This is a genomic window from Rhizobium quercicola, from assembly GCF_021168455.1.
Taxonomy (GTDB): domain Bacteria; phylum Pseudomonadota; class Alphaproteobacteria; order Rhizobiales; family Rhizobiaceae; genus Ferranicluibacter; species Ferranicluibacter quercicola.
The window spans coordinates 111,471-166,524 of the sequence record NZ_JAJOZR010000010.1 but is presented as its reverse complement, the minus strand read 5'-3'; the positions used below and the strand labels follow the sequence as shown (position 1 = coordinate 166,524).

Annotated in this window: 57 protein-coding genes (2 of these 57 only partly in view); 29 read left to right on the top strand and 28 right to left on the bottom strand. The window is 65.9% G+C overall.

What is annotated here, in order from left to right; translation table 11 throughout:
• The 4 genes from argH to LRX75_RS16560 form a co-directional block, all read left to right on the top strand.
• Positions 1-353: the end of an argininosuccinate lyase gene (argH, locus tag LRX75_RS16575; RefSeq protein ID WP_231815803.1), read on the top strand. The gene continues 1,051 nt to the left of window position 1, outside the view; the window shows 353 of its 1,404 coding nt (coding positions 1,052-1,404); its start codon lies off the left edge, out of view; the stop codon is at positions 351-353.
• A 127-nt stretch (positions 354-480) separates the two neighbouring features.
• Positions 481-837, top strand: a complete 357-nt coding sequence (gene lptM, locus LRX75_RS16570) for an LPS translocon maturation chaperone LptM (protein WP_113150794.1) — start codon at positions 481-483, stop codon at positions 835-837.
• Between the two features lie 22 nt (positions 838-859).
• The gene (gene lysA, locus LRX75_RS16565; protein WP_231815802.1) at positions 860-2,134 is read left to right on the top strand and encodes a diaminopimelate decarboxylase; all 1,275 of its coding nucleotides are present in this window, start codon (positions 860-862) and stop codon (positions 2,132-2,134) included.
• A gap of 150 nt (positions 2,135-2,284) precedes the next feature.
• Entirely contained in the window at positions 2,285-4,972 is a 2,688-nt protein-coding gene (locus LRX75_RS16560) for a TIGR02302 family protein (protein ID WP_231815801.1), read from the top strand.
• Between the two features lie 205 nt (positions 4,973-5,177).
• On the opposite strand, the gene LRX75_RS16555 is transcribed toward LRX75_RS16560, so the two are convergent.
• From LRX75_RS16555 to LRX75_RS16545, 3 genes are all read right to left on the bottom strand, one after another.
• Positions 5,178-5,537, bottom strand: a complete 360-nt coding sequence (locus tag LRX75_RS16555) for a response regulator (RefSeq protein WP_113150792.1) — start codon at positions 5,535-5,537, stop codon at positions 5,178-5,180.
• A 77-nt stretch (positions 5,538-5,614) separates the two neighbouring features.
• Positions 5,615-6,166 (bottom strand): hypoxanthine phosphoribosyltransferase, encoded by a 552-nt coding sequence (gene hpt, locus LRX75_RS16550; protein WP_113150791.1) that lies wholly within the window; start codon positions 6,164-6,166, stop codon positions 5,615-5,617.
• 61 nt (positions 6,167-6,227) lie between these two features.
• Complete coding sequence (locus LRX75_RS16545) at positions 6,228-6,860, bottom strand: hypothetical protein (RefSeq protein WP_231815800.1); 633 nt, start codon at positions 6,858-6,860, stop codon at positions 6,228-6,230.
• Positions 6,861-7,103: 243 nt separating this feature from the next.
• Between LRX75_RS16545 and ftsE the strand changes: the two genes are divergently transcribed.
• The 4 genes from ftsE (at position 7,104) to LRX75_RS16525 (ending at position 10,578) form a co-directional block, all read left to right on the top strand.
• On the top strand, positions 7,104-7,763 hold the full coding sequence (ftsE, locus tag LRX75_RS16540) for a cell division ATP-binding protein FtsE (RefSeq protein WP_062595674.1): 660 nt from the start codon (positions 7,104-7,106) through the stop codon (positions 7,761-7,763).
• Positions 7,764-7,842: 79 nt separating this feature from the next.
• Positions 7,843-8,793 carry a cell division protein FtsX gene (locus tag LRX75_RS16535; protein ID WP_231815855.1) on the top strand — a complete coding sequence of 317 codons (951 nt, stop codon included), beginning with the start codon at positions 7,843-7,845 and terminating at the stop codon, positions 8,791-8,793.
• A gap of 153 nt (positions 8,794-8,946) precedes the next feature.
• Entirely contained in the window at positions 8,947-9,666 is a 720-nt protein-coding gene (locus LRX75_RS16530; RefSeq protein ID WP_231815799.1) for a YdcF family protein, read from the top strand.
• A 111-nt stretch (positions 9,667-9,777) separates the two neighbouring features.
• The gene (locus LRX75_RS16525; protein WP_231815798.1) at positions 9,778-10,578 is read left to right on the top strand and encodes a lysophospholipid acyltransferase family protein; all 801 of its coding nucleotides are present in this window, start codon (positions 9,778-9,780) and stop codon (positions 10,576-10,578) included.
• Here the strand turns inward: LRX75_RS16525 and LRX75_RS16520 are convergent.
• A complete protein-coding gene (locus LRX75_RS16520) occupies positions 10,575-11,120 on the bottom strand; it encodes a gamma-glutamylcyclotransferase (protein ID WP_231815854.1) in 546 nt (181 codons plus the stop codon). The two genes, LRX75_RS16525 and LRX75_RS16520, sit on opposite strands and share 4 nt — an antisense overlap.
• Positions 11,121-11,416: 296 nt before the next feature.
• Between LRX75_RS16520 and LRX75_RS16515 the strand changes: the two genes are divergently transcribed.
• Positions 11,417-12,418, top strand: a complete 1,002-nt coding sequence (locus tag LRX75_RS16515) for a DUF2125 domain-containing protein (RefSeq protein ID WP_113150787.1) — start codon at positions 11,417-11,419, stop codon at positions 12,416-12,418.
• A gap of 26 nt (positions 12,419-12,444) precedes the next feature.
• On the opposite strand, the gene LRX75_RS16510 is transcribed toward LRX75_RS16515, so the two are convergent.
• The 3 genes from LRX75_RS16510 to LRX75_RS16500 all read right to left on the bottom strand — a co-directional run bounded on the left by LRX75_RS16510 (position 12,445) and on the right by LRX75_RS16500 (position 15,324).
• A complete protein-coding gene (locus LRX75_RS16510; protein ID WP_231815797.1) occupies positions 12,445-13,371 on the bottom strand; it encodes a prephenate/arogenate dehydrogenase family protein in 927 nt (308 codons plus the stop codon).
• A gap of 8 nt (positions 13,372-13,379) precedes the next feature.
• Entirely contained in the window at positions 13,380-14,486 is a 1,107-nt protein-coding gene (gene hisC / locus LRX75_RS16505; protein WP_231815796.1) for a histidinol-phosphate transaminase, read from the bottom strand.
• 82 nt (positions 14,487-14,568) lie between these two features.
• Positions 14,569-15,324 carry a class I SAM-dependent methyltransferase gene (locus tag LRX75_RS16500; RefSeq protein ID WP_231815853.1) on the bottom strand — a complete coding sequence of 252 codons (756 nt, stop codon included), beginning with the start codon at positions 15,322-15,324 and terminating at the stop codon, positions 14,569-14,571.
• A gap of 158 nt (positions 15,325-15,482) precedes the next feature.
• Between LRX75_RS16500 and gloB the strand changes: the two genes are divergently transcribed.
• Both gloB and LRX75_RS16490 read left to right on the top strand, forming a co-directional pair.
• The gene (gloB, locus tag LRX75_RS16495; protein ID WP_231815795.1) at positions 15,483-16,253 is read left to right on the top strand and encodes a hydroxyacylglutathione hydrolase; all 771 of its coding nucleotides are present in this window, start codon (positions 15,483-15,485) and stop codon (positions 16,251-16,253) included.
• On the top strand, positions 16,253-16,705 hold the full coding sequence (locus LRX75_RS16490) for a cupin domain-containing protein (protein ID WP_231815794.1): 453 nt from the start codon (positions 16,253-16,255) through the stop codon (positions 16,703-16,705). Before gloB ends, LRX75_RS16490 begins: the two co-directional genes overlap by 1 nt.
• Here the strand turns inward: LRX75_RS16490 and yddG are convergent.
• Entirely contained in the window at positions 16,690-17,598 is a 909-nt protein-coding gene (gene yddG / locus LRX75_RS16485; RefSeq protein ID WP_231815793.1) for an aromatic amino acid exporter YddG, read from the bottom strand. The genes LRX75_RS16490 and yddG overlap by 16 nt on opposite strands.
• Positions 17,599-17,650: 52 nt before the next feature.
• Entirely contained in the window at positions 17,651-18,430 is a 780-nt protein-coding gene (locus LRX75_RS16480; protein WP_420851216.1) for a DUF3108 domain-containing protein, read from the bottom strand.
• A gap of 292 nt (positions 18,431-18,722) precedes the next feature.
• Between LRX75_RS16480 and rpmB the strand changes: the two genes are divergently transcribed.
• The gene (rpmB, locus tag LRX75_RS16475) at positions 18,723-19,019 is read left to right on the top strand and encodes a 50S ribosomal protein L28 (RefSeq protein WP_113150780.1); all 297 of its coding nucleotides are present in this window, start codon (positions 18,723-18,725) and stop codon (positions 19,017-19,019) included.
• Between the two features lie 149 nt (positions 19,020-19,168).
• Complete coding sequence (locus LRX75_RS16470) at positions 19,169-19,810, top strand: queuosine precursor transporter (RefSeq protein ID WP_231815792.1); 642 nt, start codon at positions 19,169-19,171, stop codon at positions 19,808-19,810.
• Between the two features lie 205 nt (positions 19,811-20,015).
• Here the strand turns inward: LRX75_RS16470 and LRX75_RS16465 are convergent, their stop codons facing one another.
• From LRX75_RS16465 to LRX75_RS16450, 4 genes are all read right to left on the bottom strand, one after another.
• Entirely contained in the window at positions 20,016-20,930 is a 915-nt protein-coding gene (locus LRX75_RS16465; protein ID WP_231815851.1) for an esterase-like activity of phytase family protein, read from the bottom strand.
• Between the two features lie 115 nt (positions 20,931-21,045).
• Complete coding sequence (cobT, locus tag LRX75_RS16460; protein WP_231815791.1) at positions 21,046-22,944, bottom strand: cobaltochelatase subunit CobT; 1,899 nt, start codon at positions 22,942-22,944, stop codon at positions 21,046-21,048.
• Positions 22,945-22,948: 4 nt separating this feature from the next.
• A complete protein-coding gene (cobS, locus tag LRX75_RS16455; protein ID WP_113150839.1) occupies positions 22,949-23,944 on the bottom strand; it encodes a cobaltochelatase subunit CobS in 996 nt (331 codons plus the stop codon).
• Positions 23,945-24,009: 65 nt separating this feature from the next.
• Entirely contained in the window at positions 24,010-24,648 is a 639-nt protein-coding gene (locus LRX75_RS16450; RefSeq protein WP_113150777.1) for a J domain-containing protein, read from the bottom strand.
• Positions 24,649-24,801: 153 nt separating this feature from the next.
• Between LRX75_RS16450 and LRX75_RS16445 the strand changes: the two genes are divergently transcribed.
• The gene (locus tag LRX75_RS16445; RefSeq protein ID WP_231815790.1) at positions 24,802-25,083 is read left to right on the top strand and encodes a BolA family protein; all 282 of its coding nucleotides are present in this window, start codon (positions 24,802-24,804) and stop codon (positions 25,081-25,083) included.
• 12 nt (positions 25,084-25,095) lie between these two features.
• Here the strand turns inward: LRX75_RS16445 and LRX75_RS16440 are convergent, their stop codons facing one another.
• The 3 genes from LRX75_RS16440 to LRX75_RS16430 all read right to left on the bottom strand — a co-directional run bounded on the left by LRX75_RS16440 (position 25,096) and on the right by LRX75_RS16430 (position 28,195).
• The gene (locus tag LRX75_RS16440) at positions 25,096-26,400 is read right to left on the bottom strand and encodes an HlyC/CorC family transporter (RefSeq protein ID WP_231815789.1); all 1,305 of its coding nucleotides are present in this window, start codon (positions 26,398-26,400) and stop codon (positions 25,096-25,098) included.
• On the bottom strand, positions 26,397-27,530 hold the full coding sequence (aroB, locus tag LRX75_RS16435; protein ID WP_231815788.1) for a 3-dehydroquinate synthase: 1,134 nt from the start codon (positions 27,528-27,530) through the stop codon (positions 26,397-26,399). The genes LRX75_RS16440 and aroB overlap by 4 nt, the downstream gene beginning before the upstream one ends.
• Before the next feature lie 83 nt (positions 27,531-27,613).
• Entirely contained in the window at positions 27,614-28,195 is a 582-nt protein-coding gene (locus LRX75_RS16430) for a shikimate kinase (RefSeq protein WP_231815787.1), read from the bottom strand.
• A 162-nt stretch (positions 28,196-28,357) separates the two neighbouring features.
• Here LRX75_RS16430 and LRX75_RS16425 point away from each other — a divergent pair, with 162 nt between their 5' ends.
• From LRX75_RS16425 to LRX75_RS16405, 5 genes are all read left to right on the top strand, one after another.
• Positions 28,358-28,519, top strand: coding sequence for a hypothetical protein (locus LRX75_RS16425; RefSeq protein WP_231815850.1), 162 nt, complete (start codon positions 28,358-28,360; stop codon positions 28,517-28,519).
• Positions 28,516-29,460 (top strand): site-specific tyrosine recombinase XerD, encoded by a 945-nt coding sequence (gene xerD, locus LRX75_RS16420; protein WP_231815849.1) that lies wholly within the window; start codon positions 28,516-28,518, stop codon positions 29,458-29,460. Before LRX75_RS16425 ends, xerD begins: the two co-directional genes overlap by 4 nt.
• A 65-nt stretch (positions 29,461-29,525) precedes the next feature.
• Positions 29,526-30,479 (top strand): acetyl-CoA carboxylase carboxyltransferase subunit alpha, encoded by a 954-nt coding sequence (locus LRX75_RS16415; RefSeq protein ID WP_113150773.1) that lies wholly within the window; start codon positions 29,526-29,528, stop codon positions 30,477-30,479.
• A 218-nt stretch (positions 30,480-30,697) separates the two neighbouring features.
• On the top strand, positions 30,698-32,266 hold the full coding sequence (locus LRX75_RS16410; protein ID WP_420851215.1) for a L,D-transpeptidase family protein: 1,569 nt from the start codon (positions 30,698-30,700) through the stop codon (positions 32,264-32,266).
• Positions 32,267-32,282: 16 nt separating this feature from the next.
• Positions 32,283-32,552, top strand: coding sequence for a sulfurtransferase TusA family protein (locus tag LRX75_RS16405; RefSeq protein ID WP_231815786.1), 270 nt, complete (start codon positions 32,283-32,285; stop codon positions 32,550-32,552).
• 277 nt (positions 32,553-32,829) lie between these two features.
• On the opposite strand, the gene LRX75_RS16400 is transcribed toward LRX75_RS16405, so the two are convergent.
• Entirely contained in the window at positions 32,830-34,002 is a 1,173-nt protein-coding gene (locus LRX75_RS16400) for a CobW family GTP-binding protein (protein WP_231815785.1), read from the bottom strand.
• 53 nt (positions 34,003-34,055) lie between these two features.
• Positions 34,056-35,138 carry a D-alanyl-D-alanine carboxypeptidase family protein gene (locus tag LRX75_RS16395; protein ID WP_113150836.1) on the bottom strand — a complete coding sequence of 361 codons (1,083 nt, stop codon included), beginning with the start codon at positions 35,136-35,138 and terminating at the stop codon, positions 34,056-34,058.
• Positions 35,139-35,299: 161 nt separating this feature from the next.
• Between LRX75_RS16395 and LRX75_RS16390 the strand changes: the two genes are divergently transcribed.
• From LRX75_RS16390 to LRX75_RS16380, 3 genes are all read left to right on the top strand, one after another.
• On the top strand, positions 35,300-36,463 hold the full coding sequence (locus LRX75_RS16390; RefSeq protein WP_231815784.1) for a M20 aminoacylase family protein: 1,164 nt from the start codon (positions 35,300-35,302) through the stop codon (positions 36,461-36,463).
• Complete coding sequence (locus LRX75_RS16385; RefSeq protein ID WP_092935505.1) at positions 36,463-36,927, top strand: Lrp/AsnC ligand binding domain-containing protein; 465 nt, start codon at positions 36,463-36,465, stop codon at positions 36,925-36,927. The genes LRX75_RS16390 and LRX75_RS16385 overlap by 1 nt, the downstream gene beginning before the upstream one ends.
• A 119-nt stretch (positions 36,928-37,046) precedes the next feature.
• Positions 37,047-38,147, top strand: a complete 1,101-nt coding sequence (locus LRX75_RS16380; protein WP_338110331.1) for a methyl-accepting chemotaxis protein — start codon at positions 37,047-37,049, stop codon at positions 38,145-38,147.
• Between the two features lie 80 nt (positions 38,148-38,227).
• On the opposite strand, the gene LRX75_RS16375 is transcribed toward LRX75_RS16380, so the two are convergent.
• Positions 38,228-39,268 carry an NAD(P)-dependent alcohol dehydrogenase gene (locus tag LRX75_RS16375; protein ID WP_113150766.1) on the bottom strand — a complete coding sequence of 347 codons (1,041 nt, stop codon included), beginning with the start codon at positions 39,266-39,268 and terminating at the stop codon, positions 38,228-38,230.
• A 324-nt stretch (positions 39,269-39,592) separates the two neighbouring features.
• Between LRX75_RS16375 and LRX75_RS16370 the strand changes: the two genes are divergently transcribed.
• Both LRX75_RS16370 and LRX75_RS16365 read left to right on the top strand, forming a co-directional pair.
• Positions 39,593-40,567: an AraC family transcriptional regulator gene (locus LRX75_RS16370; protein ID WP_231815783.1), complete on the top strand. Its 975-nt coding sequence runs from the start codon at positions 39,593-39,595 to the stop codon at positions 40,565-40,567.
• Positions 40,568-40,663: 96 nt separating this feature from the next.
• Entirely contained in the window at positions 40,664-41,680 is a 1,017-nt protein-coding gene (locus LRX75_RS16365) for an Ldh family oxidoreductase (RefSeq protein ID WP_231815782.1), read from the top strand.
• A 28-nt stretch (positions 41,681-41,708) separates the two neighbouring features.
• On the opposite strand, the gene LRX75_RS16360 is transcribed toward LRX75_RS16365, so the two are convergent.
• From LRX75_RS16360 to cyoA, 5 genes are all read right to left on the bottom strand, one after another.
• The gene (locus tag LRX75_RS16360) at positions 41,709-42,422 is read right to left on the bottom strand and encodes an SURF1 family protein (RefSeq protein WP_231815781.1); all 714 of its coding nucleotides are present in this window, start codon (positions 42,420-42,422) and stop codon (positions 41,709-41,711) included.
• A gap of 121 nt (positions 42,423-42,543) precedes the next feature.
• On the bottom strand, positions 42,544-42,957 hold the full coding sequence (gene cyoD, locus LRX75_RS16355) for a cytochrome o ubiquinol oxidase subunit IV (RefSeq protein ID WP_231815780.1): 414 nt from the start codon (positions 42,955-42,957) through the stop codon (positions 42,544-42,546).
• Positions 42,954-43,583, bottom strand: a complete 630-nt coding sequence (cyoC, locus tag LRX75_RS16350) for a cytochrome o ubiquinol oxidase subunit III (RefSeq protein WP_231815779.1) — start codon at positions 43,581-43,583, stop codon at positions 42,954-42,956. Before cyoC ends, cyoD begins: the two co-directional genes overlap by 4 nt.
• A 2-nt stretch (positions 43,584-43,585) precedes the next feature.
• A complete protein-coding gene (cyoB, locus tag LRX75_RS16345; RefSeq protein WP_231815778.1) occupies positions 43,586-45,586 on the bottom strand; it encodes a cytochrome o ubiquinol oxidase subunit I in 2,001 nt (666 codons plus the stop codon).
• Between the two features lie 48 nt (positions 45,587-45,634).
• Positions 45,635-46,912: a ubiquinol oxidase subunit II gene (gene cyoA / locus LRX75_RS16340; RefSeq protein ID WP_231815777.1), complete on the bottom strand. Its 1,278-nt coding sequence runs from the start codon at positions 46,910-46,912 to the stop codon at positions 45,635-45,637.
• 397 nt (positions 46,913-47,309) lie between these two features.
• On the opposite strand from cyoA, the gene LRX75_RS16335 reads away from it, so the two are divergent.
• Positions 47,310-48,638, top strand: coding sequence for an MFS transporter (locus LRX75_RS16335; RefSeq protein ID WP_113150835.1), 1,329 nt, complete (start codon positions 47,310-47,312; stop codon positions 48,636-48,638).
• Between the two features lie 24 nt (positions 48,639-48,662).
• On the opposite strand, the gene hutC is transcribed toward LRX75_RS16335, so the two are convergent.
• Positions 48,663-49,367 carry a histidine utilization repressor gene (gene hutC, locus LRX75_RS16330; protein ID WP_231815776.1) on the bottom strand — a complete coding sequence of 235 codons (705 nt, stop codon included), beginning with the start codon at positions 49,365-49,367 and terminating at the stop codon, positions 48,663-48,665.
• A gap of 242 nt (positions 49,368-49,609) precedes the next feature.
• Here hutC and LRX75_RS16325 point away from each other — a divergent pair, with 242 nt between their 5' ends.
• The 4 genes from LRX75_RS16325 (at position 49,610) to LRX75_RS16310 (ending at position 52,756) form a co-directional block, all read left to right on the top strand.
• Positions 49,610-50,437 carry a transporter substrate-binding domain-containing protein gene (locus LRX75_RS16325; RefSeq protein ID WP_231815775.1) on the top strand — a complete coding sequence of 276 codons (828 nt, stop codon included), beginning with the start codon at positions 49,610-49,612 and terminating at the stop codon, positions 50,435-50,437.
• Between the two features lie 224 nt (positions 50,438-50,661).
• Positions 50,662-51,303 (top strand): amino acid ABC transporter permease, encoded by a 642-nt coding sequence (locus tag LRX75_RS16320; protein WP_092935517.1) that lies wholly within the window; start codon positions 50,662-50,664, stop codon positions 51,301-51,303.
• Positions 51,300-51,968, top strand: coding sequence for an amino acid ABC transporter permease (locus LRX75_RS16315; RefSeq protein ID WP_231815774.1), 669 nt, complete (start codon positions 51,300-51,302; stop codon positions 51,966-51,968). Before LRX75_RS16320 ends, LRX75_RS16315 begins: the two co-directional genes overlap by 4 nt.
• A complete protein-coding gene (locus LRX75_RS16310; RefSeq protein WP_231815773.1) occupies positions 51,965-52,756 on the top strand; it encodes an amino acid ABC transporter ATP-binding protein in 792 nt (263 codons plus the stop codon). The genes LRX75_RS16315 and LRX75_RS16310 overlap by 4 nt, the downstream gene beginning before the upstream one ends.
• A 24-nt stretch (positions 52,757-52,780) precedes the next feature.
• On the opposite strand, the gene LRX75_RS16305 is transcribed toward LRX75_RS16310, so the two are convergent.
• The 3 genes from LRX75_RS16305 to LRX75_RS16295 all read right to left on the bottom strand — a co-directional run.
• Positions 52,781-54,166 carry an FAD-binding oxidoreductase gene (locus LRX75_RS16305; RefSeq protein WP_231815772.1) on the bottom strand — a complete coding sequence of 462 codons (1,386 nt, stop codon included), beginning with the start codon at positions 54,164-54,166 and terminating at the stop codon, positions 52,781-52,783.
• 10 nt (positions 54,167-54,176) lie between these two features.
• Positions 54,177-54,704 (bottom strand): flavin reductase family protein, encoded by a 528-nt coding sequence (locus tag LRX75_RS16300; protein ID WP_113150752.1) that lies wholly within the window; start codon positions 54,702-54,704, stop codon positions 54,177-54,179.
• A 149-nt stretch (positions 54,705-54,853) separates the two neighbouring features.
• Positions 54,854-55,054: the 3' portion of an LLM class flavin-dependent oxidoreductase gene (locus LRX75_RS16295; RefSeq protein WP_231815771.1), read on the bottom strand. The gene runs 1,167 nt beyond the window's last position; 201 of the gene's 1,368 nt are visible here — the last part of the coding sequence; the start codon falls outside the window, past its right edge; it ends in the stop codon at positions 54,854-54,856.

Genomic DNA, 55,054 nt, shown 5'->3' with positions numbered 1-55,054 from the left:
CTATGACCGGCATGGTCCGCGACATGACCATCAACACCGAGCGCATGAAAAAGGCGGCCGGCTCCGGCTTTTCCACCGCCACCGACCTTGCCGACTGGCTGGTCCGCGAAGCCGGCCTGCCCTTCCGCGATGCGCACCACGTGACGGGCCGGGCCGTGGCGCTGGCCGAGAGCAAGGCCTGCGACCTCGGCGAACTCAGCCTTTCCGACCTCCAGGCCATCCACGCGGCGATCACCGACAAGGTCTTCGATGTCCTCACCGTCGAGGCCTCCGTCGCCAGCCGCACCTCCTTCGGCGGCACAGCACCCGCCGAAGTCCGCCGCCAGATCGCCTGGTGGCGCGCGCGCAACTGAAACGACCCAGCCCAGGATCCCGGGAAACCCATTCGTTTTCCCGGGCGATCCATCAGAATTTCGAACGTGCGCGGCCCTTGAAAAACAGCTAAGAGGAACCGCCCGCCTTCGCAAAGGACCCGCGACGATGACATTCCGGACTGCCGCCCTGACGGCGCTGCTTCTGACGGCAACGGTGCTGACGGCCTCCGGCTGCGGCCGCAAGGGGGATCTCGAACGTCCGAGCGTCGCCCGCGCGCAGGCCGCGAAAGAGGCGGGAAACACGACCCGCGCACCGTCGTCCGCCCCGTCCGCGCTCGTGCGCCCGGCCGGCGGCGCCGCGCCGGCCAGCGCCGCCGTGACCGGCAACGCCTCCACCCAGACGACGGCCGTCACGCAGATGAACGTCGTTCCCGGGTCGGACAATGCGGCGGCCCGCAGCGGACGCACCGGCGACCAGACCGACGTCCCCGAGCGTCCCTTCCTCCTCGATCCGCTGCTCTGACAGCCATCTCAAGGCCCATCCCGTGAATCACTTCGAATATCGCGACGGCGTTCTGCACGCGGAAGACGTGCCGGTCACCGACATTGCCCGCGCCGTCGGCACACCTTTTTATTGCTACTCCACCGCAACGCTGGAGCGGCACTACGCCGTCTTCTCGAAGGCCTTCGCCGGCATCGACGCGCTCGTCTGCTATGCGATGAAGGCGAATTCCAACCAGGCCGTGCTGAAGACCCTCGGCCGTCTCGGCGCCGGCATCGACGTGGTCTCCGGCGGCGAACTGGCGCGCGCGCTCGCAGCCGGCATACCGGCCGAGCGCATCATGTTCTCCGGCGTCGGCAAGACGGCCGGCGAGATGGATCTGGCGCTGGAGGCCGGCATCTACTGCTTCAACGTCGAGTCCGAGCCCGAGCTCGAAGTGCTCAACGCCCGCGCCGTCCGGCTCAACCGTCAGGCACACGTCTCCTTCCGCATCAATCCGGATGTCGATGCCAAGACCCATGCCAAGATCTCGACCGGCAAGAAGGAAAACAAGTTCGGCATCGGCTTCGAGCGCGCCCGCGCCGTCTACGCCCATGCCGCGACCCTTCCCGGCATCAAGGTCACCGGCATCGACATGCATATCGGCAGCCAGATCACCGATCTGCAGCCGTTCGAGGATGCCTTCAAGGTGCTGCGCGATCTCGTGGAGACGCTGCGCGCCGATGGCCATGTCATCGACCATGTCGATGTCGGCGGCGGCCTCGGCGTGCCCTACAAGGAAGACAACAATCCCCCGCCTTTGCCGGATGCCTATGCGGCGATCGTCAAGAACCAACTCGCCGGCCTGAACTGCTGCATCGTCATGGAGCCCGGCCGCCTGATCGTCGGCAATGCCGGCATTCTGGTCACGGAAACGATCTATGTGAAGGATGGCGGGTCGAAGACCTTCGTCATCGTCGATGCCGCGATGAACGATCTCATCCGCCCGACCCTTTACGAGGCCTATCACGAGATCCGCCCGGTACGGATTTCCGCCGCCAACGCGCCGCGCATCACGGCCGATGTGGTCGGCCCGGTCTGCGAAACCGGCGACTATCTGGCGCTCGACCGCGAGATGGCCATGCCGCGCCCGGGCGATCTCTTCGCCGTCAGCACGGCCGGCGCCTATGGCGCCGTTCAGGCGGGCACCTACAATTCGCGGCTGCTGGTGCCGGAGGTCCTCGTCAACGGCAATCGCTTCCACGTGGTGCGGCCCCGCACCACCATCGAGGACCTCATCGGCCTCGACAGCCTGCCGGACTGGCTCTCCGACGACTGAGCCTTCCCGGCGCGCAGACGGGGACGTTCACGATTGCGTTCTCGCCCTCGTCTTCGCCACAAACAATGGTATCCTTGCCGGCAAACAGGCGTCGGACGCGCGCGGGAATCGCGTGACGACAGGCCCTGACCCATAAGCAGGACGGTACGCATGGCAGACTTCCGGCGGCAGACGAGTTCGGGCGGCAAAGACGGCGTTTCCGGCATGGCGCGCGCATTGGCGCGCAAACGCGGCTTCGCGCGGGCCGTCATCGTCGCCGAGCGTCTGGCGCCGCGCGCCCTTGCGCCCATCGCCGTTGCTTTCCTCTTTCTCTCGTCCGCCTGGTTCGGGCTCTTCCGCGCCGTGCCGCCGCTCGTCCATGCCGGGCTGCTCCTCGCCTTCGTCCTCGCCTTCATCGCGGCCCTCGTGCCGGTCTTCCGCGTCCGCCTGCCGGAGACGCAGGAGGCCGACCGTCTGCTCGAAGAGCGCAACGCTCTGCCGCATCAGGCCATCGGCGTACAGGACGACAGGCCGGCGACCGGCGGCGCCTTCGGGCAGGCCCTCTGGCTCGAACATCAGAGCCGCATGGCACGGATGATCGGCGCGCTCGAAACCGGCCTGCCACGGCCCGATATCGCCCGTCATGACGGCCTCGGCCTGCGGGCCCTGCCCGTGCTCCTTGTCGCCATCGCCTTCGCCTATTCCTATTCCAACCGCGCCGGGCTCGTGTCCGATGCCTTCCGCATTCCCGAAAACATCGTGGCGCCCCCAGATGTGCGCATCGATGCCTGGGTCACCCCGCCCGCCTATACCGGCCGCGCGCCCGTCTTTCTCACCGGCCGGCAGGACCAGCCGGCACCGGGCACGGAGGCCACCGAGGCGAGCCTGTTCCGCATCCCGCAATTCAGCGACGTCACCGTGCGCGTCACGAGCGCGGGTCCGGCCACCGACACCACGGTGACCTTCCTCGACAAGGGGTCGAGCGTGGCAACGCCGATCCCGCCGCAAAAGCCGGAGAAGACACCCGGGCAGGAGGCTGCGGCCGTCACGGCGGCGCCCGCTTCGCAAGGCCCGGCCAACGCGCCGATTGACAACAGCACCCATCTTTACAAGATCACCCGCGACGGCACGCTGACGGTCGGCCGGGAGACCTGGCAGTTCGCCGTCATTCCCGATGCCGTGCCGGACATCGCCTTCGACGGCACGCCCCGCGCCACGGTCAATGCCGCGCTGGAGATCCCCTTCCTCGCCAAGGACGATTACGGGCTGAGCGAGGCCTTCGCCGAGATCGTGCCGACCGAAGCAGCGCCGGCCGAAGCGACGCCGCTCTATCCCGCGCCCGAATATCGCCTGGACCTGCCCCGCCGCAACGCCAAGGATGCCAAGGCGACCGCCAGCCGCAACCTGTCGGAACATCCGCTGGCCGGCAAGCGCGTGCGCATCACGCTGGTCGCGCGCGACGCCGCCGGCCAGGAGGGCCGCAGCGCGCCGCAGGAGATGATCCTGCCCGCCCGCCGCTTCACCCAGCCGCTCGCCGGCGCGGTCGCCGAAGAGCGCCAGGTCATGGCGCTGAACAGCAAGGACCTGCCCCGCGCGATCGAGCTCAACGACGCGCTGAACATCCACCCGGAAGACAACATCCCCAACCTCACCCATTTCCTCCTGCTGCAATCCGCCAAGGGCCGGATGGAGCTTGCGCGCGACGACGAGATGATGCGTGGCACCGCCGATTATCTCTGGGAGGTCGCGCTCGGCATCGAGGACGGCAACCTGTCGCTGGCCGAGCGCAACCTGCGCGCGGCCCAGCAGAAGCTGTCGGACGCGCTGGAGCGCAATGCGTCGGACGAGGAGATTGCCAAGGCGATGCAGGAACTGCGCGAGGCGATGAAGGCGTTCATGCAGGCGCTCGCCGAACAGGCGATGAAGAACCCGCAAATGGCGGCCCGCCCCAACATGGAGAACATGCTGAGCAGCAAGGATCTGGACAAGATGATGGACCAGATCGAGAATCTCGCCAAGTCGGGCTCGAAGGATCAGGCGCGCCAGATGCTCTCGGAAATGCAGCGCATGATGAACAATCTGCAGGCCGGCCGCACGCCGCAGGACATGCAGCAGGGCCAGGACAATAGCGAGATGCGCCAGCAGATGGACAAGCTCGGTCAGCTGATGCAGGAGCAGCAGCGCCTGATGGAACAAACCTTCAAGCACGATCAGGCCCTGCGCAACCGCATGCAGATGGGCGACCCGTTGACGGACGAGAACCTGTTCGAGCAGCAGCCCGGCGACCAGAACCAGCAGCAGGGCCAACAACCGCAGGATCAGCAACAGCAGGGCGGCGACCCGACCGAGCAGATGACCGAGGAGCAGCTGCGACAGGCGCTGAAGGATCTTCAGGGCCAGCAGCAGGCCCTGGAAAAGCAGCTCGGCGAGCTGCAGAAGGGCCTCGAAGGCATGGGCATCAAGCCCGGCAAGGGCTTTGGCCAGGCCGGTCGCGAGATGAAGGGCGCCGCGGGCCAGCTCGGCGAAGGTCAGGGCGAACAGGCCGTCGGCAGCCAGGGCCGCGCGCTGCAGGCGCTGCGCGAAGGCGCCCAGGACATGATGAACCAGATGAGCCAGGGTCAGGGCCAGGGGCAAGGTCCCGGCCAGGGCGTGCCCCAGTACGGCCAGAACGGCCGCGACCCCCTCGGCCGCCGCCAGCAGAATCCCGGCCCCGATTTCGGCGATCAGGTCAAGGTGCCCGACGAGATCGACACCCAGCGCGCCCGCGAAATCCTCGACGAAATCCGCCGGAGACTGGGCAACACCGTTTCGCCGGAGGTGGAGCGGCAGTATCTGGAGCGATTGCTGGATATCCGGTGAGGTGTTTGGGGTTGCGGCTGCCCCTCATCCGCCTGCCGGCACCTTCTCCCCGCACGCGGGGCGAAGGGAGATGTGGCAGCCGATCGCTCTAAAAGCGGAACTTAGAGGTGGTCAAACGATCACCACACGTCCCTTCTCCCCGCCCGCGGGGAGAAGGTGGCGGCAGCCGGATGAGGGGCTGCCACAACCTCAGAGTCAAACAATCTCAAGCCGCCAGTGCCACAGCGACCGCCTTGCGGATATCCGGCAGGCTGAACGGCTTGGCGACGACATCGATGATCTTGTCCGCGAGGTCGTCGGCGCGTTCGCGCTGTTCAGCATAGCCGGTCATCAGCAGGATCTTCAGCTTGGGAAAGGCGGCTGCGGCTTCGTGCGCAAGGGCGATGCCGTCCATGACGGGCATGCGGATATCGGAGAGGAGAAGGTCGAACGGCGCGCCGTGCAGGTGCTCGAGGCCCTCGGCGCCATCGCCCGCCTGCACCACGTCGTGCCCGTCCATCTGCAAGGCACGCGCGACGAAGCGGCGAAGGGAATCCTCGTCCTCGGTGATCAGGATCTTTGCCATCATGGCCTCCTACGGTTCGGAGGCCTACAAAGCGCAGAGTTTCCTTTGAAAACCGTAAAGAGCGGAGCGGCCGAGCGTCAGATCCTGTCGGCGTCCCCGGTGACCACGCCCACGAAGGGCAGCTCGCGGAAGGCATAGGCGACGTCCATGCCGTAGCCGACGACGAAGTAGTCGGGGCATTCGAAGCCGACGAAATCCGCCTCGAAATCGACCTCGCGCTTCACCTTCTTGTCGAGCAGCACGGCGATCGACACCGATTTCGCGCCGCGCTCCAACATCAGATCGCGCGCAAAGCGCAGGGTGCGGCCGGATTCCAGAATGTCGTCGATCAGGAGCACGTCGCGGCCGCGCGGGTCGCTGTCGATGTCCTTGATGATCTTCACACCGCGCGAGACCGTGCCCGTGCCGTAGCTCGACAGCGTGATGAACTCGACCTCCGGCGCAAGCCCCGCATGGTGCATGGCACGGATGAGGTCGGCCGCGAAGATGAAGGAGCCCTTAAGCACCGAGATGACCAGAAGGTCGTCATTGCGGCCCTTCACGATCTCGGCCGCCATCTCCGTGTTGCGCGTGGCAATCACGTCCGGCGAAAACAGCGTCTCGATCATCTTTCCGCGAACGACGGGCATGGCAGCAGCTCCAGGCGACGGGGCGCCGTCCGGCATCCCCCAAAGCTTGGCGTTAGCACAGTCAGCGCGGCGAAGCACCCGTCTCGGCAAAGGAAATTTGCACGATGGGCGCCGATCCACCGGCATGCGGCAGGCGCGCGGAGAAGGCGCGGCGTTCGCCCGGGGCCAGCACGCGGCTGCCGGCCAGCTGGCCCTCGGCCGTCATGCGACGGCCCGACCCGGCGACATCGACCCGGATTTCCGGGATCTCGCGCGGTGCGGCCGTCGGATTGACCACGGTGCCGTAGACGGCAACGACCTTCAGGCCGCTCGTATCCTGTAGCTCCGTGTGCACATCGCCGAAGCCGAGCGCCGGTGCGGCCTGCGGCGCGCTGGGCGCCAGCGTGATCGCCAGCCCGAAGGCAGCCGCGCAGAGCCCGATCGTCAGCGCGGCGAAGACGCGTGGCGGGATGCGATGCAACCGCTGTTCGACGGCGCGGAACAGACCGGAACCACCAGGCTTGCCGGACCGGGCCTTGACGGACGCCTGCGATGCGGCGCGGGACGCAGGCGCGCGGGACAGCGGCACGACCTCGAAAACGGCATCGACCGCGTCGGTCGGGCGCAGCACGCGCGGGGCGGGACGCGCCGCCGGCCGCGTCCGTTCCGGCGGCAAAAGATCAACCTTGCGCGAAGCGCTCGAAAAGCCGGCCATGCATCGTCCTCCGCGGCGCGCTCGCCCGAAGACGAGGAATTCCTTGCCGAAAGGTAAAGACGAAGGGTTAACAGAACGGAAACGTGGCTTCGCAACGCCCTCGCGAAAGGTCAGGACGCCACCATGGCCCTCAAAGCGACGTTTTTGCGTGGGACGTTAAAGGGAAAATTAACCAGTGTTTAACCATGCTGGCCGGATCGCGCCCGCACTTGGCGGTAGAGCGTCCATCTCAGAGGCTGGAAGTTGATTCATTTCGAGAACGTCGGATTGCGCTACGGCATGGGACCGGAAATTCTCCGCGACCTGACCTTCGACATCCCGCGCAAGTCCTTCCAGTTCCTCACCGGCCCCTCGGGCGCCGGCAAGACCACGCTGCTGCGCCTTCTGTTCCTGTCGCTGCAGCCGACGCGCGGCCTCATCCGCATGTTCGACCGCAACATCGCCTCCATCCCGCGCGACGAACTGCCCATGCTCCGTCGCCGCGTCGGCATCGTCTTTCAGGACTTTCGCCTTCTCGATCACCTCACCACCTATGAGAACGTCGCTCTGCCGCTGCGTGTCCGCGGCAAGGACGAATCCTCCTATCGCTCCGACGTGCTGGAGCTTCTCGGCTGGGTCGGCCTCGGCGAGCGGATCAACGTTCTGCCGCCGGTTCTCTCGGGCGGGGAAAAGCAGCGCGCCGCCATCGCCCGCGCGCTCATCGACCGGCCGGAAATCCTGCTCGCCGACGAGCCGACCGGCAATGTCGATCCGCCCATGGCCCGCCGCCTGCTCAACCTGTTCATGGAGCTGAACCGCCTCGGCACCGCCGTCGTCATCGCGACGCACGATCTCTCGCTGATGGATCAGGTGGAAGCGCGCCGCATGATCCTGTCGCAAGGGCGGCTCGACATCTATGACTGACGCCCGCAAGACGCCGCCCAAAACCGTGAAGGCGCCCGCCCGCAGCACGCAGGCGGAAACGGAAGGGCGCAAGGCGCCCATGCGCGTCCGCCCGATGGCGCCCATCGTGCCGCCGGTCAACGTCTCGGGCAATGCGCTCATGCTCGTCATCGCCATCATGTCCTTCCTCGCCTGCCTCACGCTCGGCGCAGTCTCCATGGTGCGCTCGACGGCCGAAAGCTGGCAGAGCGAGATCTCCCGCGAGGTGACGATCCAGATCCGGCCCGAGGAAGGACTGGACATGGAAAAGGCCCTGCGCGACGCGCGCGATATCGCGCTGACCTTCGACGGCACCGTCAACGGCAATATCGTCGATCGCACCGCAACCGCCCGCCTGCTGGAGCCATGGCTCGGCGAAGGCCTCGATATCGACGAGCTGCCGGTGCCCCGCCTCGTCATCATCACCATCGACGAGCGCAACCCGCCCGATTTCGCCGGAATGCGCGCGCGGCTGACGGGCGAAATCCCGCAGGCAACGCTCGACGATCACCGGACCTGGGTGGACCGGCTGGTGGCCATGGCGCACACGACCGCGCTCATCGGCACGGGGGTGCTCACCCTCGTCTTCTCCGCCATGGTCCTCACCGTCATCTTCGCCACGCGCGGCACGCTGTCGGGCAACCGCCACATCGTCGAGGTGCTGCACTTCGTGGGTGCCGAGGCAAGCTTCGTCGCCTCCGAGTTCCAGAAGCATTTCCTGAAGATCAGCTTCAAGGGCGCGGGCGCGGGCGGGCTGCTGGCCGCGCTGTCCTTTGCCCTGGCCGGCTGGTGGCAGTCGCGCTCGCTCGCCACGCCCCAGAGCGATCAGGCCACGGCCCTCTTCGGCACCTTCACGATCGGTTACACCGGCTATCTCGGCATCGCCGCCATCATGCTCGTCATCGCGCTCCTCACCACGCTCACGGCGCGCTTCACGGTCATGCGCACCATCTACGAAATCGACCGCATCCGCTCCGACCCGGCCCGGGCCGATCTCATTCCGAATTCCTGACATGCCGATCTGCGCGCCCTTACCGTCTCCCGTTTTCCGCGCTTCACCCCGCGAAGCCATCGTTAAGGCGCAAAGCGGGTTCACTGGTCGCACAGCATCGCAACACCCGTCCCGTCGCGCCGCGGACATCCGGCGCAACGGTGGAAGAACATCATGATGGCGGACGAAACCTCCGAAGCGGAGACTTCCGGCGAAACCGAGCGCAGGCGCCTTGCCCGGCGAACGCGCCGGCATGTCAGCTTCCGGCGGCAGCTCGCCCGCCTGACCTTCTATGTCCTGCTGATGGTGGCCGGCTGCGGCACGGCGAGCCTTCTCTATTTCGCCGATCAGGTGGCCTCGCTCCAGCCGCCGGCCAACCCCAAGGCCGATGCCATCGTGGTTCTCACCGGCGGGTTCCAGCGCATCGACCAGGCGGTCGATCTGCTCAAGGCCGGTGCCGGCCAGCGCCTGCTGATCTCCGGCGTGCACCCCACCACCACCAGCAGCCAGATCCGCCGCAACACCCAGAGCTCCGCCGATCTCTTCCGCTGCTGCGTCGATATCGGCCACGATGCCATCGACACGATCGGCAATGCACACGAAACCGCAAACTGGATCCGCAACAACGGCTACAGGAGCATCCTCGTCGTCACCAACAATTATCACATGCCCCGCAGCCTGCTGGAGCTTCGCCGCGCCAATCCGGGCATCGCCTTCGTGCCCTACCCGGTCGTCAATTCCGACCTGAAGAGCACGAACTGGATGGCCAATCCCATGGTGCTGAAATCGATCCTTACCGAATATGCCAAGCTGACCGTCGCGTCGCTGCGCGATCTCCTGGGCACACCGACGGACAGCGGCTTGCGGACGGAGCGCGCCCAGACCGGGCAATAGGCATGAGCACCGCCGCGCGCGAGATCCCGGTTTTCGTCGCGGCTTTATTGGTGTAGGCAGCCGGCAGGGCACGCTCGATCCGTGCTGCCGCTCGCTCTTCGAAAGCCGCCCATGATTCGCCTTCGCTCGGTCCTCTTCAACGTCGCCTTTTACGCCAATCTCATCCTGCGCATGATCGTGCTGACGCCGGTCTATTTTCTCGTGTCGCGCAAGACGTCCTGGTTCGTGCCGAAGAACTGGGCGCGCAGCAATCACTGGCTGATGCGGGTGATCGTCGGCACGACCTTCGAGATCGAGGGGCTCGACAACATTCCGAAGGACGGCGTCTATATCCTGGCCCCCAAGCACCAGTCCTTCTGGGACGTCTATGCCCTGCTGCCGTGGCTGTCGGATCCGTTCTTCATCCTCAAGCGCGAGCTGATGCGCATTCCGCTGTTCGGCTGGTATGTCGCCAAGCAGCGCATGGTGCCGGTGGACCGCAGCGCCCGCGGCCGGGCCATGGCCGCCGTCATGCAGCGCGCCAAGGCGGAAATCGCCACGGGCCGGCAATTGATCATCTATCCCGAGGGCACCCGTCGGTCGCCCGGCGCGCCGCCGGATTACAAATACGGTATCGCCCGTCTCTATCGCGATCTGCAGGTGCCCGTCGTGCCGGTGGCGATGCATCCCGGTCTCTTCTGGCCCCGCAGCACGACACTGCGATTCCCCGGCCACTTCAAGGTCCGCATTCTCCCGCCGATCGGTCCCGGACTGGACGCGGACACCTTCCTGAAAACGCTGATCGCGGTGACGGAAACCGCCAGCGACGAACTGCTCGTGGAAACCGTCCGCGACAACCCGCATCTCCCCCTGCCGGAGACCGCGCGCACGCGGCTTGCCGAACTCGGCGTCGCCGTGCCGGAGAAAAGCTAGCGCTTGGCGCGCAGCACCTGCACGCCGCGGCCGACCTCTTCCAGCCAGTGATCGCGGATGCCCATGGCGCGCAAATGGTCGAGCGTGTTCATGACATAATCGACATTCTCGCCCGAGCGCCCGCGCGCAGAGGCGACGATCAACGCCGCCTCATCGGCCTGCAGGGCGCCTGCATATTGCAGATGCGCCCGGTCGATCACATAGGCGACGGCCATGACCGTTCGCCCGTCGGCGAGCCGCAGCGGCAGCATACGCTCCTTGTAAACATGGGTGACCAGCTCGCGCTCGCGCAGATAGGCGATGACGTCCGCGCGATCCGCGGGCGCGATGCGGAACGCCATGCCGAGGCAGGAGCCGCCGAGGTCGAGGCCGAGCACCAGCCCGGGGCTCTCCGCCGTGCCGCGATGAACATGGGAGTGCACGCACAGCGCCCGGCGGTAGCCGAAAACCCGAGCCCGGGCCTGCTCGACGAAGGGAAAGCCCGGATTCCACATCAGCGAGCCATAGCCGAACACCCACACGTCGTCCGAATCCGTTACCACAAGGTCCGCCACAGAAGGTCCATCCCATCGTCGTCGTTCACAGGCCGGCCATCTCTGCCGGCCTGCCCTCCTACTGCAAAACGGCAGCAAGCGGAACGTGCCGGATCGGCCGCGCCTGCATTTTGGCGACGATGGCCACGACGGTCCGAGCGTCCGGCTATTTTTCCGCACGCATTCCGATCCGTGATGTTATGCGGTAGAAGACCGGCACGACGCAGCCTTGTCCGAGGGGTGCCGGCGCTGCCGGAGAGCGCCGTCCACCGCGCCGAAATCCAGACCGCCGACCGGAGACCCGCATGACACAGACAGCACCGCCGGCCGCAGGTCTCCGCATCAGGCGTCTCGGCATCGGCATCGCGATCTTTCTGGCGGTCTATAGCGGCATCTGGTTTCTCGCCGCCCATCAGATCGAGACGCGGCTCGCCAGCTTCCTCACCAGCCGCTCCGGTAGCGCGACGGCCCGCTGCGACGGCCTGACCGTTCGCGGCTTCCCGTTCCGCATCGGGCTGTTCTGCGATGCCGTGAAGGTGGACGATACCCAGCTCGGGGCTTCCGGCTCCGCGGGGGCTCTCCGGTCCGCAGCACAGGTCTACTGGCCGGGACACGCCGTCATCGAGGTGGATGGCCCGGCCGAACTGCGCTTTTCCCCCGGCATCGCGACATCCATGAACTGGCAGGCGCTGAAGGCGAGCATCCAGGCGACGTTCTCGGGCCTCAGCCGCACGTCCATCGTCTCCGAACGCCTGACCGGCACGCTGGTGCCCACGCCGGGCGAAGATGTGCTAGGCTTCGCCACGAGCCATACCGAGCTGCATCTGCGCCAGAATGCGGCGGATCTCGATGCCGCCGTCTCCATCACCGGCCTCGACCTGAAGCCCGGCAACGGCGCAAGCCTGCTGCCGCTGATGAATGCCGCCATCGACCTCACGGTCAAGGATCGCGCGACGGTGCTCGATCGCGGCGGCCTTTCGCGTCATGCCCTGCGCAACAGTGCAGGCGAGGTTCGCAACCTGACGCTCGACCTCGGAAACGGCATGGTGACGACCGCCAACGGCCCGTTCACCGTCGACGATCAGGGGCTGATCTCCGGCGCCTTCAAGGTGACGATGCAGGACGTTCAGGCGTGGCGCACGGCTCTGGCAACGGCCTTTCCGGAGAGCGAGAACATGCTCGATAACGCCGCCAACATGCTGACGGCGCTGGCCGCGGGCGGCAACGACACCACCGTCACGCTTAATGTGCGCGACGGCACCGCCTTCCTCGCCTTCATCCCCATCGGCGTGCTGCCGCAGCTCTGATCCAAGCCGTCAAGATATGGCGGGCGTCAGCTCTTCGCGTCCAGCGCATGGCGGCCGAAGTCCACCATGTCGGTATCCTGACCGGCCTGGATGATCGAGCGGCGGATCGCGCGGGTGCGGGTGAAGAGGTCGAACAGCTTGTCGCCGTCACCCCAGCGGATCGCCCGCTGAAGATAGGCGAGATCCTCGGAGAACCGCGACAGCATTTCGAGAATCGCGTCCTTGTTGTGCAGGCAGACGTCGCGCCACATGGTCGGGTCGGATGCGGCGAGACGCGTGAAGTCGCGAAAGCCCGAGGCCGAATATTTGATGACTTCAGATTCCGTCACCGTCTCCAGATCGTCCGCCGTCCCCACGATATTGTAGGCGATGATGTGCGGCAGATGGGAAACGATGGCGAGAACCTTGTCGTGGTGTTCCGGGTCCATCTCCTCGACATCCGAGCCGAGCGCCTCCCAGAAGGCACGCAGCTGCCCCTTGGCGGTCTCGTCGGTGCCGGCCGGCGGTGTCAGAATGCACCAGCGGCTCTTGAAAAGACCGACGAAGCCGGCATCCGGGCCGGAATATTCCGTTCCCGCAATTGGGTGGCCGGGAATGAAGTGAACGCCCTGCGGCATATGCGGCGCCATCTGCGCGATGACGGAGCCCTTGGTGGAGCCGACGTCGGTGACGATCGCCCCCGCTTTCAGATGCGGCGCGATCGCCTGCGCCACGGCACCGGACGCGCCGACCGGCACGGAGACGATGACGAGATCCGCATCCTCCACGGCCTCGCCGGCCGACAGCACATAGCGGTCGCCGAGACCGAGCACCTGCGCCCGGTCCAGCGTCTCGCGGCTGCGGGTCGAGATCGTCACCGAGGCCGAAAGCCCCTTGTCGCGGATCTCCCGCGCGATGGAGGAGCCGATGAGGCCGATGCCGATCAGCGCGACCTTTTCGAAGAGCTTGGCCATGTCAGGTCTCAGTTCTTCCCGAGAAATTCGGCAAGGGCGGCGAGAACGCCTTCGTTCGCCTCCTCCGTGCCGATCGACAGGCGCAGCGCATTGGGGAAGCCGTAGCCGCGCACGGCCCGCAGGATGAAACCGCGGCTGGTCAGGAACGCATCGGCATCCTCCGCCCGCTTGCCATCGACATCGGGGAAATGGAACAGCACGAAATTCGCGACCGACGGCGTGACCTTGAGACCGAGCGCCGTCAGCCGCTCGCTGACCTTCGCCAGCCATTCCGCGTTGAAATCGACGGCAGCCGCGGTGAACGCCTTGTCGCGAACGGCAGCGGCACCGGCCGCAATCGCCGGCGCATTCAGGTTGAACGGCCCACGGCTGCGGTTCAGCGCGTCGATGACCGCGGCCGGCGCATAGATCCAGCCGACGCGAAGGGCGGCGAGGCCGTAGACCTTGGAAAAGGTGCGCGTCATCACGACGTTCTGGTTTGACGAGACCAGCTCGATCCCCGCCTCGTAGTCGTTGCGCCGCACATATTCCGCATAGGCCGCGTCGAGCACGAGCAGGACGTGCTTCGGCAGGCCGGCCTGCAGGCGGCGCACGTCCTCGACCGGCACGAAGGTGCCCGTGGGGTTGCCGGGATTGGCGATGAACACAAGCTTCGTCCTGCTCGTCACGGCGGCGAGGATCGCATCGACATCGACGCGGCAATCCTGCTCCTTGACCGTCACGGGCACACCGCCGGCGGCCATGATCTGGATTTTGTAGACGAGAAAGCCGTGCTCGGTGATGACGGCCTCATCGCCCGGCGCGAGATAGGTGTGGGCGAGCAGCCCCAGAAGCTCGTCCGAGCCGTTGCCGCACATCAGGTTGGCTGGGTTTAGCGCGTAAACTTCCGCAATCGCGTTGCGAAGCTCGAGCGCCTGCCCGTCCGGGTAGCGCTCCAGCTGGCCGGCGGCCTGGCGAAAGGCCTCCAGCGCCTTGGGGCTCGCGCCCAGCGGCGTCTCGTTGGAGGAGAGCTTGTGGACCTTGGCCACGCCCGGAGCGTGTTCCTTGCCCGGCACATAGGCGGCGATGTCGAGAATGCCGGGGCGCGGGGTCGGAGCGTTCGGGAGGGAGCTCATGGTCTGGCTTTCGCTGGTGTCACGGATGGCTTTGCCATTACCGCCCCGCCGCCGCCTTGTCGAGGGCTTAAGGGGCAGGCCCTCACCGCACCGGCGGCTGGCCGTCGCGCGTGGTCGGCACGCCCTGCGGCGCGAGCACGGGCACGAACACCCGGCGCGAGGCCCGCGCCGCCACCGGCAGCCCCTGATAAAGCCGCTTCTGCGCCTCGACGATGATGACGCCGGAGAACACCGGCCAGAGCGCACGCCCCATCTTCTCGAAGGCCCGTCCGAGCTTCAGCACGGTCTTCGTGGTCGAGGGCGGGAAGAACAGCGCCTCGCAGGAGGCGCCGGGCGTGAAGTTCGTCTCCCGCAGCAGCGCCGTCAGCTGCCCGCGCGAATAGGGCCGGCCGGAGCCGAACGGCGTATGGTCCATCCGCGCCCAGACGCCCTGCCGGTTGGGCACCACGATGACGAGCCGCCCGCCGGGCGCGAGCACCCGCCAGATCTCCTTCATGGTCTCGCGCGGGTTCTCGGCAAATTCCAGCGAATGCACCATGAGAATGCGGTCGATCGAGCTGTCGGGCAGCGGTAGTTCCTCGTCGAACACCAGCGCCGTCGAGGACAGCTCCGCCACCGGCCAGTTCACCGCCCCCTGCCCCGCCGGCATGAAGGCGAAGGTCCGCTCCGTATCGGCCCGGAAGCGCTCGAGATAGGGCAGGACATAGCCGAGCCCCACCAGCCGCTCTTCCGGCAACCGCGCCCAGATGGAGGCGAGCGCCATGGAGATCGCCTGCTCGGTAAAGCGCCCGAGCCGCGAATGGTAGAACTGACGAAGATCGACGATATCGGCGTGCATAAACAGAGGGTAGTGCGCGGCCCGGCGAAAGGAAACCGGGGCGGCGCCGATTTTCCCGCCGGGTTCGCGCGCCGGCACGCGATCGCTGGACTTCCCCTGCGCCGCCTTTACATTCCCTCGGGCAACCCCGCGTCCCAGACCTCTTCGAGGACCTCACCATGCCCGCGCTCGATCTCGACCTGTTCCTCTGCCGGACCGACAATTTCGGTGTTCTCCTCCACGATCCCGAAAGCGGCGAGACGGCCTCGATCGACGCGCCGGAGGAACAGCCGATCCTCGACGCGCTGGAGCGGCGCGGCTGGACGCTGACGCACATCTTCACCACCCACCACCACAACGACCATGTGGAGGCGAACCTTGCGCTCAAGACCCGCTACGACGCGACCATCATCGGCCCGGATCGCGAGGCCTCGCGCATTCCCGGCATCGACATGACCATCGGCGACGGCGGCGATTTCACCTTCGCCGGCCACAAGGTCCGCGTCATCGGCACGCCGGGCCACACATCAGGCCATATCTGCTACCATCTGCCGGACGATCGCCTGCTCTTTGCCGCCGACACGCTCTTTGCGCTCGGCTGCGGCCGCCTGTTCGAAGGCTCGCCGGCCGATATGTGGGCCTCGCTGCAGAAGCTGATGGCGCTGCCGGACGACACGCAGGTCTATTTCGGCCACGAATACACGCTGTCGAACGCCCGCTTCGCCGTGACGGTCGACCCCGACAATGCCGAACTGAAGGCCCGAGCCGCCGAGATCGAAGCGCTGCGCGCGCGTGGCGGCTTCACCGCGCCGACGACGCTCGGCCTGGAAAAACGCACCAATCCTTTCCTGCGCCCGGCCGATCCCGGCATCCGCGCCCATCTCGGCCTGCCGTCCGCCAGCGATGGCGAGGTCTTTGCCGAGATCCGCAGGCGCAAGGACAATTTCTGATGGCGGCAGAAGGGGAAACGCAGGACGCACGGTCGATCGTCACCGCGCTCGGCATGATCCGGCATCCGGAAGGCGGCTGGTATGCCGAGACCTTTCGCGACGATGCGGGTGGCACGCGCGGCCATTCCACGGCGATCTACTACCTGCTGGAGGCCGGCGAGCGGTCGCACTGGCATCGCGTGCGCGATGCCGCGGAGGTCTGGCACCATTATGCCGGGGCGGCCCTGACCCTCCGGCTTGCCGCACCGGGCGCACCCGCCTCCACCATCGTGCTCGGCACGGATCTGGAAAACGGCGAACGCCCGCAAGGCGTGGTGCCCGCGGACACCTGGCAGTCGGCCGAATCGCGCGGTGCCTGGACGCTGGTCGGCTGCACCGTCGCGCCCGGCTTCGATTTCAGCGTCTTCGAAATGGCGCCGCCCGGATGGGAGCCGCCTCACGCCGCCGGTTGAACCCGGTCCTCGGAGGGCGTCTTGACCTTGCGCGGCGCAAAAATCACGTCGCGCGCGGCCAGCACCGCTCCCCCCGTCACCAGCAGGCAGGCCAGCGCGATGCTAAGCGACGGCTCGGCAAAGCCGAACAGCATCAGCGTCAGCGTGGAGAGCACCGGCGCCGAATAGCTGGCGACGCCCAGCAGCTGGATATTGCCGTTCTTCACGCCGTAATCCCAGGCATAGAAGGCGGCACCCACCGGCAGGAGCCCGAGGCCCGCGACCGCCAGCCACTGCATGCCGGTGTCCGGCCAGACCGTCGTCTCCAGCGCGAGATGGCAGAGAAGCGACAGGACGGAGGTCGCAAGGCAGAAACCGGTGACGACATCGGTGGACACCGCCTCGAACCGCCGTGTCATCAGGGAGTAAATGGCCCAGGTGAAGGCGCAGCAAAGCGCTGCGCCATAGCCGAGCGTATAGGCGCTGTCGAATGCAACGCCGTTGCGCGCGACGATCATCGCCGTCCCGGCAAGGCCGCACAGCGCGCCCGCCACGTGATACCACCGCAGCCGCTCGCCCGGCAGCAAAGCCGAGCCGACCACGATCAGCAACGGCCAGAGATAGGCGATCAGCCCGGCTTCCACGGCCGGCGCATTGCGCAGGGCGGTGAAGTAGAGCGCGTGATAGCCGAAAAGCCCGACGATGCCGACCACCCAGACTCTTGGCCGCTGCCGCAAGAGCGCCATCCGCTCCGGCCTGAGCGCGAGCACCACGAGACCGGGCAGGCTGCCGATGGCAAAGCAGATCGCCGAAAGCTGGAAGGGCGGCATGGTGCCGGAGGCGGCCGTGAACAGCGCCAGCAGCGCCCACATCAGAATGGCGGAAAATCCGATCAACGTCGCTCTGGTCTGCATCCGCCCACTCTCCGATTGCAGCGGGCGGCGATGCGGCGAGACCCTGAACGGATCAACCCTTGAAGCGCGTGGCCCACACGGTCACCGGACCGTACTTCGTCGGGATCCGGACATAGACCGGAGCATATACCTGCACGGTATCCGACTTTGCAAACCAGATCTCCATGCTGTCGAGCTTGCGCAGATAATCCACATCCTCGCGGCCCTTGCGGTAGCCCGATTTCGGCACGAACTGGATGCCGCAGACGATGACGTCGCCGCTGAAACCTTCCGTCTTGAAGGGCTTGGTGCCCTTGGCGCTCAGCTTCAGGTCCATGCGCGATTCGCCGTCGAACACCGGCAGCGTCTTCGGGCACACCTTGGCGCTGGCCGGGAAGATCAGCCCCGACAGCGGATCGACCACGCCGCGCATGTCGTCCTTGGTCACCGGCACCCAGTTCTTCGGCGGCCTCTTGCGCTGCGGGGTCAGCGTCGCGGAGGTCACGTTGCCCTTGTCGAAGGCGATGTCGATCGCGCGCTTCTTCTTGCCGGTCTGGTAGCGGACGGAATAATCGGTGGCGACGAGCTTGTCGCTCTCGATCGTGCCGGAGACCTCCGTGCGCCCGCTGGTGCTCGACAGGATATCGGCGAGCCCGGCCGACGTCAGCGTCCCCGAGATCGTGTAGCGCCGATCCTCGAGCCGGGTGTGAAACGAGGCCTTTGCGATCGGCAGGCCGGCGAGCGAGATGGTATAATCCGTGTCGTGCACGACATCCGCCGGGCGCGCCGCATTCGTGGGAACCGTCACCAGGGACATCGCGGCCAGAGCCGCAAGACCGACACGCAGGGCCATGCCGTGAACCTTTCCGAAAAGAGATCGGGAGAAAAACAGAGAGATAGGAAGCGTTTGCGGCATTTCTACGCCCGTGCTACCGAGCCGGCACCCCGGTCGATCCCGGCCGCCACCGCGCCGGCTTTTCCACCGGACCGCCCGGACTTTCCGGGAAAATCCGGTGTTTTGTCTTGACGCGCGGCGCGGCGCTGACTATAGAACCGCAACTTTCCAATCATGACCGGTGGGAATGCTGCTTGGGCTTGTGGCCCGCAAACGCATTGAACGCAGGCGAAAAGAAATAGGTGATTTCATGTCCCGTAGTTGCGAATTGACCGGCAAGGGCGTCCAGTCGGGCAACAATGTGAGCCACGCGAACAACAAGACCAAGCGCAAGTTCCTGCCGAACCTGTGCCAGGTCACGCTGATCTCGGACGCGCTCAACCAGCGTTTCCGTCTGCGCGTTTCGGCTGCAGCCCTCCGCACGGTCGAGCACCGCGGCGGTCTCGACGCTTTCCTGCTCAAGGCAAGCGAACTCGACCTGTCGCAGCGCGCACGCCTGCTGCGCCGCCAGATCGTCAAGAAGACCGCGGAAGCCGTCGCTGCCTGATCGGCACGAAGGTTGAAGCATTCCGGATCATGGCCTGCCTTCACGGGCGGGCCTTTTCCATGCGCGTCTGACCGATATTCATAGGGATATGCTGCCATGCGGGCAGCCCGTCCTCTCCTCCAACTGGTGGCATCACCCAGGATAAAAAAATGCTGAACACACGCCTGTTCGCAACCTACGTTGCCTTCATGACCATCGTGGTCGTCGCCTCCAATTTCCTGGTGCAGTTCCCCCTGCCCGGCTCGATCGCCGGCATGCAGCTGGGCGATCTTCTCACCTGGGGCGCCTTCACCTATCCCGCCGCCTTTCTGGTGACCGACCTCACCAATCGCCAGTTCGGCCCGAAGATCGCCCGCCGCGTCGTCATCTGCGGCTTTGCGGTCGCTGTCGTGATCTCCGTCATGGTCGCCACGCCGCGCATCGCGATCGCCTCCGGCTCGGCCTTCCTGTTCGGGCAGCTTCTGGATATCTCGGTCTTCAACCGTCTGCGCCGTCAACGCTGGTGGCGCGCGCCGCTCGCCGGCTCGCTGTTCGGCTCGGCACTCGATACGGCCATCTTCTTCTCGCTCGCCTTCGCGCCGGTCTTCGCCTTCATCGGCCCGAACGATCCCTTCGCCCTGGAACTCTCCCCCATCCTCGGCCTCCTGACCACCGAGGCGCCCCGCTGGATCTCCTGGACGCTCGGCGACCTCGTCGTGAAGATCCTCGTCGGCCTCGTCCTGTTGCTGCCCTATGGCGCGCTGATGACCGTGCTGAAGCCGATGCCGGGGGCGCCGGGCGCGCGCGTCTGAGCGTTCCGCCGACAACTGCCCCTCCCCTCATCCGCCTGCCGGCACCTTCTCCCCGCGCGCGGGGAGAAGGGACATGCGGCGAACGCTCGCGTCTTCGTGACGGTTGTGGTCGGGAACGACGAGTCTCTTCTCCCCGCAGGCGGGGAGAAGATGCCGGCAGGCAGATGAGGGGCAGCGCGCAGCGCAACAGCCACACCCCCACCGATCACGGCAGAAGCTTGAACTCCAGCATCAGCGACCGCTCGAGGATCGAATGGTTGTCGTCGGAGACGAGGATGAGGTGGATGTCGCCATCGGGTTGGACGACCACGTCGAGGCCTTCCATATTGTCGATCTGGTAGCCGAGATCCGCGGAGATCAGCACCTCGCCATCGACGACGGCGCCGGGACGGATGTCGTCGCCCTTGATGCGGCGGATCTCCATGCCGAGACCGGCGGCGAAGCTGAAGCGGCGTTCGAGCAGCAGAAGATCGCCGTTCGGCAGGAACGCACCGTCCGTTACCGCGAACGGATCCTTCTGCACGACACCGAAAACACCCTTGCGCGGCCCTTCGAGCACGGCGGCGAGAAGGTGATCGTCCTTGTCGAACGACAGTTCCGCGACGATGACGGGCGCACCGGCAAGCGGGCTGTCTTGCGGCGAGACCGCCACCATCTCGAGGCTGCGATTGCGCTTCAGCCTGTCCCGGGGAAGCAGGATGGGCAAGGTCTTCAGCGGTCGCGACTGCGTGAAGCCGGGGTCGGGATAGACATCCACGCGCGCATCGCCTTCGAAGCTGACGAGCACCTGCCCGTCCCGCAGTGCGACACCTTCGGAATCCATGCGCGCCTTGGCGCTCTCCGTGCGGCCCTGCCGGTCCTTCATCGAGGTCACAGTAACGTCGGCAAGCCCCGAAAGCCGCCCGCTCGGATCCCGCTCGATGCGGCCCTCCAGCCAGTGCGCCGTATCGAGCACGCCGACGAAATGCGCGCCGTCGGGGCGGAACCGGATCGACGAAAAGGCGCCGAACAGCGCATTGTTCGAGGTAAGGTCGAGACCGCCGATGAACTGCAGTTTGCCGAACACCCGCTGGTCGGACCCGAACCGGAACGTCTCGATCTTGCTCGAGAAGATCGTCATCGTCTCGGTCACCGGCCGATCCGGCTCCGGCTGTGCCGCCTGCGCGGGCAAGGCGCAGGCGCAGAGCCCGGCCAGGAGCACGCGCCGAAGGCCGGCAGCAGCCTTCAAGACCGGCTCAGCCCGCACGTCGGGCTGCGCGTCGTCCGCGTCCGTTCTCGTCGTCGAACAGCGAGGCGAGCTGTTCGGTCATCGCGCCGGCAAGTTCGTCGGCATCCACGATGGTGACGGCGCGGCGATAGTAGCGCGTCACGTCGTGGCCAATGCCGATCGCCAGCAGCTCGACCGGCGAACGCGTCTCGATCTGTTCGATCACGGCGCGCAGATGCCGCTCCAGATAATTGCCCGGATTGACCGACAGCGTCGAATCATCGACCGGCGCGCCGTCCGAGATCATCATCAGGATGCGCCGCTGCTCGGGCCGTGCCAGCAGGCGGTTGTGCGCCCAGATCAGCGCCTCCCCGTCGATGTTTTCCTTCAGCAGGCCTTCCCGCATCATCAGGCCGAGATTGCGCCGCGCCCGGCGCCAGGGCGCGTCGGCCGACTTGTAGATGATATGGCGCAGATCGTTGAGCCGGCCCGGCGCCTGCGGCTTGCCGCTGGCCAGCCATTTCTCGCGCGCCAGACCGCCCTTCCACGCCTTGGTGGTGAAGCCGAGGATCTCGACCTTGACGCCGCACCGCTCCAGCGTGCGCGCCAGAATATCAGCGCAGGTGGCGGCAACCGTGATCGGCCGGCCGCGCATGGAGCCGGAATTGTCGATCAGCAGCGTCACCACCGTGTCGCGGAAGTTCGTGTCCTTCTCCCGCTTGAAGGAGAGCGGCTGCATCGGGTCGATGATCAGGCGCGTCAGGCGCGCCGGATCGAGATAGCCCTCTTCGAGGTCGAACTCCCAGGAGCGGTTCTGCTGCGCCATCAGGCGGCGCTGCAGCCTGTTCGCCAGACGGCCGACGGCGCCCTGCAGGTGCGAGAGCTGCTTGTCGAGAAAGGCGCGCAGCCGGTCGAGTTCCGCCTCGTCGCAGAGCTCTTCCGAGGTGATGGTCTCGTCGAATTCCTCGGTGAAGACGGCGTAGTCCACCTTTTCGTTGAAGTCGTCGAACGGGCTGTTCGGCCGCTTGACCTCGCCGGGCGTCTCGCTGTCCTCGTCGCCGTCATCCGACATTTCCTCGTCGGAGATCTCGGCGCCATCCATCTCGCCGTCGTCCATCTGCTCTTCGGCAGACTCGTTTTCCTCCGACGGCGCGGCATCCGAGCCCGCATCCTCCTCGGAGGTGGACTCGTCCTGCTCCTGGCTGCGCGGCTGGTCCTCGTCCGTCTGCGTTTCCTGGTCGTCCGGCTCGGCTTCCTCGTCCGTGTACGTCTCTGCCACGTCCATGGAGGCGAGCATGTTGCGCACGACGCGGGCGAAGGCCTGCTGGTCGTTGACGGCGCCCGAGAGATTTTCCATCTCCCGGCCGGCTTTCTCCTCGATGAAGGAGCGCCAGAGATCCAGCACCTTGCCGGCCGATTCCGGCGGCTTGCGCCCGGTCAGCCGCTCGCGCACGATCAGTGCCACGGCCTCCTCGATCGGCGCGTCCGCCTGCTTGTCGATCGCCCCGAAATTGGCCCGGGCATATTTCTCGTCCAGCATGGAGGAGATGTTCTCCGCCACGCCGTCCATGCGCATCGAGCCGATCGCCTCGCAGCGCGCCTGCTCCACGGCGTCGAAGATGACGCGCGCATCCGCGCCCTGCGGCGACATGGTCGCATGGATGCGATCGTCATGGCACGCCTTGCGCAGCGCCATGCTGTCGCCGATGCCGCGCGTCACCGACAGTTCCTGCCGCGTCGGGCGGCGGGAAATGTCGGGCAGGCGCATGCGGTCGCCGGTCAGGCCGGGCCGCTCGTTGGCGAACACGACCTCGATCTCCGAATCGCCGGCGATCGAGCGGATGCAGCCGGTCAGCGCGCGGCGGAACGGTTCGACATCCACCTGGGTGCCGGGTTTCGGTCTCGTATTGTCGCCGCGCCCTGCCATGCGATCAGGCCGTCGCTTCGAGAACGATATTGGCGGCGCTTTCCTTCAGCTCGACGCCGAAGGCCCGCTGGTAATGCTCGGCCACCAGCGCCCGCTCCAGTTCGTCGCACTTGTTGAGGAACGTCACCCGGAAGGCAAAGGCGATGTCGCCGAAGATATGCGCGTTCTCGGCCCAGGTGATGACGGTCCGCGGGCTCATGACGGTCGACAGGTCGCCATTGATGAAGGCGGCGCGGGTCAGATCGGCGACGCGCACCATCTTCGAGACGGTGTCGCGGCCGCGCTTCTCGGTGAAGCCCTTCACCTTGGCCGCAACGATATCGACCTCGTTGTCATGCGGCAGATAGTTGAGCGTGGTGACGATCGACCAGCGGTCCATCTGCGCCTGGTTGATCTGCTGCGTGCCGTGGTAGAGGCCGGTCGTGTCGCCGAGGCCGACCGTGTTGGCGGTCGCAAACAGGCGGAAGGCGGGGTGCGGCCGGATGACGCGGCTCTGGTCGAGCAGGGTCAGGCGACCGGAGGATTCGAGCACGCGCTGGATGACGAACATCACGTCCGGGCGGCCGGCATCGTATTCATCGAACACCAGCGCGACATTGTGCTGGTAGGCCCAGGGCAGGATGCCGTCCTTGAATTCGGTGATCTGCATGCCGTCCTTGACGACGATCGCATCCTTGCCGACGAGGTCGATACGGCTGACATGGCTGTCGAGGTTGACGCGCACGCAGGGCCAGTTCAGCCGCGCGGCGACCTGCTCGATATGCGTGGACTTGCCGGTGCCGTGATAGCCCGACACCATGACGCGGCGGTTGTGCGCAAAGCCCGCAAGGATCGCCAGCGTCGTTTCCCGGTCGAAGAGATAGTCGGGATCGCTGTCCGGCACGTAGGCATCGCCCTTGGAATAGGCCGGCACGCGCAGGTCGCTGTCGATGCCGAAGACCTCACGGACGGATACGGTCGTATCGGGAAGATTGGAAATATCGAGGTCTACCTTGCTCATCATGTCTCCGGCGGCCGCGCTTCGCGCCAGGCCTCATATCGCATTGCAGTGTGACGGGAATCTTCCTAGCAGAAGCCTGCCTGTTTTAACAATTGGTAGGCCTGAATGACCTCGCGAAAACGGTCTTCCGATCCGCGATCGCCGCCATTGGCATCGGGATGGTGCTTTTTCACGAGGTCCTTGTAGGCGGCCTTGATGTCGGTCGCGGTCGCCGTGGCCGGCAGGCCGAGCGTGTCGAACGCCTTCGTCTCCAGCGTCTTGAGCTTGCGCTGGCGCGGCTCGGGCTGCGCCCGGCGGGCCCGCGCCTCGTGCAGGAAGCCGAACGGGTCGCTCATCCGCGCCTTGGCGCCCGCCGAGCCCGACCGTGTCTGCCCCTGCTCCGGCGCGTTCTTCGCACTGCGGTTCACGCCCAGCGTCCAGGTCGGCCGATGCCCGGTCAGCGCTTCCTTCTGGTAGCGCGCGATCTCGTTGTCCGAGAGGCCGGAGAAGTAGTTGTAACCCTTGTTGTATTCCTTCACGTGCTCGAAGCAGAACATGAAATACTGGTTCTCGGCATTGCGGCCGACCGGTGCGCGATGCCCGCCATTCTCCTCGCAGCCGTCCCACTGGCACGTCGGCGCCATGGGCTCCGGTTTCCGGGTGGTCCCGCGTCGCTTCGTCCGGATGGTATCGAAGTATTTTGAGTCGAGTTTCATGGGACACATTATGGTGCGATGCAGGGGTCACAACAAGAATTGACAAACGCGAATGTTGCAGGCTTTTTGGGGCCGATGTGCCGGTTGCGCAACGCGCTGCGCGGCAGGGGTCCGACCGCCGCGTCGACCGCCCATCGCAAGCCAGAAGAACAGGGCGAAACCATGTCGTTAGAGCAGCGGATCACAACACGGCTCACCGAGGCTTTCGCGCCCTTGCGCCTCGTGGTGATCAACGAGAGCCATCTGCATGCCGGCCATCACGCCGATTTCAACGGCACCGGCGAGACGCATATGCGCGTGCGCATCGTCTCGGGTGCCTTTACCGGCCTGTCGCGCATCGCCCGCCACCGCGCCATCAACGCGCTCCTGAAGCCGGAACTCGACGCCGGCCTGCACGCCCTTGCCGTCGAGCCCGCAGCCCCCGGCGAAGAGACGCGCTGGTAGCCAGCCGGCGGGTCAGCTGGCGGGCGTATCCTCGGCCGGACGGATGCGCAGCTTGGTGATGCGGTTCTTGACGCGCTTCATGACGATGAAACGCTTGCCGTAGAAGGTGAAGGCCTGCCGCTCGTCCGGGATGGTGCGGGATTCATGGATCACGAGGCCGGCAATCGTCGTCGCCTCGCCGTCGGGCAGAGACCAGTCTAGCGCCCGGTTCAGGTCGCGGATCGGCACCCCGCCGTCCACCACCAGCGACCCGTCCGCCTGCGGATAGACGCCGCGGACATCGGGATCGTGTTCGTCGGCGATATCCCCGACGATCTCCTCGAGAATATCCTCCAGCGTCACCAGCCCGCGCACCTCGCCATATTCGTCGACGACGATGGCGAAATGGCTCTTGCGGCGCAGGAAGGCGCTGAGCTGGCTGGCGAGATCGGTGGCATCCGGCACGTACCACGGCTTCTGCGCGATTCGGACGATATCGACCGTGTCCGGCTTCGCGTCCGGCTCGGCCAGAGCCCGCAGGAGATCCTTGGCGTGAAGCACGCCGATGATGTTGTCGGCCGAGCCGCGCCACACCGGCATGCGGGTATAGGGACTGTCGAGCACGGCCCTGACGTTGACCTCCGGCGGATCGTCCGCGTTCAGCGCCCGCATCGCCATCCGGTGCACCATGATGTCGGACACTTCAAGCGCGTCGAGATCGAGCACGCCGCTGACACGGTCGCGGTCCGCCTTGACCACGGCGCCTTCGCGGTGAAGGAAATCCACGGCCCCGCGCAGTTCCTCATGCGCCGAGAGCATCGGGGCCTCGCGCGACAGGTTGAAGCCGAAGGTCTGCATGATGGCCCGCACCATCGTGTTGATCAGGCCCGAAAGCGGCCCGACGACCGCGACGACCACGCGCACCGGCCGCGCGACGCCGACGGCGAAACGCTCCGGCGCAGCGTGCGCCCAGCTGCGCGGCAGCACGTCGGCAAACACGACGAGCAGGATCGTCATCGCGATCGTCGCATAGGCGACGCCCGGGGCGCCGAAGGCGGAGAGGAACAGGCCGGTGGCCACCGAGGTCGCGAGAACGCGCACGAGATTGCTGCCGAGCAGCAGCGCCCCGATGACCCGGTCACGCCGCTCGATCAGCCGGTCGACCACCCCGGCGCGCGCCTCGCCCTGAACGTCGAGCGTGTGCAGACGCGTGCGCGACACGGCCGTCAGCGCCGTCTCCGAGCCCGAGAGGAACGCGGCGAGCACGATCATCAGAAGGATCGCCAGAACGGCCGGCCCGTGCGCGATCAGGAGGGCGATCGGCGCCTCCATGGTCATGCCGCGCGATCGGGATGGTTTTCGGCAAGGAACGACAGCACGGCCGAGGTCGGCACGTCGTCGGCGACGAAGGCCTCGCCGAGGCCGCGGGTGAGGATGAAGGTCAGCTTGCCGCCCTTCACCTTCTTGTCCTGCGCGATGGCATCCATCAGCACCTCTGCCGGCGGCAGCTGCCCGGGGATCTCGCTCATCCGCGTCGGCAGGCCGACGGTGCGCAGATGCGCCTCCACCCGCGCCGTCACATCGGGGCTCGCCAGATTCATCCGGGCCGAGAAGGCATGCGCGAGCACCATGCCGATCGAGACGCCCTCGCCATGCACCAGCCGCGTGCCGTCATAGGCGGTGGCCGCTTCCAGCGCGTGGCCGAAGGTATGCCCGAGATTGAGCAGCGCGCGGCGGCCGTTCTCGCGCTCGTCGGCGACGACCACATCGGCCTTCGCCTGGCAGCTGAGCGCGATCGCCTCGATGCGCGCCGCGCCGCCGGCAAAGACCGCCTGCCAGTTGGCCTCCAGCCAGGCGAAGAAGTCCGGCTTGTCGATGAGCCCGTATTTCGCCACCTCGGCATATCCGGCGCGAAATTCGCGCGGCGACAGCGTATCGAGCACGTCGGTGTCGGCCAGCACCAGATCCGGCTGGTGGAAGACGCCGATGAGATTCTTGCCATGCGGCGAATTGATGCCGGTCTTGCCGCCGACCGAGCTGTCCACCTGGGCCAGAAGCGAGGTCGGGATCTGGATGAAGCGCGAGCCGCGCCGGGCGATGCCAGCGGCAAAGCCCGTGAGATCGCCGATGACGCCGCCGCCGAGCGCGATGACCGCATCGTTGCGCTCGATGCGCGCGCCGAGGATCGTCTCGCAGACGGGAACGAGATGTTCGAAGCTCTTGGTCTTCTCCCCGGCCGGCAGGATCGCGGACACGGCCTCGATGCCCGCCTGCGCCAGGCTCTCCATCAGCGGCTGGAGATAGAGCGGTGCGACATTTTCGTCCGTCACCACGGCCATCCGCCGGCCCGTCAGCCGTGCGGCGATCTCCCGCGCGGCCGAGCCGATCAGGCCCGGTCCGATCAGGATGTCATAGGCACGGTCGCCGAGCGGAACATGGATCTTGCGCACGGTCGGGGTTTCGCTCATCGCTCGGCTCACTCTATGGCTGGTGTCTGACGACTGTTCTTCGGCGGCCCTGCGTCTTCGAAGGCCCTGCTTTTTGGAAGGCCCTACTTTCTGGAAGGCATGCCGGCGATGGCCTGCAGCACCTCTTCCACGATGCGCTCCTTCTTGACGTCGCGCGAGAGCACGCTGACGTCGGCCTCGGCATAGATCGGATAGCGCTCGATCATCAGCCTTTCGAGCGTTCCCTTGGGGTCGTCGGTCTTCAGGAGAGGTCGTCCCTCGCGCTTGTTGACCCGTTCCCACAGCACGTCGAGTTCGGCGTTCAGCCACACCGAAACGCCGCTCTTCTGGATATGCCGGCGCGTCTGCGGGTTGATATAGGCGCCGCCGCCGGTGGAGACGATGCGCGCGCCCGACTGAAGGAGCCGCTTGATCACCCGCGTTTCCAGCGCCCGGAATTCCGTTTCGCCATAGGCTGCAAAGAGTTCGGCAACGGTCATGCGCGAGACGCGCTCGATCTCGTGGTCGGAATCGACGAAAGGCAGCGACAGCGCCTGCGCGGTCAGCCGCCCGATGGCCGACTTGCCGGCCCCCATCAGACCGACGAAGACGAGGTTGCGCCGGCCGAGCACGGCTCTCGCCCGCTTCACCAGCGCTTCCGAAACCGGCTCGACCACGTCGCTCATCACCGCAAGACTTTCCCCATTTCCCTGTTCTATCGACAAAACAGGCGGGAGCGTCAAGTCGCGCAAGGGTCGCCCGCCTCTTTCCTATCCCCCGCGCAAACATGGCCGTGCTTGCGATCCGGCCGGGGCGGCGCCATATAGATCGACGCCTCGGAGACGATCATGCCCACCCTTGTCCGGTTTCTCTTCATCTGCCTCGTCATCACCGGCGCCGTCTATGGAACCATGCTGGCCCTCGTCACCTTCGTCGATCCGGCCGAGCGGGACGTGACGATCCGCATCCCGCCCGAGCGGCTCGATCCGGAAAGATTGGCTCCGAAATAATGGATCTGTCGTCCGCCCACCTCGAATCCTTTCTGGAAATGATGAGCGTCGAGCGCGGCGCGGCCGTCAACACGCTGTCCTCCTATCAGCGCGATCTCGAGGACATCCTGTCTTTCCTCAAGGCGCGCGGCGTGACGGCGGCAGAAGCCGGGGCGGACGATTTTCGCGCCTATTTCGCCGATTTCGCCGCACAGGGCTTCAAGGCCTCCTCGCAGGCCCGCCGCCTGTCGGCGCTGCGCCAGTTCTACAAGTTCCTCTATGCCGAGGGCATCCGCACCGACGATCCGACCGGCGTGCTGGATGCGCCGAAGAAGGGCCGCCCGCTGCCCAAGACCATGAGCGTCGACGATGTCACCCGCCTCGTGACGCAGGCCGAGGCGGAAGCCGTGGCCGAGCCGCGGCTCGACCGCCTGCGCATGGCCGCCCTCATCGAGCTTCTTTACGCGACCGGCATGCGCGTCAGCGAGCTCGTCTCCCTGCCCGCCTCGGTGCTTGCCCGCGACGGCCGTTTCCTCATCGTGCGCGGCAAGGGCAACAAGGAGCGCCTGGTGCCGCTGTCGCGCACGGCCATCGCCGCGCTGCAGCGCTACGGCACCCGGATGCAGGCGGAGACGGCGGCGGTCGGCGGCGAGGACAGCCCCTGGCTCTTCCCCTCCAGCTCGGAATCCGGCTACCTCCCGCGGCAGGTCTTTGCGCGCGACCTCAAGGGGCTGGCCGGCCGGGCGGGCGTGCGCGTCGCCTCCATTTCGCCGCATGTGCTGCGTCATGCCTTTGCCAGCCATCTTCTGGCCAACGGCGCGGATCTTCGCGCCGTGCAGGAACTGCTGGGCCATTCGGACATTTCGACCACGCAAATCTACACGCATGTGCTGGAGGAACGGCTGCACGATCTTGTGCAAAACCATCACCCTCTTGCCAAACAGGCCAAAAAACAGGATTAGGACGCTCGCCTCCCGTTCTGGAATGCCACGGGAGACCCGCGTCGAAACGATCGGAACCGCATCTCATGCATCACTATCTCGATTTCGAAAAGCCGATCTCGGACCTCGAAGGCAAGATTCACGAGCTGAAGAAGATCGCCGGCGAGGACGAGAGCATCGACACGAGCGACGAGGTCGAACGGCTCGAAGTCCGCGCCCGCGAGGCAACCGTCGAGATCTATTCCAAGCTGACGCCCTGGCAGAAGACGCAGGTCGCGCGCCATCCGCAGCGCCCGCACTTCCAGGAGTATGCCGCCGGCCTCTTCACCGACTTCACGCCGCTGGCCGGTGACCGGAAGTTCGCAGAGGATGCCGCCATCCAGGCGGGCCTTGCCCGTTTCCGCGGCATTCCCGTGGCCGTCATCGGCCAGGAGAAGGGCAACGACACCAAGTCGCGCATCAAGCACAATTTCGGCAGCGCCCGGCCGGAAGGCTACCGCAAGGCCATCCGCGTCATGGAAATGGCCGACCGCTTCGGCCTGCCGCTGATCACGCTGATCGACACGGCCGGCGCCTATCCCGGCATCGGCGCGGAAGAGCGCGGCCAGGCGGAAGCCATCGCCCGCTCCACCGAAATGTGCCTCAACCTCAAGGTTCCGATCATTTCCGTCGTCCTCGGCGAAGGCGGATCCGGCGGCGCGATCGCGATCGCCACCGGCAACCGCGTCTACATGCTGGAACACGCGATCTATTCCGTCATCTCGCCGGAAGGCGCCGCCTCGATCCTCTGGCGTGATTCGACGCGCGCCAAGGAAGCCGCGACCAACATGAAGATCACGGCCGAAGACCTGAAAACCTTCGGCATCATCGACGGCATCATCGAGGAGCCGGTCGGCGGCGCGCATCGCGATGCCGACCTCGTCATCGACCGCACCGGCAGTGTCATCGCCGACGCCCTGAAGGATCTCTCCGGCCGCAAGGGCGAGGAGCTGCGCAAGGACCGCCGCGAGAAATATCTGAGCATCGGCCGTTCGCTCTAGGCAAGGTCGCGCTTACCTCATTCTACCGGCGGGATACGCGACGACGCCTCCCGCCCCATCTCGGCCATGATTGTCGGGCCTTGGTGGTTCCACCTGCGCGCGATCTCCGGCGAGGGATGCGGTTAACAATTTGTGAAGCATAAAACCGTATTGATTCTGTCAGACTCCGCCGCTAGGGAAGAGTCGCGTCCGACTTTCCTATCGATGGGCTTTTGCCGATGCGTCTGACACATATCCTCGCCGCCGCCGTCATGGGCCTGTTTCTGGCAGGCTGCACCACGGAAGAGGTCGTCGATAGCGTCGATGTCGATCTGAAGAAGGTCACCAGCAAGACCGGTTACGAACTGTCCGGCAAGATCGTGCAGAAGATGCAGGCGATGAGCATGGCGAAGACCTCGCCGATCATGCTGCGCATCTTCAAGGAGGAAGGCGCACTCGAGGTCTGGAAGGCCAACACCGCCAACCGCTTCGAGAAACTGCGCGAATACAAAATCTGCGCCTGGTCCGGCAAGCTCGGCCCCAAGGTGAAGGAAGGCGACCGTCAGGCGCCCGAGGGGTACTATCCCCTCGCCCCCGGCCAGATGAACCCGAATTCCAGCTACTACCTCGCCATTAACACCGGCTTCCCCAATCAGTTCGACCGCGCCAACGGTCGGTTCGGCACCAATCTGATGATCCATGGCGCCTGCTCGTCCTCGGGTTGCTACTCGATGACCGACGAGCAGATGCAGGAAATCTTCGCGCTCGCCCGCGACGCCTTCAAGGGCGGCCAGTCGACCATCCAGCTGCAGGCGCTGCCCTTCCGCATGACGGCGGAAAACATGGCGCGGCACCGCAACAGCCCGCATTACGAGTTCTGGAAGAACCTGAAGGAAGGCTACGACCAGTTCGAGATCACCAAGCGTCCGCCGGAATTTGCGATCTGCGACCGGAAATACGTCTTCAACAAGAGCGTCGCCGGCAAGATGAACCCGACGGGCCAGTGCCCGGCGCTCTCCACGCCGCCCTCCATGGAAGTGGCGCTGGCGACCTACAACAAGAAATACGATGCCGACTACGACAAGGCCCTGAAGAAGCTCGACGGCCTCGTGTGGTACGAGCCGAGCGAAGCCGAGCGTAAGGCCGTGGTCGCCAAGCAGCGCGCCGGTCGCGAGCTGGCCTATGCCCCGACGGGCACGTCGCTCGATGCCGGCAAGCTGATGAAGGTCGCCGACCTTGAAAAGCAGGAAGCCCATCGCGCCGAACTCGAAGAGGCCAAGAAGGCCATCGAGATCCAGACGGCGGCGCTCGAGCAGAGCACCCGCAACGGCAAGAACGTCCCCATCCCGCAGGAAAATCCGCTGCCGCGCCCGGTCGCCCAGATCGCATCGGCATCGCCGGCGCCCGGCCAGGGCGGTTTCTGGGGCAATCTGTTCAAGAAGCCGGCGCCCATCGCCGCGGCCGATCCCGCCGCCGGCCCGCGCCTCGGCGAACCGCAGACCGCCAGTGCCGATACGACCGGCCAGAGCGAGACCGCAAGCCGCCTTGCCTCCGTCAAGACGGACCGCGACATCACCGCCGGCGTTCCCGTGCATGTGGAAACACGCAAGGTCACCGTCAAGCCGGGCCACAAGGGCGCCCAGGCGTCAGCCGTGACGCAGGCCGCACCCGTCGATCGGACGACCGGAGACGACACCGCGGGCGCCGACGCGTCCGGCGCGCAGCCCTCGGGCGAGATGCCCGTGCCGCAGGCGCTGGCCGAGCAGCAGCCCGAAGGCAAGAAGAAGCCGTTCTGGAAGCTCTGGTAGAGGCCGGACCGCGCCGATGACATCGGATGCGCGCCCGACATCGCCCGATCGGCACCCGGAAGAGCCGGCGCTGTCTCTCGACCTCAAGGGCCTGAAATGCCCCCTTCCCGTCATCCGCACCCGCAAGCGGATGGCTGCGCTCGACCCCGGAACGCTGGTGCTGGTGGAAACCACCGACCCCCTTGCCGTCATCGACATCCCGCACTTCTGCACCGAAGGCGGCCACCGCCTCGAACGCCGGACCGCAACGGACCGCGGCCACAGCTTCCTGATCCGAAAAGGCTGAAGACGGACGGTTGACGGATCGTCACCGGTCGATTGACGGCATTGTTCTGACGTCGAGCGACGCCACCACCCTGCCGTCATGCTCGGCCTTGCGCCGAGCACCTTCTGTCATCCCCGCATAACGCAAGACCACGGTCCTTCAGATCGCGGGCAGTGCAGCAGGTGCCCGGGACAAGCCCGCGTTTGACGGAGTCTGGAGCGAACGGTGGCTCGAAGCGAAGGCTTGGCATCGATCGACCGGAAACCGAAGTCGTCCCGACCAGCCGCGGGGACCCGGCTCACATCCGCAAACCGGGCACCGCCAGCGGATTGTCCGACAGCGCCTGCCGGTCCGGCCGGTCGATGGCGGGCTTGCCGGTGAAGGCGTCGAACAGGTCGCGCACGAAGCTTTCCTCCAGCCCCTTGGTGATCAGCACCATGCGCGTGCGCCGGTCGTCCGGGTCCGGCCAGGCGGCCAGCCGCTCCGGCGGGTGAAAGATCTGCTGGACGCCGTGCAGCACCAGCGGCCGCTCCGGCCGCTCCGCCGTGCAGACGATCGCCTTCATGCGCAGCAGCCTTTCGCCGTGGGCCGAGCGGATGAGGTCCACGAACAGATCGAGCGCCATCGTGGAAATCGGCCGGTCGTGCACGATGCTGAACGAGCGGATATCGTCGCCATGGCGGTTGGCATCATGGTGATGATGGTGCTCGTGCCCGTGGTGATGCCCGTGGTCGTGGTGGTGGTGCTCATGCCCCTCATGGCCATGATGATCGTGGTCGTGGTCGTGGTCGTGCTGCGCCTCGTCCTGCAGCCAGCGACCGACATCGGCGATCTTGGTCGCGGGGTCGTAGAGACCGCACGCAAACAGCGCGGCCCGGCCCGTTTCCTCGAGGTCGCCATCGATGACGGGCGCCCGTGGGTTGAGGTCGGCAAGCCGTGCCATGAGTGCTGCCACGGTCTCGGGAGAGGCAAGCGTCGCCTTGGTCAGCACCAGCCGGTCGGCCACCGCCACCTGCTTCACTGCCTCGACATGGTGGTCGAGCGTCGAAAGACCGTTGACGGCGTCCACCACGGTTACCAATCCATCGAGCCGGTAGCTCTGCTGCAGCGTCGGATGCCCCATGACCGACTGCATGACGGGTGCGGGATCGGCAAGGCCGGTCGTTTCGATGACGACGCGCTTCAGCGGCCGGATCTTGCCGGTCTGCATCCGGTCCATCAGGAGGCCGAGCGTATCCACCAGCTCGCCGCGTACCGTGCAGCAGAGGCAGCCATCCGCAAGCTCGATCACCCCGTCGCCGGAGGCCTCGACCAGCAGATGGTCGAGCGACACGTCGCCGAACTCGTTGATGATGACGGCGGTGTCCGAAAGGTCCGGGTCCTTCAGCAGGCGGTTGAGCAGCGTCGTCTTGCCGGCGCCGAGAAAGCCGGTGAGGATCGAGACCGGCACCGGATCGAAACGGGTGATCATGTCGTTCGCTTTCGAGGGCACGCCCGCGATACGGCGTGCGGGAGGAGGATACTTTAGAAGACCGGCCGCGGCACCGGCACCGGCACGTTGGCGACATCGCCCTGGGCGTCGCTCGTCTGCCCGTCCGCATCCGCCGCCTTCGCGCCCTGCCCGGGGATCAGCTGTGCCGAGACGAAATTGAGCGGCCGGTTGATCTCGTGGATGAAGGGCGACAGCAGCTTCTGGCGTCCCGCCTCGTCGCGGCCTTCGCTGCGCACCTTAGCGGCCTGCGCCGAGCAGATCTGCTTGGAAATATCGGCGGTCACGTCGCGCGTGTCGCCATAGGCGGCAATCTGGCCCAGGCCGGGCTTGCCGGCGGGATTGGCCGTCAGCGCCATCTGCATCAGCCGCGCGGATTCGTCCGCCCGCCCCCCGAGGCTGTCGGCGCCGAGCACGACGGACACGACGCTGCGGCCGTTGCGGGTGGCCGAGGACACCTGATTGAAGCCCGACGCGCAGATGAAGCCCGTCTTCATGCCGTCGGCGCCGTCGAAGCGGCCGATCAGCATGTTGTAGTTGGGATAGCTCTTCTTGCCCGTCGTGAAGCCCTCATAGGCGAAATAGGCCGAATATTCCGGAAACTCGCGCTTGATGGTGATGGCGAGCACGGCGAGGTCCCGCGCCGTCGTGTACTGCCCGGGCTCGGGAAGGCCGTTGGGGTTGACGAAGTTCGACGACGTCATGCCGATCCGCCGCGCCTCGGCATTCATCATCGCGACGAAGCCGGGCTCCGTGCCGCCGACCGCTTCGCCGATGGCGACCGCGATGTCGTTTGCCGACTTGATCAGCATCATCTTCAGCGCGCTGTCGAGCGTCATCGACGCCCCGGGCTTCAGATACATCTTGCTCGGCTGCTCGGAGGCCGCATGCTTGGACATGACGATCGGCGTTTCCAGCGTCATCCGCCCGGCCTTGAGCGCGCGAAACGTCGTATAGGCCGTCATCAGCTTGGTCAGCGATGCGGGATACCAGCGCTGGAAGATATCCTCCTGCTCGTAGACCTTCAGCGTCGCCACATCCACCACCAGCTTGGGGTTGGCGAGCGCCGGCGCGGCCGCCGTGAACGCCAGGACGCCGGCGATGGCCCCGGCAAACAGCTGGGAGCCGGACATGCGAATCTTCATAGTCACCACAGTTCAACCTCGAAATTTTCGGGCATTGCCTCGTGTCGAGGCGCTATTTAACCTATATGGCAGGGGCAAGGCAAAGACCTTTGCCATGCGATTGCGTGCCGCCACCACGACCGACAGGACAGATCATGCCGATTCTCAACCGTGCAGCCGAACTCCAGGACGAAGTCACCGCGTGGCGCCGCCATATCCACAGCCGGCCCGAACTTCTGTTCGCCGTGGAAAATACGGCATCCTTCGTGGAAAACAAACTCCGCGACTTCGGCGTTGACGAGATCGTGACCGGCATCGGCCGCACCGGTGTCGTGGGCCTCATCCGCGGGCAGCTCGGAGACGGCACCACCATCGGCCTGCGCGCCGACATGGACGCCCTGCCCATGACGGAATCGACCGGCAAGCCCTATGCCTCCACCACCCCCGGCAAGATGCATGCCTGCGGCCATGACGGCCACACGGCCATGCTGCTCGGTGCCGCCAAGTATCTCGCGGAAACCCGCAACTTCAAGGGCGCGGTCGCCGTCATCTTCCAGCCGGCCGAAGAGGGCGGCGGCGGCGGCAACGAGATGGTCAAGGACGGAATGATGGAGCGCTTCGGCATCTCCGAGGTCTACGGCCTGCACAACATGCCCGGCATGCCCATCGGCCACTTCGCCTCCCGTGTCGGCCCCATCATGGCCTCCACGGACGAGTTCTCGATCACCATCGAGGGCCGTGGCGGTCATGCGGCCCAGCCGCACAAGACCATCGACCCGATCGTGCTCGGCGCCCAGATCGTGACGGCATTGCAGACCATCGCCTCGCGCACCGCCGATCCGCTGTCGGCCGTCGTCGTCTCCGTCACCAAGTTCAATGCGGGCTTCGCCCACAACGTCATTCCCGAACAGGCGCTGCTGGCCGGCACCGTGCGCACGCTGATGGCGGAAAACCGCGATATGGCCGAGCGCCGGATCAACGAGATCTGCACGCATCTGGCGGCCGCCTATGGCGCCACCGCCCGCGTCCGCTATGCCCGCAACTATCCTGTCACCGTCAACCACGCGACGGAAACCGGCCATGTGCTGGAGGCGGCGGCCGATGTCGCGGGCGCGTCGAAGGTGGTCGGCAACGTCGATCCGATGATGGGCGGCGAGGACTTCTCCTACATGCTGCTCGCCCGCCCCGGCGCCTTCGTCTTCATGGGCAATGGCGACAGCGCCGGCCTGCACAATCCCGGCTACGACTTCAACGACGAGGCCATTCCCCACGGCATCTCCTACTGGGTGCGCCTTGCGGAAAGCCGCCTGGGCGCCTGATGAGCGGCATCGACAGGATCGACCGCAAGATCCTCAGCATTCTCCAGGCCGACGGGCGGATCACCAATCTGGAACTGTCCGAGCGCGTCGGCCTGTCGCCGACGGCCACCAGCGAGCGCATGCGCCGGCTGTTGAAGGAAGGCTACGTCTCGGGCTTCGGCGCCCGCCTCGATCCCCAGCGCCTCGGTTTCGGCCTGCTCGTCTTTATCGAGGTCATGCTGGACAAGACCACGCCCGAGGTGTTCGACACCTTCGCCGACGCCATCCGCAAGGCCCCGTCCGTGATCGAGTGCCACATGGTGGCCGGCGGCTTCGACTATCTGGTCAAGACCCGCTTCGAGGACATGAGCGCCTACCGCAACTTCCTCGGCCAGTTCCTCTGGACGTTGCAGGGCGTCAAGGAGACCCGAACCTACGCCGTCATGGAAGAAATCAAGAACGACGGCCCCCTGCCGCTGCTGTAGCAGCCTTTGTGCCGCCCCGGCACAGCCGCGCAATACCCGCGCAAGTTTCAGATTCATAAATATCAGGACCGCCTAATAGTGAGGAGCCGCGGTCGGCACCGGGGTGGAGGGTGAGCACGATGATGGAAGCCGAAAGGAGAGGTGCGCAGGAGGTCAGAGCCACGCCGCGCGCCATGCGCGCCGTCACCGAGCGTATCGGCAACGACCTGGAAAGCTTCCGGCGGGAGAACGATGATATCGTCCGGCATATCCGCCTGCTCGGCATCAATGCCAGCATCGAGGCGGCGCGGGCCGGAGACATCGGCAAGGGCTTTGCCGTCGTTGCCAACGAAGTGCAGCGGCTGGCCGGCGCCTCGGCCTCCATCGCCGCCAAATTCCAGCAGGAAGTGCTGGAGCGGGTCAATCTCGGACGGTCGCTGTCGGACGCGCTGGTGCACGAGATGGAAGGCGTGCGCCTCGTCGATCTCGCCCAGACCCTCGTCCAGCTCATCGTGCGAAACCTGTTCGAGCGGACGGCGGATGTGCGCTGGTGGGCGACCGACACGGCATTGTGGGAGGCTCTCGAAAACCCCGATCGCACCCGCCAGGCGTTCGCCGCCACGCGCCTCGGCGTCATCAACCGGTTCTACACGGTCTATCTCGATCTGGTGATGGTGGACACGGCCGGCCGCGCGGTTGCCTCTGCCAATCCGAATTTCCAGAAGACGATCATGGGCCGGGACCTCTCCGGCGAACCCTGGGTCAAGGCCGCCATGAAGACGGGCTCCGGCGACGATTATATCGTCGACGTCGTCAAGCCGAGTCCCCTGCACGGCAATGCCGACGCGCTCGTCTACGCCACCGGCGTCCGCCAGGGCGGCGTCTCCACGGCGCCGCTGGTGGGCGCGCTGGGCGTCTATTTCGACTGGGCGAACCAGGGCCAGTCGATCGTCCACAAGGAAGCCAACATCGCGTCCGCCGACGTGGAGCGCACCACTGTGCTGCTGCTCGACGGACAGGGCATGGTGATCGCCGCCTCGCGCCCGGCGCTCGTCTACACGAGCTTCGCCCTGACGCCGCCCGACGGCATGCGCCGCGGCAGCTACTATATGAGCGACGGAACGCTGGTCGCCTTCGCACCCACGCTCGGCTACGAGGATTACGACGGCCTCGGCTGGTGCGGCGTCGTCATCCAGCGGCCCGAGCGCGAAGCCGACATCCGCCAGCGCCTGTCGCTCTGAAACACTGCCTTCCCTGATGACGAAAGGGGCAGCCGCTGCCGGCCGCCCCTCTTTGATGTGCCTTCAGCGGCCCCGATCAATCAGATCGTTGCGGCATCGATGACGAAGCGGTAGCGCACGTCGCTCTTCAGCACGCGCTCATAGGCTTCGTTGACCTGGTCCATGCGGATCAGCTCGATATCCGAAACGATGTCGTGCTTGCCGCAGAAGTCGAGCATTTCCTGCGTTTCCTTGATCGAGCCGATCATGGAGCCGGCAAGGCTGCGACGGCCGGGAATGAGCGCGAACGCATGCACGGGCACCGGATTTTCCGGAACGCCGAGCAGGACCAGCGCGCCGTCGGCCTTCAGCAGGCCGAGATAGGCATTCCAGTCGATTTCGGCCGAAACCGTGCAGAGGATGAGGTCGAAGCTGCCGGCAAGGCTCGTGAACGTCTCCGCGTCGCTCGTCGCATAATAATGCGTCGCGCCGAGCTTCAGGCCGTCTTCCTTCTTCGACAGCGACTGGCTGAGCACGGTGATTTCCGCACCGAGGGCCGCACCGATCTTCACGCCCATATGGCCGAGACCGCCCATGCCGACGATGGCGACCTTCTTGCCGGGGCCGGCCTTCCAGTGCATCAGCGGCGAATAGAGCGTGATGCCGGCGCAGAGCAGCGGCGCGGTGGCGGCGAAGTCCAGATTGTCGGGAATGGACAGCGCATAGCCTTCCTTGACGACGATGCTGTCGGAATAGCCGCCATAGGTGGGCGTCGTGCCGTCGGCCTCCACATCGTTATAGGTCTGCACGAGACCCGGCATGTAGTGCTCGAGATCGACATCGCGCGTGGCGCAGGTCGTGCAGGAATTGACGAAGCAGCCGACGCCGGCCTTGTCGCCCACCTTGAACTTGGTCACGCCCGAGCCGACGGCGGACACGATGCCGACGATCTCGTGGCCGGGGACCATGGGGTACTTCGCATTGCCCCACTCGTTGCGGACCTGATGGATATCCGAATGGCAGATCCCGGAATATTTGATGTCGATGACGATATCGTCCGCGTTGGGCGCACGACGCTCGAAGGTAAAGGGTTCGAGCGGCTTCGACGCGTCGGTCGCCGCATATCCTCTTGCGAAAGCCATGGGTGGTTCCTTCTGTCTGCAAATCTGAACCGGTCGAAACATCGCCGGCCGAACCATTATGAAAGTTACGGACGACATAAGCATGCGCCATTCCTGCAAATTTCTTGCACGATCCTGCAAATACCCTTTGAAGTCTTGACGACCGTCGCGCATGCGGCTGACCTCGAAACCGTAACCGCGCCACGACGCGCGCGGCAAAATCCGCAAGGCATCCGCACGCCGCCGCACGACGGGTGGATCCGGCATTCGGCCGTTGTCGGTCTGGCGCTTTTCGCGTTAGAACCGTGTCGTCCTGCGCGCCCGTTTTCCGGAAAGTCTTGCCTCATGTTCGATCCCTCCGCCGCCCGCCGTCAGCCCTTCGCAGAGATCATTGCCCGTTTCGCCAGGGAGGATGGCGACCATGCGACGGCGGTGCCGGGCCTCACGGTACATCGGCGTTCCGAGCAGGCCGTCCCCTCCTGCGGCGCCTACCGGCCGAGTTTCGCGCTGATCGCGCAGGGCGCGAAAAAGGTCATGCTCGGCCACGAAACCTATATCTATGGCGGCTCGGACTATCTGCTGACCTCGTTCGACCTGCCGGTGACGAGCCAGATCGTTGAGGCCTCGCCGGAAAGCCCCTATCTCGGCATGGTGTTCGAGATCGACGCCGCCAAGATCCCGCCGCTTCTGGCCCTGCTCGACCGCTCCGCGGCCGAGACGCGGGATGCGGCAGGCGCGGCGTCCGAGGCGTCGCCCCCCGAGCAGCGCGGCATGTCCGTTGCGGCGCTGACACCCGAACTCGAGGACGCGGCGCTGCGTCTCCTGCGCCTTCTCGACCGCCCCGGCGACATTCCCGCCCTGCTGCCGCTGATCGAGCAGGAGCTGATCTTCCGTCTCCTGACGGGCCCGCATGCGGCGCGCCTGCGCCAGCTGAGCATGGCCGAGAGCCAGTCGCACCAGATCGGCCGGGCCTGTGCCTGGCTGAAGGAGCACTATGCCCTGCCGCTGCGGATCGAGGACCTCGCCCGGCGCGTCAGCATGAGCGTGTCGTCGCTGCACCATCACTTCAAGGCCATCACCGCCATGAGCCCCATGCAATACCAGAAGCAGCTTCGCCTGCAGGAGGCCCGCCGGCTGATGGTGGAGGATATGCTGGATGCCGGCAGCGCCGGGCATCAGGTCGGCTATGAGAGCCCCTCGCAGTTCAGCCGCGAATATGCCCGCCAGTTCGGCGCGCCGCCGCTCCGCGATGCCGGCCGCACCCGGCGCTCCCTCCGCGGCCAGCGGACCGGCGCGCCGGAATTGCTCAGCGAAGGCTGAGCCCGCTGTCGATAGCCGGCAAAGTTTCGATCCTTGCATTTGAAAGAACCCGTCCCCCACACATCACCGGGACATGCTTCCCGAACCGGAGTTCCCATGACCGACACCGTCCGACTGCCCCTCGACCAGGCCCGCGCCCTGACCGTAGAAGCCCTCTCCCGTGCCGGCCTCTCGCCCGAGCATTGCGCGGCGCTGGCCGATACGGTCATGGCGGGCCAGATCGACGAGTGCCATTCGCACGGGCTTTACCGCGTACTCGGCTGCGTCCGCTCGATCCGCGAGGGCAAGGTGAACGCGACGGCCGTACCGGAGGTGGTCGATCAGGCACCGGGGATCGTCCGGGTCGATGCCAGGCACGGCTTTTCGCCGCTCGCCTTCCGGCTGGGCCTGCCGCTTCTGCAGGAAAAGGCGCGGACGCAGGGCGTCGCCGCTCTTGCCATCAACAACTGCTTCCACTTCTCCGCCCTCTGGCCCGAGGTGGAGCGCATCGCGGCGGCCGGCCTTGCGGCCCTTGCCATGACGCCGAGCCACAGCTGGGTGGCCCCGGCCGGCGGCACCAAGCCGGTCTTCGGCACCAACCCGATCGCGTTTTCCTGGCCGCGGCCCGGCCCGTTCCCCTTCGTCTTCGACTTCGCGACCAGTGCCGCGGCGCGCGGCGAGATCGAGCTGCACCGCCGTGCCGGAAAGCCTATTCCCGAAGGCTGGGCGATCGACGGCGACGGTGCGCCGACGACCGATGCGCAAGCCGCGATGGCCGGTGCCATGCTGACATTTGGTGGCCACAAGGGCTCGGCCCTTGCCGCCATGGTCGAGCTCATGGCCGGGCCGCTGATCGGCGACCTGACGAGCCGTGAATCCCAGATCTTCGATGCCGGCCTCGGTGCCGCCCCGTGCCATGGCGAACTGCTGCTCGCCTTCGACCCGGACCTTCTCTCCGGCGGACGGGCGGCGGAGAATGCGGAGCGGGCGGAAGCCATGTTCGACGCCATCCTCGGCCAGGGGGCCCGCCTCCCCTCGCAGCGGCGCTACGCCGCCCGTCAGCGCAGCGAGGCCACGGGCAGCGTCGACATTCCGAAGCCCCTGCACGACGACCTTCTGGCGCTGCTGGCCTGAAGCGGAGCCCCGGCGGGCTAGACGGCGATCACGCCTCGGGATCGACCGAGGCGCGCGCCCATTCCCGCCGGCCGATGACCGCGATGGCACCGATCAGCATGAAAGCGAGTGCGAACCAGGTCAGGGCATAGACCAGGTGATTGTTCGGAAAGACGACGCGCGTGAGACCGCCGACCGGCAGGCCACCGGGGTTCGCCGTGTCGTCCGCATCGATGAAAAAGGGAGCCGCCTGCTGCAGGCCACGCGCCGCGGCGATGGCCGCGACATCCCGCGAATACCAGCGATCGCCCGCGGGATCGTTCTCGCGCAGGAAGCCGCCGCCGGGCTCGGAAAGCCGGAGAAGGCCGACGACCCGCGTCGGACCTTCGACATTGCCCGCGCTTCGCGTGGCGGGGTCGCGCCGGTCGGGCGGCACGAAGCCGCGATTGACGAGGACGGTGGTGCCATCGTTGCGCACGAGCGGCGTCACGACCCAGACGCCCGGTCCACGCTCCGTCGTCGCCTGGACCAGCGTTTCCGCATCGTGCCGGAACGTGCCGGTGACGCTGACATGGCGATATTCGTCGTCGGCGCGCGTGATGGAGGACCAGCGGTCGGCGTGGGGCGCCTCGACGGGCGCGGCGTTCGCCCGCGCATCCACGCGCGCGATCAGGTCGAGCTTCCAGAACAGGCGCTGCACCTGCCAGATGCCGAGCGCAAGAAGCACGACCGTCACGAAGGCCGCGATAGCGCCGAGCACCACGAGACCTTTTCGGGACCCGCGCCGTGGCGACGTCCCGTCGTGCGCAGCGGTGCTGCGGCCGGAGTCGGCGGGCGAAGCCTTCGTGGGGGATCCGGCGGCCGTGTCCGGCCGCCGGGGCGTATCAGGGGACATTGCGCATCATGTCCGGCGTCATGGTCATCATATTGGTGTTCAGATGATGCATGACCCAGAGCGAACCCGACAGCGCGATGACGATCAGCACGAGCGTGAAGATCAGCGCCATCATCGTCCAGCCGCCTTCGGACTTGGTGTTCATGTGCAGGAAGTAGATCATGTGCACGACGATCTGCACGACCGCGAACAGCATGACGAGAGCGGCCGTTAAGGCCTTGTTTTCGAAGACCTCGCCCATGACCAGCCAGAACGGGATGGCCGTGAGGATGACCGACAGCACGAAGCCGGTCATGTAGCTCTTGAAGGAACCGTGCGACGCCTCGTGACCATGGCTGTGGCCGTGATGGGCTTCGTGCGCGTCCTCGTGTCCGCCGGTGTTGACAGGGGCGTGGGTGCTCATCCGAGAACTCCGATCAGGTAGACAATCGAGAAAACGCCGATCCAGACGACGTCGAGGAAGTGCCAGAACATCGAAAGACACATCAGGCGGCGGCGGTTTTCGGGGATGAGACCCCTCATCGACACCTGCACCATCAGCGTGATCAGCCAGATGATGCCGAAGGTGACGTGCAGCCCGTGCGTGCCGACCAGCACGAAGAAGGCCGAGAGGAACGCACTGCGACCCGGGCCGGCGCCTTCATGGATGAGGTGCACGAACTCGTAGATTTCGAGCCCGATGAAGATCGCGCCGAAAATGCCGGTTATGCCCAGCCAGAACAGGGTCTCGGTCTTCGCCTTGCGCTCCATCTGCAGCATCGCGAAGCCGTAGGTGATCGACGACAGGAGCAGCATGGAGGTGTTGATCGCCACCAGCGGCAGGTCGAACAGATCGGCCGGCGACGGGCCGGCCGCATAGGAGCGGCCGAGCACGGCATAGGTGGCGAACAGGATCGCGAAGATCAGGCAGTCGCTCATCAGGTACAGCCAGAAGCCGAGGCCCGTGCTGTTTTCCGGATGATGGTCTTCCGTCATGTAGAAGACCGGCTTTTCGCCGTCGGCGAGAGAGGTGTGTGTCGGTGCGCTCATGATCAGGCCTGCCCGGAGAGCCGCCGTGTGCGCTCCCCTTCCGTTGCGACGACGTCATCCGCCGGAATGTAGAAATCGCGGTTGTAGTTGAAGGTATGTCCGATGGAGACCGCGATGATGCCGATGAAGGACACGATGGCGAGCCACCAGATGTACCAGATGACGGCGAAGGCGAAGGCGACGCTCAAGCCGCTGAGGATGACCCCGGTGCCGGTGTTCTTCGGCATGTGGATCGGCCGGAAGCCGCCCAGCGGACGCTCGTAGCCGCGGTTCTTCATGTCGTACCACGAGTCGTGATCGTGGATGACCGGCGTGAAGGCGAAGTTGTAGGCCGGCGGCGGCGACGACGTCGACCATTCCAGCGTCCGCCCGTTCCAGGGATCGCCCGTCACGTCGCGGTTCTGCTCGCGCTGCAGGAAGCTGACGACAAGCTGGATGATGAACGAGGCGATACCGAGCGCGATGAGGAACGCGCCGAAGGCCGCGATGATGAACCAGATCTGCAGCGACGGGTCCTCGAACTGGCTAAGGCGGCGGGTGACGCCCATCAGGCCGAGCACGTAGAGCGGCATGAAGGCGAAGTAGAAGCCGACCAGCCAGAACCAGAAGCTCATCTTGCCCCAGAAATCGTTCAGCCGGTAGCCGAAGGCCTTGGGGAACCAGTAGGTGACGCCGGCCATGACGCCGAAGACCACGCCGCCGATGATGACGTTATGGAAGTGGGCGATGAGGAACAGCGAGTTGTGCAGCACGAAGTCGGCCGGGGGAACGGCGAGCAGAACGCCCGTCATGCCGCCGATGACGAAGGTCACCATGAAGCCGATCGTCCACAGCATCGGAACCTCGAACCGGATGCGGCCTCGATACATCGTGAACAGCCAGTTGAAGATCTTCGCGCCCGTCGGGATCGAGATGATCATCGTGGTGATGCCGAAGAAGGCGTTGACGCTGGCGCCCGACCCCATGGTGAAGAAGTGGTGCAGCCAGACGAGGTAGGACAGGATCGTGATGACGACCGTCGCATAGACCATCGAGGCATAGCCGAACAGGCGCTTGCCGCTGAAGGTGGCGACGATTTCCGAGAAGATGCCGAATGCCGGCAGGATCAGGATGTAGACTTCCGGGTGGCCCCAGATCCAGATGAGGTTCACATACATCATCGGGTTGCCGCCGAGATCGTTCGTGAAGAAGTGCGTGCCGACATAACGATCCAGCGAGAGCAGCGCGAGCGTTGCCGTCAGGATCGGGAAGGAAGCAACGATCAGCACGTTGGTGCAGAGCGAGGTCCAGGTGAAGATCGGCATCTTCATCATGGTCATGCCGGGCGCACGCATCTTCACGATGGTCGCGATCAGGTTGATCCCCGACAGCGTCGTGCCGACACCCGCCACCTGCAGGCCCCAGATGTAATAATCGACCCCCACGCCCGGGCTGTAGTCCGCGCCCGAGAGCGGCGGATAGGCGAGCCAGCCCGTGCGGGCGAATTCGCCGACGAAGAGCGAGATCATGATGATCGCCGCACCGGCCGCCGTCATCCAGAACGAGAAATTGTTCAGGAACGGGAACGACACGTCGCGCGCGCCGATCTGCAGCGGCACGACGAAGTTCATGAGGCCGGTGACGAAGGGCATGGCCATGAAGAAGATCATGATGACGCCATGTGCGGTGAACACCTGGTCGTAATGGTGCGGCGGCAGGAAGCCCTCGTTGCCGTTGAAGGCGATGGCCTGCTGCGTGCGCATCATCAAGGCGTCGGCAAAGCCGCGCAGAAGCATGATCAGCGCGAGGATCACATACATGATCCCGATCTTCTTGTGGTCGACGCTGGTCAGCCACTCGCTCCAGAGATAGCCCCAGAGCTTGAAGTAGGTCAGGGCCGCGACGACGGCGATGCCGCCGAGGACGACGCCGATGAAGGTGAGCACGAGGATCGGCTCGTGGTACGGAAAGGCTTCCAAGGTCAATCGTCCTAAGACGAGGCTGGAAATGTCCTGATTAAACATGGTGACCCCAGTTCTTGCAGTCGCAAGCGGTGCGGAAAAGCGCCGCGATCATTTCGAGTTGTTCAGCTGTTCGGGCGCGATCGAGCCATTGTCAGGCGTCGTCGATCCACTGTCGGGAGACGGGGCGGAAGCCGGGGCCTCCGGGTTCTGGCCACCCATCTGGTGCCCGTTCATGTCGTGCCCGTTCATGTTCTGCATGTCATGCTGCATCGGCTGCGCGCCGTCGGCGGGCTGGCCTTCGGCCGGTGCGGCACCGTGCTGGCCGTGATCGTTGCCGCCCTCGGGCGCACCCTCGGAGCGGGCCGGCTGGCCGCTGGCCGGGAAGGTCGCGGCACTCGTGCCCTCGCCGGTGCCGGCATGGCGGTTGTCGTACTGCAGACGTTCGCGGTTGCCTTCGCTGTTCTCGCCGCCGCCGCCCATCATGTCGACATGCATCATCTCGTTCATGCACATCTTGCCGGGCTGGGCGCACATGTTGAGGACCGCCTCGTAAAGACCGTTCTCGACACCGCCGTAGTAGCGCACGGGCTCCCGCTCGCTCGGCTTTTCGAGCTTGAGATAGGCGTCGCGGTTGAGCATCGTGCCCTGCTGCTTGACCTTGGCGACCCAGCCGTCGAAGCCGGCCTGGTCGAGGCCATGAAACTTGAAGCGCATGTGCGAGAAGCCGGCGCCGCTGTAGTTGGCGGAGAAGCCCTCGAACTCGCCGGGCGCGTTGATGACGGCATGAAGCCGCGTCTGCATGCCCGGCATGGCGTAGATCTGGCCGGCGAGCGCCGGGATGTAGAAAGAGTTCATGACCGAGGAGGCCGTGATCTTGAAGTTGATCGGCACATCGACCGGGGCTGCCAGCTCGTTGACCGTGGCGATACCGTATTCCGGATAGAAGAACAGCCACTTCCAGTCGAGCGCCACGACCTCCACGGTCAGCGGCTTCATCTCGGCAGTCACGGGACGTTCCGCGTCCAGCCGGTCGAGCGGCCGGTACGGGTCCAGCTTGTGGGTGCTGATCCAGGTGACGGCGCCGAGCGCGACAATGATGGCGAGCGGCGCCGACCAGATCACGACTTCCAGGCGCGTCGAATGATGCCATTCGGGATCATAGACGGCATCCGTGTTGGCACGGCGGTAATGCCAGGCGAAATAGAAGGTCAGCGCGATCACCGGAATGATGATCAGGAGCATGAGGAAGGTGGAGACCAGGATAAGGTCGCGCTGCTGCGTTGCGATGTCGCCCGAGGGAGACATCACCACCATGTTGCAGCCGGCAAGCCCCGCCAGGAGCGGCAGCATGAGGATGCGACAAGCGTGTCGATAAAGGTTCGCCATGGTCCAATGCTCTTTTCGTTATCTTTGCCCTGCGAGTAATACCCTGCGACCACGAACGATATGAGGTGTTTGGTCGCACCGCAGCAAAAATGATGCCCTGCGGCAAAAATTCGCTGTCGCGTCGATAGACAGCTCGGGCTCGGTCCACCATCGCAACTGTGCGTCGTCCACAGACTTCCTGTCGTCAGCCCGCTCAGATGCGAAATATAGGTCCGGATGAGAAAGTCGAGCCTTCCCCTTGAAATGAGCGCTTGCGGACACGGGTCATACGGTCGCAGGGTGGAATTTCTCAAACTGCTACTTGATAAAGGGGCCGGTTTGATCAACATCGCTTAAAAGACGGCACGCGTGCAACCGCGCGGCCCTGTGACGGCATGGAGGCATCCCGATGACAACGATAGCAGAGACGTCCGGCGGACCCTCATCCTCGGCCCTGGAGCGCGACGCGCGGCAGATCCACGGCGACGCACCCGTATCCCCGGGCTCGATCGCGCTCGGCGTGATCATCGGCCGCATGTCGGAGTTCTTCGACTTCTTCGTGTTCGGCCTTGCCTCGGTTCTCGTCTTTCCCAAGCTCGTCTTCTCGTTCGAGCCGGACCCGTTGACGGCGACGCTCTACTCCTTCGGCATCTTCTCGCTCGCCTTCGTCGCGCGCCCCATCGGCTCCGTCGTCTTCATGGCGATCGACCGCACCTACGGACGCGGCACCAAGCTGACCATCGCCCTCTTCCTGCTCGGAATTTCCACGGTCTGCATGGGCTTCCTGCCCAGCTACCAGGATGCCGGCGTCTGGTCGATCTACCTGCTCGCCATCTTCCGCATCGGCCAGGGTCTCGCGCTCGGCGGCGCCTGGGACGGCCTCGCCTCCCTTCTGGCGCTCAATGCACCGGAGAAGCACCGCGGCTGGTATGCGATGATCCCGCAGCTCGGCGCGCCGATCGGCTTTGCGCTCGCCAGCATCCTGTTCGGCTTCTTCGTCGCCAACACGACGGAAGCGGACTTCCTCTCCTGGGGCTGGCGATACCCGTTCTTCGTCGCCTTCGCGATCAACGTCGTCGCCCTGTTCGCCCGCCTGCGTCTCGTCATGACCAAGGATTTCGGCGACCTTCTGGAGCGTCACGAGCTGGAGGCCGTGCCCTTTACGGACCTGATCCGCACCCATGGCCGCGACATCCTCATCGGCGCCTTCGCGCCGCTGGCGAGCTTTGCCATGTTCCACGTCGTCACGATCTTCCCGCTCGCCTGGACGAACCTCAACAGCGACCAGTCGATCGGCTCGTTCATGCTGGTTCAGGTCGCCGGTGCCGGCCTCGGCATTCTCACGGTCATCGCGTCGGGCCTGCTTGCCGACCGCATCGGCCGCCGCAGCCAGCTCGTCGTCGGCGCCATCATCATCGCCATCTTCAGCTTCATCGGCCCGATCCTGCTCGGCGCCGGCCAGACCGGCATCTCGTCCTTCGTCATCGCCGGCTTCGGCGTGCTCGGCCTCTCCTTCGGCCAGGCGGCGGGCTCCGTATCCTCGCGTTTCACGCAGGGCTATCGCTATTCGGGCGCAGCCTTCACGTCCGACCTTGCCTGGTTCCTCGGCGCCGGTTTCGCACCGCTGATCACGCTCGGCCTGTCGAGCAAGTTCGGCCTGCCCTTCGTCGGCTACTACCTGCTGTCGGGCGCGATCTGCACCATGCTGGCTCTGTTCCTCAACAAGCGCCTGCTCGCCCGGGAGTAGTCCCGGCTTGGGCGTCGCCCGACTTTACTTGGACGGATGAAACACCCCGGCGAACTGGTAACGGTCGCCGGGGTGCGTGATTTCGACGAAGGTCACGGTCCGGCCGTTCTGCCAGGTCTGGCGGGTCAGGAGCAGGCAGGCGGCGTGTCGCTCGATCGTCAGCAGCTTCGCCGTCGCCGCATCCGCCGCGACCGCGCGAATGATGTGTTTGGCCTCCGACCACGGCACCTGATCCAGAAGCCAGCTGCCCGGCGGGTTCGCCGCGAAGGTCTCGCTGCGCGCCTGCGGCACCGCATCGAGCAGGATCAGCCGCTTCTCCAGCGCATTCGGCCGGCCATCCACGATGTGCAGGCATTCCACCCGCAGCACCTCGTCCCCGGCCGCCTCCTCGATCGCGGCGGCATCCGCGGCGGACAGCCGCTCGATCCGCCGCGACAGGATGCGGTGGCTATAGGCGTGGCCCGCCACCTTCGCTTCCGTCCCGATGTCGGAAATATCCATTACCGTCCGGTCGAGCTGCGGCGAGGCGACGAAGGAGCCGGCCCTGCGCCGGCGCACGATCATGCCGCGGGCCGCCAGCGCCGACAGCGCCTTGCTCACCGTCATGCGCGAGCAGCCATAGGTGCCTTCCAGCTCGTGCTCGGCCGGAATGCGCTGCCCCGGCGGCCAGGTGCCGCTCATGATCTTCTGCTCGATATCTTCGAAAATACGCTGGTGAAGCGAGGTCAAGGCACGGCTCCCCCATGAAGCAAACAGGCGGCGGACAGGCGGCGCGGGCGCGGCACGGCGCTTGCATGTCACGTGCATGACACGGGCAGCGGATGCCGCACACCGCGGGCAGTTTGTCATTGACACCTTATGCAAGGACCTGTCTATTTGTATAGTCAAAATGCAGGACGCAGAAGCCTGCAGATCCAATTCTGAAGACGGGAACGCCGCGTGAGATGCGGCACGATACTGGAGAGACGACCATGAAATCCCATTTCCTGCTGAAGGGCCTCGTCGCCGCGGCCTTCCTGCTCGGCGCGACCTTCTCGGCCCACGCCGAAGACGCGCTCGCCCGCATCAAGGCCGCCGGCACCATGAAGGTCGGCACCGAAACCGCCTTCGCCCCCTTCGACTTCATCGATGCCGGCGAGCATGCGGGCCTCAACGTGGATGTCTTCGCCGAACTCGGCAAGGAGCTGGGCGTCGAGATCGAATGGATCGCCCTCCCCTGGGAAGGCGTCCTGCCGGGCCTCGAAGCCGGCAAGTTCGACATGGTCGCCGGCCCCGCCACGATCACCAAGGCCCGCATGGAGCGCTACCGCTTCACACCGCCGGTGGCCGAAGCCACGGTCGCGATCCTGAAGAAGGCCGGCGACACCAGCATCACCAAGCCGGAAGACATCGCCGGCAAGGCGATCGGCGTCGGCAAGGCGACGGCGCAGCTCGCCCAGCTGCAGGGCTATTCCGAAAAGCTCCCCGCCAAGGTCGATATCCGCGAATATCCCGCTTTCACCGAATCCTACGCCGATCTCGCCGCCGGCCGCATCGCCGGCGTCGCAAACTCCCTGCCGAACATCGCCTTCGTCGCCAGCCAGCGCAAGGATACGTTCGAGGTCGTGCTGCCGCCCTTCGGCCAGAAGGCCTATTTCGGCTTCATCGGCACCAAGGATGCGGACCATGCACCGCTGATGGATGCGATCGATGCCGCGCTCCTGAAGATGAAGGGCGACGGACGCCTCGCCAAGCTGCAGGAAAAGTGGTTCGGCGCCAGCTTCGACACGCCGGATGCCGTCAAGGACCCGGCATTCTGATCAGGGCCGTCCTCTGATCCGAGGCGGGGCAGAACCGGCATGACGCACATGCCCGCATTCGGTCCCGCTCTCCCGCTCGCCCCGCTGCATCGTCCTGACATCCGATCGATGTCAGGTTAGACTGACGCAGCAGGTGTGACGCGGTACAGCAGACCCGGCTTGCGTCATCTTGCACGCACGGCGCTGTACCGCATCCGACAGCCCATCCGACGAATTGGCCGGCAATGTCCTTCAAGCTGTTCGAACTTCTTCTCAAAGCCTCGCTCTACACGATCGGCATCAGCCTCGTGTCGATCCTGATCGGCTTTGCGATCGCCATTCTCCTCTCCGGCATGCTGCTGTCGGGACGCCGCGCGCTGGCGGTTCCTGCCCGTATTTTCATCAGCTTCTTTCGCGGCGTGCCTCTCCTCGTGCAGCTGCTGCTGATCTACAATCTCCTGCCCGTCATCGGGCTCAACGTGCCCAGCATCGTCGCCGCGATCATCGGCCTTTCGCTCTGCACCGCGGCCTATCAGGCGGAAAACCTGCGCGGCGGCTTTGCCAGCGTACCCCGCGGCCTGATCGAATCGGCCGAGATGGTCGGCCTCACCCCCTCCCAGGCCTTCCGCCGCATCAAGGTGCCGATCGCGCTGCGCCTGACCTTTCCCGCCCTCGTCAACGAGGCGATCCTGATCCTCAAGGCCTCCTCGCTCGTCTCCGTCGTCGGCATCGTCGAGCTGACGCGCATGGCGCAGGATCTCGCGGGCAGCACCTTCCTGCCGCTGCAGCTCTTCGCCTGCGCCGGCCTTATCTATCTCGTCATCAATTGGGTGGTCGCGCGCACCGGTGGCCTCATCGAGCGCTCCCTGCCGGGAGTGCCGCGATGACCTTCGATATCGACGTCATTCTCGCCCAGCTGCCCGCCATCCTCTCCGGTGCCGGCGTCACGCTGCTTTTGTGGATCACAGGTACCATCGGCAGCGCCGCGGTCGGTTTTCTCGTCGCCGTCGGGCGCCGCTATGGCGGCCGGCTGATCGACTGGCCGCTCGGGCTCGCGGTCGAGGTGCTGCGCGGCACGCCCTTCCTCATCCAGATCTTCCTCCTCTATTACGGCGGCCCCTTCATCGGCCTCGCACTCGATCCGATCCCGGCGGGACTGCTCGGACTGACCATCTACGGCGCCGCCTATTTCAGCGAGATCTTTCGCGCCGGCTTCGTCGCCATCCCCAAGGGCCATATCGAGGCGGCGGAATGCGTCGGCCTCAGCCAGGGCCAGATCGTGTGGCGCATCCTCCTGCCGGAAATGACCATGCTGGTGCTGCCGCCCGCCATCAACATGGCCGTGATCCTGATGAAGGAGACCGCGATCCTCTCCATCATCACCGTGCCGGAGCTGACGCTCACCGTCAGCGCCATCGGCTCCCAGCAATATGCCTTCGTCGAATCGCTCTTCCTGCTCGCCGTGTTCTACTGGGTGCTGGTGGAAGTCACCGACAAGCTTGGCCGCTATGCCGAGCACCGCTTGTCCCGTTACAGGTTTTCCCCGACATGACCCTTCCCGCCATCGCCGTCCGCACCCTCGTCAAGCGCTACGGCGACACCGCCGTGCTGCACGGCATCGATCTGGAGATCCCGCCCGGCCAGGTCTCCTGCCTCATCGGTCCGTCGGGCTCGGGCAAGAGCACGCTCCTGCGCTGCATGGCCTTTCTGGAAGAGGCGACCAGCGGCACCATCACGGTCGATGGCGAGGTTCTCGGCTTCTCGGAAAACGCCAACGGCCTGCGCGAGCGCATTCCCGCCGCCACCAACCGCGCCATCCGCTCGAAGATCGGTATGGTCTTCCAGCAGTTCAATCTCTGGCCGCACATGACGGCGCTCGGCAATGTCAGCGAGGCCTTGCGCACCGTGCACAAGATGAGCCGGAAGGACGCGGAAGCCCGCGCCATGGAGCAACTGGTCAAGGTGGGGCTGGAGGCCCGCGCCGGCCATTATCCCTCCCAGCTTTCGGGCGGGCAGCAGCAGCGCGTGGCGATCGCCAGGGCATTGGCGCTGAAGCCGAAAATCATGCTGTTCGACGAACCGACCTCCTCGCTCGATCCGGAACTGACCGGCGAGGTGCTGAACGTCATGCGGGATCTCGCCGCCGAAGGCATGACCATGGTCGTCGTCAGCCACGAGATCGGCTTTGCCGCCACCGTCGGCAGCCAGATCAGCTTTCTCGATCAGGGCCGCCTGCTCTTCTCCGGCCCGCCGTCCGAGGTGTTCCGCAAGCCCCGCCACCCCCGCCTCGAGCAGTTCCTCGACACCTATCTCGACCGCGGCGCCTCGATGCTGGTGTAAGAGCGGCTCGCATGATTCTTCGGCTCAGAGAACGGGCAGGACTTTCCCCGGATTGAACAAGCCCTTCGGGTCGAGCGCCTGCTTGATCGCCCGCATCGTCGCGAGCTTCACCGGGTCGCCCGTCGCCAGCAGCGCATGAATGCGCTTCGAGCCGACGCCGTGTTCGGCCGAAAACGAGCCACCCATCGCGCCGATCCCGTCATAGAGCACCTGCTCCACCGCATCGCGCCGCGCGTCCGTCATCCAGCTGCCCGGCCGGTCGAGCACGACGTGCAGGTTTCCGTCGGCGACGTGGCCGAAGATGAAAGGGGACAGGCCGTCGATCGCCTCCAGTCCCGGCGCGATCCGCGCGAGATAGGTCCCGAGCCGGTCGAGCGGCACGGAAATGTCGTAGGACGGCGCGGCCGGAAAGGCCCGGTACATCAGGGCCGTCTCCTCCCGAAGCCGCCAGATCTCGTGCGCCTGCTGCACGGAGCCCGCAACCACCGCCGTCGTGTCCGAATAGGTCTCGCAGATCGCCTCGTAGAGCCCGGCAAGCACGGCGAGCAGCGCTTCGTCCGTCTCGCCGCCGAGCCCGATCGCCAGATGCACCGGTGTCGCCTCGCTCGTCTCACGCCAGCCGAAATGCTGCGCCGTGAAGCCGAAATAGCGCGACCACATCGCCTCGCAGGCCCGCAACGTGCCCGTGGCCCGCGCCAGTCCCATCAGCGTCAGGGCCGCCTCCGTCGAGGGCAGGCCGAACAGCGCCGTGGCGCTTGCCGCCGGCACCGGATCGAGCTTCACCACAAGCCCGGTGATCACGCCCAGCGTGCCCTCGGCGCCGATCAGCAGATGTTTCAGGTCGTAGCCGGCCGAGTTCTTCACCACGCGCACCATGTCGCGATAGATGCCGCCATCCGGCAGCACGGCTTCCAGCCCCAGGATGCGATGGCGCATGACGCCGTTGCGGAAGGCCATGACCCCGCCGGCATTGGTGGAGGCCATGCCGCCGAGCGTCGCCGATCCGCGCGCCGCAAGGTCGATGCCCGGCTCCAGCCCGTAAGCGGCGGCCGCCTGCTGCAACGCCTCCAGCGTCACCCCGGCCTCGACCACGGCCACGCCGCCGATCGGGTCGATCTCGATGATGCGGTCGAGGTTCTTCAACGAGACGACGATCTCGCCGGCCACCGAGATACCGCCACCGACGAGCCCCGTCCGCCCGCCATGTGTGACGACCGGGAGGCCCGCACCGGCACAGATGCGGACGATGGCGGAGAGGGAGGCGACATCGCGCGGCGCGACGACGGCGGAGCCGCCGAGATTGTCGGGATGTTCGCCCGGATGAAGTGCGGCCAGATCGGCGCCTGTCCTGACCTCCACGCCGGGAGCTGCCGCGCGGATGGCGGCGAGGAGGGCGTCGATCTCGGGCATGCGGGTCGTCCTATTCGGGAAGCAGCGTGCGGAAGCCGCCGTTGAAGTAGAGAAGCGGTGCCACGTCCGGCCGCACCCGCACACTACGCACGCGGCCGATCAGGATCGCATGCGTATGGCGATGCAGCGCCTCGTCGAGGCCGCAATCGATGACGGTCAGCGCATCGGCAAGCGCCCATCCGCCGCTGTCGAGCCGGGTCCATTCGGCACCGGCATAGCGCTCCGCACCCCGGCGCCCGTCCGCCCCGGCAAAGGCCTTGGCAACGCCGTCCTGGCCTTCCGCCAGCACATTGATGCAGAAATGGCCGCTACGCTCCAGCACGGGCCAGGACGAGGACGTGCGGTTGACGCTGACGATGACGGAGGGCACTTCGGCTGAGAGCGACGTGACGGACGTCGCCGTAAACCCGGTCCGCCCCTCGCCGTCGCCCACCGTGATGACGCAGACGGCACCGGCGAGATGGCGCATGGACAGCTTGAAGGCTGCGGCATCGGGGCCGGTCGCGTCCACAGGCGACGGGGAAACGGCAGCAGTCATGTCACGATACCTCGCATATGGACCGGCCCGATCGACGTGATGTCCTCGGACGGGGCTCCCTGTCTACCCGAATGCACTGAAGATCTTCCTTCCACCGAAAACGGGACGGCGACGGACGAGCCACGATCTTCGCCTATGGTTTACCGGGCCTAAACGCCCGACGCAGCCGAACGTTGCCGGGCCGCCGTATGACGATTGACCGGGACGGAGATGCCGAGGTTCTCCCGCAGCGTCGCGCCTTCGTAGTCTTCCCGGAAGAGCCCGCGGCGGCGCAGTTCCGGCAGCACCAACGCCGTGAAATCCTCAAGGCTTGCCGGCAGGGTCGGAAACATCAGGATGAAGCCGTCGGC

Excerpts from the sequence above, each read along its gene's own strand:
- LRX75_RS16470 (WP_231815792.1), top strand. The coding sequence starts at position 19,169 with ATGCTGAACACACGCCTGTTCGCAACCTACGTTGCCTTCATGACCATC.
- LRX75_RS16515 (WP_113150787.1), top strand. The coding sequence starts at position 11,417 with ATGACACAGACAGCACCGCCGGCCGCAGGTCTCCGCATCAGGCGTCTC.
- hpt (WP_113150791.1), bottom strand. The coding sequence starts at position 6,166 with ATGCCCGTCGTTCGCGGAAAGATGATCGAGACGCTGTTTTCGCCGGAC.
- LRX75_RS16430 (WP_231815787.1), bottom strand. The coding sequence starts at position 28,195 with ATGAGCGACGTGGTCGAGCCGGTTTCGGAAGCGCTGGTGAAGCGGGCG.
- aroB (WP_231815788.1), bottom strand. The coding sequence starts at position 27,530 with ATGAGCGAAACCCCGACCGTGCGCAAGATCCATGTTCCGCTCGGCGAC.
- LRX75_RS16445 (WP_231815790.1), top strand. The coding sequence starts at position 24,802 with ATGTCGTTAGAGCAGCGGATCACAACACGGCTCACCGAGGCTTTCGCG.
- rpmB (WP_113150780.1), top strand. The coding sequence starts at position 18,723 with ATGTCCCGTAGTTGCGAATTGACCGGCAAGGGCGTCCAGTCGGGCAAC.
- LRX75_RS16525 (WP_231815798.1), top strand. The coding sequence starts at position 9,778 with ATGATTCGCCTTCGCTCGGTCCTCTTCAACGTCGCCTTTTACGCCAAT.
- LRX75_RS16450 (WP_113150777.1), bottom strand. The coding sequence starts at position 24,648 with ATGTGTCCCATGAAACTCGACTCAAAATACTTCGATACCATCCGGACG.
- cyoB (WP_231815778.1), bottom strand. The coding sequence starts at position 45,586 with ATGTTTAATCAGGACATTTCCAGCCTCGTCTTAGGACGATTGACCTTG.
- cyoD (WP_231815780.1), bottom strand. The coding sequence starts at position 42,957 with ATGAGCACCCACGCCCCTGTCAACACCGGCGGACACGAGGACGCGCAC.
- LRX75_RS16500 (WP_231815853.1), bottom strand. The coding sequence starts at position 15,324 with ATGCACGCCGATATCGTCGATCTTCGTCAGTTCTACCATTCGCGGCTC.
- LRX75_RS16370 (WP_231815783.1), top strand. The coding sequence starts at position 39,593 with ATGTTCGATCCCTCCGCCGCCCGCCGTCAGCCCTTCGCAGAGATCATT.
- LRX75_RS16365 (WP_231815782.1), top strand. The coding sequence starts at position 40,664 with ATGACCGACACCGTCCGACTGCCCCTCGACCAGGCCCGCGCCCTGACC.
- LRX75_RS16375 (WP_113150766.1), bottom strand. The coding sequence starts at position 39,268 with ATGGCTTTCGCAAGAGGATATGCGGCGACCGACGCGTCGAAGCCGCTC.
- LRX75_RS16555 (WP_113150792.1), bottom strand. The coding sequence starts at position 5,537 with ATGGCAAAGATCCTGATCACCGAGGACGAGGATTCCCTTCGCCGCTTC.
- LRX75_RS16490 (WP_231815794.1), top strand. The coding sequence starts at position 16,253 with ATGGCGGCAGAAGGGGAAACGCAGGACGCACGGTCGATCGTCACCGCG.
- cyoC (WP_231815779.1), bottom strand. The coding sequence starts at position 43,583 with ATGAGCGCACCGACACACACCTCTCTCGCCGACGGCGAAAAGCCGGTC.
- cobS (WP_113150839.1), bottom strand. The coding sequence starts at position 23,944 with ATGAGCAAGGTAGACCTCGATATTTCCAATCTTCCCGATACGACCGTA.
- LRX75_RS16560 (WP_231815801.1), top strand. The coding sequence starts at position 2,285 with ATGGCAGACTTCCGGCGGCAGACGAGTTCGGGCGGCAAAGACGGCGTT.
- LRX75_RS16405 (WP_231815786.1), top strand. The coding sequence starts at position 32,283 with ATGACATCGGATGCGCGCCCGACATCGCCCGATCGGCACCCGGAAGAG.
- LRX75_RS16480 (WP_420851216.1), bottom strand. The coding sequence starts at position 18,430 with ATGGCCCTGCGTGTCGGTCTTGCGGCTCTGGCCGCGATGTCCCTGGTG.
- LRX75_RS16440 (WP_231815789.1), bottom strand. The coding sequence starts at position 26,400 with ATGACCATGGAGGCGCCGATCGCCCTCCTGATCGCGCACGGGCCGGCC.
- lptM (WP_113150794.1), top strand. The coding sequence starts at position 481 with ATGACATTCCGGACTGCCGCCCTGACGGCGCTGCTTCTGACGGCAACG.
- LRX75_RS16310 (WP_231815773.1), top strand. The coding sequence starts at position 51,965 with ATGACCCTTCCCGCCATCGCCGTCCGCACCCTCGTCAAGCGCTACGGC.
- LRX75_RS16390 (WP_231815784.1), top strand. The coding sequence starts at position 35,300 with ATGCCGATTCTCAACCGTGCAGCCGAACTCCAGGACGAAGTCACCGCG.
- LRX75_RS16400 (WP_231815785.1), bottom strand. The coding sequence starts at position 34,002 with ATGATCACCCGTTTCGATCCGGTGCCGGTCTCGATCCTCACCGGCTTT.
- gloB (WP_231815795.1), top strand. The coding sequence starts at position 15,483 with ATGCCCGCGCTCGATCTCGACCTGTTCCTCTGCCGGACCGACAATTTC.
- LRX75_RS16380 (WP_338110331.1), top strand. The coding sequence starts at position 37,047 with ATGATGGAAGCCGAAAGGAGAGGTGCGCAGGAGGTCAGAGCCACGCCG.
- LRX75_RS16320 (WP_092935517.1), top strand. The coding sequence starts at position 50,662 with ATGTCCTTCAAGCTGTTCGAACTTCTTCTCAAAGCCTCGCTCTACACG.
- LRX75_RS16535 (WP_231815855.1), top strand. The coding sequence starts at position 7,843 with ATGCGCGTCCGCCCGATGGCGCCCATCGTGCCGCCGGTCAACGTCTCG.
- LRX75_RS16300 (WP_113150752.1), bottom strand. The coding sequence starts at position 54,704 with ATGACTGCTGCCGTTTCCCCGTCGCCTGTGGACGCGACCGGCCCCGAT.
- cobT (WP_231815791.1), bottom strand. The coding sequence starts at position 22,944 with ATGGCAGGGCGCGGCGACAATACGAGACCGAAACCCGGCACCCAGGTG.
- cyoA (WP_231815777.1), bottom strand. The coding sequence starts at position 46,912 with ATGGCGAACCTTTATCGACACGCTTGTCGCATCCTCATGCTGCCGCTC.
- hisC (WP_231815796.1), bottom strand. The coding sequence starts at position 14,486 with ATGAGCTCCCTCCCGAACGCTCCGACCCCGCGCCCCGGCATTCTCGAC.
- LRX75_RS16315 (WP_231815774.1), top strand. The coding sequence starts at position 51,300 with ATGACCTTCGATATCGACGTCATTCTCGCCCAGCTGCCCGCCATCCTC.
- LRX75_RS16415 (WP_113150773.1), top strand. The coding sequence starts at position 29,526 with ATGCATCACTATCTCGATTTCGAAAAGCCGATCTCGGACCTCGAAGGC.
- LRX75_RS16325 (WP_231815775.1), top strand. The coding sequence starts at position 49,610 with ATGAAATCCCATTTCCTGCTGAAGGGCCTCGTCGCCGCGGCCTTCCTG.
- LRX75_RS16305 (WP_231815772.1), bottom strand. The coding sequence starts at position 54,166 with ATGCCCGAGATCGACGCCCTCCTCGCCGCCATCCGCGCGGCAGCTCCC.
- LRX75_RS16385 (WP_092935505.1), top strand. The coding sequence starts at position 36,463 with ATGAGCGGCATCGACAGGATCGACCGCAAGATCCTCAGCATTCTCCAG.
- yddG (WP_231815793.1), bottom strand. The coding sequence starts at position 17,598 with ATGCAGACCAGAGCGACGTTGATCGGATTTTCCGCCATTCTGATGTGG.
- LRX75_RS16530 (WP_231815799.1), top strand. The coding sequence starts at position 8,947 with ATGATGGCGGACGAAACCTCCGAAGCGGAGACTTCCGGCGAAACCGAG.
- LRX75_RS16545 (WP_231815800.1), bottom strand. The coding sequence starts at position 6,860 with ATGGCCGGCTTTTCGAGCGCTTCGCGCAAGGTTGATCTTTTGCCGCCG.
- LRX75_RS16465 (WP_231815851.1), bottom strand. The coding sequence starts at position 20,930 with ATGACGATCTTCTCGAGCAAGATCGAGACGTTCCGGTTCGGGTCCGAC.
- LRX75_RS16410 (WP_420851215.1), top strand. The coding sequence starts at position 30,698 with ATGCGTCTGACACATATCCTCGCCGCCGCCGTCATGGGCCTGTTTCTG.
- LRX75_RS16425 (WP_231815850.1), top strand. The coding sequence starts at position 28,358 with ATGCCCACCCTTGTCCGGTTTCTCTTCATCTGCCTCGTCATCACCGGC.
- LRX75_RS16510 (WP_231815797.1), bottom strand. The coding sequence starts at position 13,371 with ATGGCCAAGCTCTTCGAAAAGGTCGCGCTGATCGGCATCGGCCTCATC.